This window comes from Sutcliffiella horikoshii (assembly GCF_002157855.1).
In the GTDB taxonomy this organism is placed as follows: Bacteria; Bacillota; Bacilli; order Bacillales; family Bacillaceae_I; genus Sutcliffiella_A; species Sutcliffiella_A horikoshii_C.
Window position 1 is genome coordinate 288357 of record NZ_CP020880.1, and the last position, 57671, is coordinate 346027.

Annotated in this window: 57 protein-coding genes, 2 tRNA genes, 2 rRNA genes and 1 pseudogene (1 of these 62 only partly in view); 49 read left to right on the forward strand and 13 right to left on the reverse strand. The window is 38.9% G+C overall.

What is annotated here, in order from left to right; all coding sequences use genetic code 11:
* Positions 1-61: 61 nt before the first annotated feature.
* The 4 genes from B4U37_RS01560 (at position 62) to B4U37_RS01575 (ending at position 3426) form a co-directional block, all read left to right on the forward strand.
* Positions 62-2993 (forward strand): 23S ribosomal RNA (locus B4U37_RS01560).
* Between the two features lie 124 nt (positions 2994-3117).
* Positions 3118-3234 (forward strand): 5S ribosomal RNA (gene rrf, locus B4U37_RS01565).
* Between the two features lie 34 nt (positions 3235-3268).
* Positions 3269-3345, forward strand: a tRNA-Met gene (locus B4U37_RS01570).
* Between the two features lie 5 nt (positions 3346-3350).
* Positions 3351-3426, forward strand: a tRNA-Asp gene (locus B4U37_RS01575).
* 111 nt (positions 3427-3537) lie between these two features.
* Here B4U37_RS01575 and B4U37_RS01580 read toward each other — a convergent pair.
* Both B4U37_RS01580 and B4U37_RS01585 read right to left on the reverse strand, forming a co-directional pair.
* Positions 3538-4461, reverse strand: a complete 924-nt coding sequence (locus tag B4U37_RS01580) for a DUF2268 domain-containing putative Zn-dependent protease (protein ID WP_088016781.1) — start codon at positions 4459-4461, stop codon at positions 3538-3540.
* Positions 4462-4663: 202 nt separating this feature from the next.
* On the reverse strand, positions 4664-4924 hold the full coding sequence (locus B4U37_RS01585) for a DUF3243 domain-containing protein (protein ID WP_392396781.1): 261 nt from the start codon (positions 4922-4924) through the stop codon (positions 4664-4666).
* A gap of 216 nt (positions 4925-5140) precedes the next feature.
* Here B4U37_RS01585 and thiL point away from each other — a divergent pair, with 216 nt between their 5' ends.
* From thiL to B4U37_RS01625, 9 genes are all read left to right on the forward strand, one after another.
* A complete protein-coding gene (thiL, locus tag B4U37_RS01590) occupies positions 5141-6121 on the forward strand; it encodes a thiamine-phosphate kinase (RefSeq protein ID WP_088016782.1) in 981 nt (326 codons plus the stop codon).
* Positions 6122-6133: 12 nt separating this feature from the next.
* Positions 6134-6589: a tRNA (adenosine(37)-N6)-threonylcarbamoyltransferase complex ATPase subunit type 1 TsaE gene (tsaE, locus tag B4U37_RS01595; RefSeq protein WP_088016783.1), complete on the forward strand. Its 456-nt coding sequence runs from the start codon at positions 6134-6136 to the stop codon at positions 6587-6589.
* Positions 6586-7281, forward strand: coding sequence for a tRNA (adenosine(37)-N6)-threonylcarbamoyltransferase complex dimerization subunit type 1 TsaB (gene tsaB, locus B4U37_RS01600; RefSeq protein WP_088016784.1), 696 nt, complete (start codon positions 6586-6588; stop codon positions 7279-7281). Before tsaE ends, tsaB begins: the two co-directional genes overlap by 4 nt.
* A gap of 9 nt (positions 7282-7290) precedes the next feature.
* A complete protein-coding gene (rimI, locus tag B4U37_RS01605; protein WP_010191767.1) occupies positions 7291-7740 on the forward strand; it encodes a ribosomal protein S18-alanine N-acetyltransferase in 450 nt (149 codons plus the stop codon).
* Entirely contained in the window at positions 7737-8771 is a 1035-nt protein-coding gene (tsaD, locus tag B4U37_RS01610; protein WP_088016785.1) for a tRNA (adenosine(37)-N6)-threonylcarbamoyltransferase complex transferase subunit TsaD, read from the forward strand. The genes rimI and tsaD overlap by 4 nt, the downstream gene beginning before the upstream one ends.
* Positions 8772-9098: 327 nt before the next feature.
* Positions 9099-9254 carry a hypothetical protein gene (locus tag B4U37_RS21740; protein WP_157663676.1) on the forward strand — a complete coding sequence of 52 codons (156 nt, stop codon included), beginning with the start codon at positions 9099-9101 and terminating at the stop codon, positions 9252-9254.
* 1019 nt (positions 9255-10273) lie between these two features.
* The gene (locus tag B4U37_RS01615; RefSeq protein WP_088016786.1) at positions 10274-10642 is read left to right on the forward strand and encodes a GntR family transcriptional regulator; all 369 of its coding nucleotides are present in this window, start codon (positions 10274-10276) and stop codon (positions 10640-10642) included.
* On the forward strand, positions 10639-11520 hold the full coding sequence (locus tag B4U37_RS01620) for an ABC transporter ATP-binding protein (protein ID WP_088016787.1): 882 nt from the start codon (positions 10639-10641) through the stop codon (positions 11518-11520). Before B4U37_RS01615 ends, B4U37_RS01620 begins: the two co-directional genes overlap by 4 nt.
* Positions 11513-12214, forward strand: coding sequence for a hypothetical protein (locus tag B4U37_RS01625; RefSeq protein WP_088016788.1), 702 nt, complete (start codon positions 11513-11515; stop codon positions 12212-12214). Before B4U37_RS01620 ends, B4U37_RS01625 begins: the two co-directional genes overlap by 8 nt.
* Before the next feature lie 42 nt (positions 12215-12256).
* Here the strand turns inward: B4U37_RS01625 and B4U37_RS01630 are convergent, their stop codons facing one another.
* Both B4U37_RS01630 and B4U37_RS01635 read right to left on the reverse strand, forming a co-directional pair.
* Positions 12257-12439 carry a hypothetical protein gene (locus B4U37_RS01630; RefSeq protein ID WP_010191762.1) on the reverse strand — a complete coding sequence of 61 codons (183 nt, stop codon included), beginning with the start codon at positions 12437-12439 and terminating at the stop codon, positions 12257-12259.
* A gap of 17 nt (positions 12440-12456) precedes the next feature.
* On the reverse strand, positions 12457-14397 hold the full coding sequence (locus tag B4U37_RS01635) for an ABC-F family ATP-binding cassette domain-containing protein (protein WP_088016789.1): 1941 nt from the start codon (positions 14395-14397) through the stop codon (positions 12457-12459).
* A 338-nt stretch (positions 14398-14735) separates the two neighbouring features.
* Between B4U37_RS01635 and B4U37_RS01640 the strand changes: the two genes are divergently transcribed.
* The 3 genes from B4U37_RS01640 to tatC are packed head-to-tail and all read left to right on the forward strand — an operon-like array spanning position 14736 to position 16373.
* Positions 14736-15374 (forward strand): redox-sensing transcriptional repressor Rex, encoded by a 639-nt coding sequence (locus B4U37_RS01640; protein ID WP_088016790.1) that lies wholly within the window; start codon positions 14736-14738, stop codon positions 15372-15374.
* A 40-nt stretch (positions 15375-15414) separates the two neighbouring features.
* Positions 15415-15597: a twin-arginine translocase TatA/TatE family subunit gene (locus tag B4U37_RS01645; RefSeq protein WP_088016791.1), complete on the forward strand. Its 183-nt coding sequence runs from the start codon at positions 15415-15417 to the stop codon at positions 15595-15597.
* Positions 15598-15614: 17 nt separating this feature from the next.
* A complete protein-coding gene (tatC, locus tag B4U37_RS01650) occupies positions 15615-16373 on the forward strand; it encodes a twin-arginine translocase subunit TatC (protein WP_088016792.1) in 759 nt (252 codons plus the stop codon).
* A gap of 320 nt (positions 16374-16693) precedes the next feature.
* On the opposite strand, the gene B4U37_RS01660 is transcribed toward tatC, so the two are convergent.
* Positions 16694-16900, reverse strand: coding sequence for a YdiK family protein (locus tag B4U37_RS01660; protein ID WP_088016794.1), 207 nt, complete (start codon positions 16898-16900; stop codon positions 16694-16696).
* Positions 16901-16942: 42 nt separating this feature from the next.
* The gene (locus B4U37_RS01665; protein WP_088016795.1) at positions 16943-17689 is read right to left on the reverse strand and encodes a CPBP family intramembrane glutamic endopeptidase; all 747 of its coding nucleotides are present in this window, start codon (positions 17687-17689) and stop codon (positions 16943-16945) included.
* A gap of 488 nt (positions 17690-18177) precedes the next feature.
* Between B4U37_RS01665 and groES the strand changes: the two genes are divergently transcribed.
* Positions 18178-18465 (forward strand): co-chaperone GroES, encoded by a 288-nt coding sequence (groES, locus tag B4U37_RS01670; protein ID WP_088016796.1) that lies wholly within the window; start codon positions 18178-18180, stop codon positions 18463-18465.
* Positions 18466-18695: 230 nt separating this feature from the next.
* On the forward strand, positions 18696-20327 hold the full coding sequence (gene groL, locus B4U37_RS01675; protein WP_088016797.1) for a chaperonin GroEL: 1632 nt from the start codon (positions 18696-18698) through the stop codon (positions 20325-20327).
* Positions 20328-20394: 67 nt separating this feature from the next.
* On the opposite strand, the gene B4U37_RS01680 is transcribed toward groL, so the two are convergent.
* Positions 20395-21621 (reverse strand): site-specific integrase, encoded by a 1227-nt coding sequence (locus B4U37_RS01680; RefSeq protein WP_088016798.1) that lies wholly within the window; start codon positions 21619-21621, stop codon positions 20395-20397.
* A gap of 583 nt (positions 21622-22204) precedes the next feature.
* Between B4U37_RS01680 and B4U37_RS01685 the strand changes: the two genes are divergently transcribed.
* The 14 genes from B4U37_RS01685 to B4U37_RS01745 all read left to right on the forward strand — a co-directional run bounded on the left by B4U37_RS01685 (position 22205) and on the right by B4U37_RS01745 (position 30756).
* On the forward strand, positions 22205-22420 hold the full coding sequence (locus tag B4U37_RS01685) for a helix-turn-helix domain-containing protein (protein ID WP_088016799.1): 216 nt from the start codon (positions 22205-22207) through the stop codon (positions 22418-22420).
* 122 nt (positions 22421-22542) lie between these two features.
* On the forward strand, positions 22543-23466 hold the full coding sequence (locus B4U37_RS01690; RefSeq protein ID WP_088016800.1) for a hypothetical protein: 924 nt from the start codon (positions 22543-22545) through the stop codon (positions 23464-23466).
* Positions 23467-23621: 155 nt separating this feature from the next.
* Entirely contained in the window at positions 23622-23972 is a 351-nt protein-coding gene (locus B4U37_RS01695) for a hypothetical protein (RefSeq protein WP_088016801.1), read from the forward strand.
* 2 nt (positions 23973-23974) lie between these two features.
* Positions 23975-24343, forward strand: a complete 369-nt coding sequence (locus B4U37_RS01700) for a hypothetical protein (protein WP_088016802.1) — start codon at positions 23975-23977, stop codon at positions 24341-24343.
* A 380-nt stretch (positions 24344-24723) separates the two neighbouring features.
* The gene (locus B4U37_RS01705; protein WP_088016803.1) at positions 24724-25515 is read left to right on the forward strand and encodes a hypothetical protein; all 792 of its coding nucleotides are present in this window, start codon (positions 24724-24726) and stop codon (positions 25513-25515) included.
* 361 nt (positions 25516-25876) lie between these two features.
* Positions 25877-26194, forward strand: coding sequence for a hypothetical protein (locus B4U37_RS01710; protein ID WP_088016804.1), 318 nt, complete (start codon positions 25877-25879; stop codon positions 26192-26194).
* Positions 26194-26601: a hypothetical protein gene (locus B4U37_RS01715; protein WP_088016805.1), complete on the forward strand. Its 408-nt coding sequence runs from the start codon at positions 26194-26196 to the stop codon at positions 26599-26601. Before B4U37_RS01710 ends, B4U37_RS01715 begins: the two co-directional genes overlap by 1 nt.
* Before the next feature lie 96 nt (positions 26602-26697).
* On the forward strand, positions 26698-26877 hold the full coding sequence (locus tag B4U37_RS01720; RefSeq protein WP_088016806.1) for a hypothetical protein: 180 nt from the start codon (positions 26698-26700) through the stop codon (positions 26875-26877).
* Positions 26878-26884: 7 nt separating this feature from the next.
* Positions 26885-27136, forward strand: coding sequence for a hypothetical protein (locus tag B4U37_RS01725; protein ID WP_088016807.1), 252 nt, complete (start codon positions 26885-26887; stop codon positions 27134-27136).
* A gap of 767 nt (positions 27137-27903) precedes the next feature.
* Entirely contained in the window at positions 27904-28731 is an 828-nt protein-coding gene (locus tag B4U37_RS01730) for a hypothetical protein (protein ID WP_088016808.1), read from the forward strand.
* Positions 28732-28747: 16 nt separating this feature from the next.
* Positions 28748-29344, forward strand: coding sequence for a hypothetical protein (locus tag B4U37_RS01735; protein ID WP_088016809.1), 597 nt, complete (start codon positions 28748-28750; stop codon positions 29342-29344).
* Between the two features lie 13 nt (positions 29345-29357).
* Entirely contained in the window at positions 29358-30278 is a 921-nt protein-coding gene (locus B4U37_RS01740; protein WP_088016810.1) for a hypothetical protein, read from the forward strand.
* 26 nt (positions 30279-30304) lie between these two features.
* The gene (locus B4U37_RS22515; protein ID WP_281252768.1) at positions 30305-30436 is read left to right on the forward strand and encodes a hypothetical protein; all 132 of its coding nucleotides are present in this window, start codon (positions 30305-30307) and stop codon (positions 30434-30436) included.
* Between the two features lie 77 nt (positions 30437-30513).
* Complete coding sequence (locus B4U37_RS01745) at positions 30514-30756, forward strand: hypothetical protein (protein WP_157663677.1); 243 nt, start codon at positions 30514-30516, stop codon at positions 30754-30756.
* A gap of 319 nt (positions 30757-31075) precedes the next feature.
* Here B4U37_RS01745 and B4U37_RS01750 read toward each other — a convergent pair whose 3' ends face one another.
* The 4 genes from B4U37_RS01750 to B4U37_RS01765 are packed head-to-tail and all read right to left on the reverse strand — an operon-like array spanning position 31076 to position 37669.
* Positions 31076-34231 carry a type I restriction endonuclease subunit R gene (locus tag B4U37_RS01750; protein ID WP_088016812.1) on the reverse strand — a complete coding sequence of 1052 codons (3156 nt, stop codon included), beginning with the start codon at positions 34229-34231 and terminating at the stop codon, positions 31076-31078.
* Between the two features lie 23 nt (positions 34232-34254).
* Entirely contained in the window at positions 34255-35499 is a 1245-nt protein-coding gene (locus B4U37_RS01755; protein WP_088016813.1) for a restriction endonuclease subunit S, read from the reverse strand.
* Positions 35489-37081, reverse strand: coding sequence for a type I restriction-modification system subunit M (locus B4U37_RS01760; RefSeq protein ID WP_088016814.1), 1593 nt, complete (start codon positions 37079-37081; stop codon positions 35489-35491). The genes B4U37_RS01755 and B4U37_RS01760 overlap by 11 nt, the downstream gene beginning before the upstream one ends.
* 30 nt (positions 37082-37111) lie before the next feature.
* Positions 37112-37669, reverse strand: a complete 558-nt coding sequence (locus B4U37_RS01765; protein WP_088016815.1) for a restriction endonuclease subunit S — start codon at positions 37667-37669, stop codon at positions 37112-37114.
* 401 nt (positions 37670-38070) lie between these two features.
* On the opposite strand from B4U37_RS01765, the gene B4U37_RS01770 reads away from it, so the two are divergent.
* From B4U37_RS01770 to B4U37_RS01830, 10 genes are all read left to right on the forward strand, one after another.
* Positions 38071-38709 (forward strand): hypothetical protein, encoded by a 639-nt coding sequence (locus B4U37_RS01770; RefSeq protein ID WP_088016816.1) that lies wholly within the window; start codon positions 38071-38073, stop codon positions 38707-38709.
* 1060 nt (positions 38710-39769) lie between these two features.
* Entirely contained in the window at positions 39770-40666 is an 897-nt protein-coding gene (locus B4U37_RS01780; protein ID WP_157663678.1) for an efflux RND transporter periplasmic adaptor subunit, read from the forward strand.
* Positions 40666-41349, forward strand: a complete 684-nt coding sequence (locus B4U37_RS01785; RefSeq protein ID WP_198317066.1) for an ABC transporter ATP-binding protein — start codon at positions 40666-40668, stop codon at positions 41347-41349. Before B4U37_RS01780 ends, B4U37_RS01785 begins: the two co-directional genes overlap by 1 nt.
* On the forward strand, positions 41342-42514 hold the full coding sequence (locus tag B4U37_RS01790; RefSeq protein ID WP_088016819.1) for an ABC transporter permease: 1173 nt from the start codon (positions 41342-41344) through the stop codon (positions 42512-42514). The genes B4U37_RS01785 and B4U37_RS01790 overlap by 8 nt, the downstream gene beginning before the upstream one ends.
* Positions 42515-42526: 12 nt before the next feature.
* On the forward strand, positions 42527-42922 hold the full coding sequence (locus tag B4U37_RS01795) for a hypothetical protein (RefSeq protein WP_088016820.1): 396 nt from the start codon (positions 42527-42529) through the stop codon (positions 42920-42922).
* A gap of 6 nt (positions 42923-42928) precedes the next feature.
* Positions 42929-43603 carry a response regulator transcription factor gene (locus B4U37_RS01800; RefSeq protein WP_088016821.1) on the forward strand — a complete coding sequence of 225 codons (675 nt, stop codon included), beginning with the start codon at positions 42929-42931 and terminating at the stop codon, positions 43601-43603.
* Positions 43600-44940 carry a sensor histidine kinase gene (locus B4U37_RS01805; protein ID WP_088016822.1) on the forward strand — a complete coding sequence of 447 codons (1341 nt, stop codon included), beginning with the start codon at positions 43600-43602 and terminating at the stop codon, positions 44938-44940. Before B4U37_RS01800 ends, B4U37_RS01805 begins: the two co-directional genes overlap by 4 nt.
* 283 nt (positions 44941-45223) lie before the next feature.
* Entirely contained in the window at positions 45224-46510 is a 1287-nt protein-coding gene (locus B4U37_RS01810; RefSeq protein ID WP_088016823.1) for an IS110 family RNA-guided transposase, read from the forward strand.
* 1212 nt (positions 46511-47722) lie between these two features.
* A complete protein-coding gene (locus B4U37_RS01825; RefSeq protein WP_088016825.1) occupies positions 47723-47905 on the forward strand; it encodes a hypothetical protein in 183 nt (60 codons plus the stop codon).
* A 140-nt stretch (positions 47906-48045) separates the two neighbouring features.
* A complete protein-coding gene (locus tag B4U37_RS01830) occupies positions 48046-48228 on the forward strand; it encodes a hypothetical protein (RefSeq protein ID WP_245840027.1) in 183 nt (60 codons plus the stop codon).
* 89 nt (positions 48229-48317) lie between these two features.
* On the opposite strand, the gene B4U37_RS01835 is transcribed toward B4U37_RS01830, so the two are convergent.
* A complete protein-coding gene (locus tag B4U37_RS01835; RefSeq protein ID WP_088016827.1) occupies positions 48318-49271 on the reverse strand; it encodes an arsenic resistance protein in 954 nt (317 codons plus the stop codon).
* A gap of 570 nt (positions 49272-49841) precedes the next feature.
* On the opposite strand from B4U37_RS01835, the gene B4U37_RS01840 reads away from it, so the two are divergent.
* From B4U37_RS01840 to B4U37_RS01855, 4 genes and pseudogenes are all read left to right on the forward strand, one after another.
* A complete protein-coding gene (locus B4U37_RS01840) occupies positions 49842-50108 on the forward strand; it encodes a hypothetical protein (RefSeq protein ID WP_088016828.1) in 267 nt (88 codons plus the stop codon).
* 89 nt (positions 50109-50197) lie between these two features.
* A pseudogene (locus B4U37_RS01845) lies at positions 50198-50601 on the forward strand (hypothetical protein).
* A gap of 451 nt (positions 50602-51052) precedes the next feature.
* Entirely contained in the window at positions 51053-52942 is a 1890-nt protein-coding gene (locus B4U37_RS01850) for a hypothetical protein (RefSeq protein ID WP_245840028.1), read from the forward strand.
* A 957-nt stretch (positions 52943-53899) separates the two neighbouring features.
* Positions 53900-54724: an STAS domain-containing protein gene (locus B4U37_RS01855; protein WP_088016830.1), complete on the forward strand. Its 825-nt coding sequence runs from the start codon at positions 53900-53902 to the stop codon at positions 54722-54724.
* 129 nt (positions 54725-54853) lie between these two features.
* On the opposite strand, the gene B4U37_RS01860 is transcribed toward B4U37_RS01855, so the two are convergent.
* Positions 54854-55852, reverse strand: coding sequence for a DUF3231 family protein (locus tag B4U37_RS01860; protein ID WP_088016831.1), 999 nt, complete (start codon positions 55850-55852; stop codon positions 54854-54856).
* Between the two features lie 497 nt (positions 55853-56349).
* Between B4U37_RS01860 and B4U37_RS01865 the strand changes: the two genes are divergently transcribed.
* The 3 genes from B4U37_RS01865 to B4U37_RS01875 form a co-directional block, all read left to right on the forward strand.
* A complete protein-coding gene (locus B4U37_RS01865) occupies positions 56350-56538 on the forward strand; it encodes a hypothetical protein (protein WP_157663680.1) in 189 nt (62 codons plus the stop codon).
* A gap of 217 nt (positions 56539-56755) precedes the next feature.
* On the forward strand, positions 56756-57166 hold the full coding sequence (locus B4U37_RS01870; protein WP_088016833.1) for an HIT family protein: 411 nt from the start codon (positions 56756-56758) through the stop codon (positions 57164-57166).
* Positions 57167-57269: 103 nt separating this feature from the next.
* On the forward strand, positions 57270-57671 hold the 5' portion of the coding sequence (locus B4U37_RS01875) for an NUDIX hydrolase (protein ID WP_088016834.1). The gene runs 75 nt beyond the window's last position; 402 of the gene's 477 nt are visible here — the first part of the coding sequence; its start codon is at positions 57270-57272; its stop codon lies beyond the right edge, outside the window.

Consider the following 57671-nt stretch of genomic DNA (forward strand, 5'->3'; position numbering starts at 1 on the left):
TCTTAGTAATTTTCTTTATAGATATCATCGCTGATATCGACACATGACCATATTGGTCAACGGTTAAGTTATTAAGGGCGCACGGTGGATGCCTTGGCACTAGGAGCCGATGAAGGACGGGACTAACACCGATATGCTTCGGGGAGCTGTAAGTAAGCTTTGATCCGGAGATTTCCGAATGGGGAAACCCACTGCTCGTAATGGAGCAGTATCCTTATCTGAATACATAGGGTATGGAAGGCAGACCCGGGGAACTGAAACATCTTAGTACCCGGAGGAAGAGAAAGCAAACGCGATTTCCTGAGTAGCGGCGAGCGAAACGGAATTAGCCCAAACCAAGAGGCTTGCCTCTTGGGGTTGTAGGACACTCAACATGGAGTTACAAAGGAACGGGGTAAATGAAGCGATCTGGAAAGGTCCGTCATAGAAGGTAAAAACCCTGTAGTTGAAACTTCGTTCCCTCCTGAGTGGATCCTGAGTACGGCGGGACACGAGAAATCCCGTCGGAAGCAGGGAGGACCATCTCCCAAGGCTAAATACTCCCTAGTGACCGATAGTGAACCAGTACCGTGAGGGAAAGGTGAAAAGCACCCCGGAAGGGGAGTGAAATAGATCCTGAAACCGTGTGCCTACAAGTAGTTAGAGCCCGTTAATGGGTGATAGCGTGCCTTTTGTAGAATGAACCGGCGAGTTACGATTACGTGCAAGGTTAAGTCGATGAGACGGAGCCGTAGCGAAAGCGAGTCTGAATAGGGCGCATGAGTACGTGGTCGTAGACCCGAAACCAGGTGATCTACCCATGTCCAGGGTGAAGTTCAGGTAACACTGAATGGAGGCCCGAACCGACTCACGTTGAAAAGTGAGCGGATGAGGTGTGGGTAGGGGTGAAATGCCAATCGAACCTGGAGATAGCTGGTTCTCTCCGAAATAGCTTTAGGGCTAGCCTCATGTGTTAGAGTCTTGGAGGTAGAGCACTGATTGGACTAGGGGTCCTCATCGGATTACCGAATTCAGTCAAACTCCGAATGCCAAAGACTTATCCATGGGAGTCAGACTGCGAGTGATAAGATCCGTAGTCAAGAGGGAAACAGCCCAGACCGCCAGCTAAGGTCCCCAAGTATACGTTAAGTGGAAAAGGATGTGGAGTTGCTTAGACAACCAGGATGTTGGCTTAGAAGCAGCCACCATTTAAAGAGTGCGTAATAGCTCACTGGTCGAGTGACTCTGCGCCGAAAATGTACCGGGGCTAAACGTATCACCGAAGCTGCGGACTGTTCTTACGAACAGTGGTAGGAGAGCGTTCTAAGGGCGTTGAAGCTAGACCGTAAGGACTGGTGGAGCGCTTAGAAGTGAGAATGCCGGTATGAGTAGCGAAAGAAGGGTGAGAATCCCTTCCACCGAATGCCTAAGGTTTCCTGAGGAAGGCTCGTCCGCTCAGGGTTAGTCGGGACCTAAGCCGAGGCCGAAAGGCGTAGGCGATGGATAACAGGTTGATATTCCTGTACCACCTCCACTCCGTTTGAGCAATGGGGGGACGCAGAAGGATAGGGTAAGCGCGCTGTTGGATATGCGCGTCTAAGCAGTAAGGCTGAGAAGTAGGCAAATCCGCTTCTCATTAAGGCTGAGCTGTGATAGCGAGGGAAATATAGTACCGAAGTTCCTGATTTCACACTGCCAAGAAAAGCCTCTAGCGAGGAGTATGGTGCCCGTACCGCAAACCGACACAGGTAGGCGAGGAGAGAATCCTAAGGTGAGCGAGAGAACTCTGGTTAAGGAACTCGGCAAAATGACCCCGTAACTTCGGGAGAAGGGGTGCTCTGTTAGGGTGTTAAAGCCCGAGAGAGCCGCAGTGAATAGGCCCAGGCGACTGTTTAGCAAAAACACAGGTCTCTGCGAAGCCGTAAGGCGAAGTATAGGGGCTGACGCCTGCCCGGTGCTGGAAGGTTAAGGGGAGAGGTTAGCGCAAGCGAAGCTTTGAACCGAAGCCCCAGTAAACGGCGGCCGTAACTATAACGGTCCTAAGGTAGCGAAATTCCTTGTCGGGTAAGTTCCGACCCGCACGAAAGGCGTAACGATCTGGGCACTGTCTCAACCAGAGACTCGGTGAAATTATAGTACCTGTGAAGATGCAGGTTACCCGCGACAGGACGGAAAGACCCCGTGGAGCTTTACTGTAGCCTGATATTGAATTTTGGTACAGCTTGTACAGGATAGGTAGGAGCCTGAGAAGCCGGAGCGCTAGCTTCGGTGGAGGCGTCGGTGGGATACTACCCTGGCTGTATTGAAATTCTAACCCGCAGCCCTTATCGGGCTGGGAGACAGTGTCAGGTGGGCAGTTTGACTGGGGCGGTCGCCTCCTAAAGAGTAACGGAGGCGCCCAAAGGTTCCCTCAGAATGGTTGGAAATCATTCGCAGAGTGTAAAGGCACAAGGGAGCTTGACTGCGAGACCTACAAGTCGAGCAGGGACGAAAGTCGGGCTTAGTGATCCGGTGGTTCCGCATGGAAGGGCCATCGCTCAACGGATAAAAGCTACCCCGGGGATAACAGGCTTATCTCCCCCAAGAGTCCACATCGACGGGGAGGTTTGGCACCTCGATGTCGGCTCATCGCATCCTGGGGCTGTAGTCGGTCCCAAGGGTTGGGCTGTTCGCCCATTAAAGCGGTACGCGAGCTGGGTTCAGAACGTCGTGAGACAGTTCGGTCCCTATCCGTCGTGGGCGCAGGAAATTTGAGAGGAGCTGTCCTTAGTACGAGAGGACCGGGATGGACGCACCGCTGGTGTACCAGTTGTCTTGCCAAAGGCATAGCTGGGTAGCTACGTGCGGACGGGATAAGTGCTGAAAGCATCTAAGCATGAAGCCCCCCTCAAGATGAGATTTCCTTTTGCTTCGGCAAGTAAGATCCCTGAAAGATGATCAGGTAGATAGGTTCGAGGTGGAAGCGTGGCGACACGTGCAGCTGACGAATACTAATCGATCGAGGACTTAACCCAATAAGTATCGAAATAAGTGAACGATATGAATACCTTGATATGAACACATTATCTAGTTTTGAAGGAACAAGAAAGTTGAAAAACTTCTTGATTTTTCCTACAAGTTATATTATAATAGTAATTGTCTGGTAATGATGGCGAAGAGGTCACACCCGTTCCCATACCGAACACGGAAGTTAAGCTCTTCAGCGCCGATGGTAGTTGGGGGATCTCCCCCTGTGAGAGTAGGACGTTGCCAGGCAAGTGCTTTTGTAAAATAGCATATATATTATTATCGCGGGGTGGAGCAGTCTGGTAGCTCGTCGGGCTCATAACCCGAAGGTCGCAGGTTCAAATCCTGTCCCCGCAACCAAATAAGGTCCCGTGGTGTAGCGGTTAACATGCCTGCCTGTCACGCAGGAGATCGCCGGTTCGATCCCGGTCGGGACCGCCATTTCTTTAAAATGCGAAACTAGGTTTCGTTATTTTTTTTGTCTTTTTTTAGAAAACAAAAAAGAATGAAGCCCCGTTTTGAGGCCCCATCCCATCTACATACAACCTACAATCAATTATAATTCGCTTTATGTGCTTCCAAGATCTCTTCAGAAGTAGCAGCAGTCCAGTCTTCAATAGATGCACCTTCATTTGCGTTCACGAAGGATTGCAGCATTTTATAGCTTTCGCTGTAGCCATATTGATTCGGTAACCCGTTTCTTCCGCCTTTGAAGATTTCTTGCGTCTTTTTATCGTCTTCTTTTTCAAGTTCCCCTTCAATTCTTGTCCAGAGGTCTTTGTTGTATTCTTCATCTACTGGTGCTACATCAATTTTAGGATAAACAAGTTTTTGGAACATGGTTCCTTTTCCTTCAATGACAAGGTTATCTAAAACGGTAAATGTTTCGCCGTTATAATGGTTATCAACCCAGTAGCTGTGGTGATATTTGTTTGCGACTCCTGCTTTTAGCAAGTTGTCTGTTGTATTACGATCAAAGAATACGACGATTTTGCCAACACCTGCAGTGACGAAAGTAGCCGGTGCATTGTTATCGGTTGGGAACACACATACAGTTGTTTTGCTTCCTTCAAGTGGCAGTTCGTTAGAAGACTTGGTTAATGCGTCTTTAACAGCAGCATTGATCTTTTTAGTATCCATTCTTTTCAGGTTATCTTGAACGGCAATTCTGTTCTTTGGTGGAGCAAGAGCATAGTCTGTATTTGTTTCGAACTCGCCGCCTTTGTAGCATCTATCTGCAACCTCATCAAGGATGCTTGAAGTGTACAGTGCAGTTGCTTCTTCGCCTTTTAGGCCTTCCTCATAGAATGCCTCGTACAACTGGTACACGTGGATTATCTCAAATTCTTGTCCATTTTCTTCGAAGGCGTATTCTAAGCCGATTGACTCTTCGGCATCTGCTTCCGTTCCTCCGTTGTTACAACCTGTTAATGCTACAGCCATGATGAGAAAAAAGAAAAAACTAGTAAAGCGCATTGTATTCCCTCCTGTAATAGTATTTGCCCCCTATATAGTATATATCGGCAACCAAGTTTAAATATTCTATAAATTATGACAAATTCCTTCTTTTTTATTATTTTTTTATGGAGGAAATTTTACCCATACAAAAAACCACCCCAATGAGGTGGCTGGTTTAAACTTGTCATCTAAACAAACAAGTATATTTAGACTAGTACTATTAATCCACTAGTTTAACAAGCATATGTGCGAGTTTGTGGCGTTCGTCTTTGTCGCCGACTTTCCATAATTCCTGAAGAAGTTTTTCTTCACTGTTTCTAGGATCTTCATGCTTTGCCAAGTAATCTGCAACTTTTTCTGCGGCCATAGCAAGCTGTTCTTCCCCAAGACCCACTTTCTTTCCTTTAGAGACTTTGTCACTTAAATAGCTCTTGAAGGTATCGAAGTCGGCCAGGATCTGTTCTTTTTTGCCAGGGTCCATATTTTCAACTTTACGTTCTACTCTGTCTTGAGTAGCTTCACGGTCTGTGTATGCCATTTCTTATATTCCTCCTCTAAAATTTAAGCGTTCTCTTGTCCATATCCTTTTTATGGGAAGGTTAAACCTTATCATGCTTTTCTTGGCAGAATTATTTTCTTTATGAAGGTGCTTTCGCTATAATAGTTGGTAGCAGTCGGAAGCAGAGGAGTGAAGAGCGTGTCCATTTCAGATGAATTTGCTTTTATTAAGGATATTCAACCAGATCGACTTTTTCATGCGGAGAAGGTTGTAGGGATCGGAGACGACGCAGCCATTATCGGAGTGGAAGAAGGCTTCGAGAAAATTGTATGTGTCGATACGATGGTGGAGGGTGTTCATTTTACACGTGAAACGATGAAGCCGTTTGATATCGGCTACAAGGCGTTGGCGGCTAATATCAGTGATGTGGCAGCAATGGGTGGATATCCTTTGTATTACCTTGTATCCATCACGATCCCAAAGAGCTGGACGCAGGAAGAACTGAAGTCTATCTATGATGGCATGAAGTCGCTTGGGGAGCAATATGAAATGGATCTAATTGGCGGTGACACGACTTCCGGCAAAACAATGGTACTGAGTGTATTTGTGATTGGGAAAGTGGAAAATAGCAAAAGGCTGCTTCGATCCAATGCGAGAGTTGGAGATGTCATGTTTGTCTCTGGAACCGTTGGGGATGCGGCAGGTGGTTTGGATATTCTTTTACATAATAAGAATGCCGATAAGTTTGAGACATTAGTGGAGAGCCACCAGCGGCCAAAACCCCAAGTTACATTGGGCAGAATTTTAAGCAAGTTTGAACGTGTTTCTCTAAACGATGTGAGTGACGGCTTGGCAAGTGAGCTTTTGGAGATTGCAGAGGCGAGCCAGGTAGATATTTTCATAAATAAGGAAACAATACCTATTAGTGAGGATTTACAGCGTTATGATGCGGATAATGCACTTAAGTGGGCTTTGACTGGTGGAGAGGACTTTGAATTGGTCGGTTCCATTCCTGAGACGGACTGGGCCAAGCTTGAGAAAGAGTGCCTGATAGCCGGAATGAAGATCACGAAAATAGGGACGGTCGCTAGTGGCGAAGGAAAAGCGTTCATAAAGTCATACAACGGCGCCGTGCAGGAATTGAAAAAAGAAGGATATAATCATTTTAATAGAGGTTAGGAGTAGGATGATATGTTGCAAGTGGAGCTTATGACACATTCGGCCGAGGAGACCATGGCAAAGTCCGAGGCGCTTGGCAAGTTGATGGAAGGCGGAGAGGTTCTGTTGTTAGAAGGGGATCTTGGTGCCGGGAAGACGACGTTTACGAAAGGTTTGGCAAAAGGACTTGAGGTTAAGAGGAACGTGAACAGTCCGACCTTTACCATCATCAAGGAGTATCAAGGCCGCCTTCCGCTTTATCACATGGATGTGTACCGCTTGGCTGACAGTGAAGAGGACCTGGGATTTGATGATTACTTTGAAGGTGAAGGTGTCACCGTTGTGGAGTGGGCCCATCTGATTGAAGAATTTTTACCAAGTGAACGGTTGGAAATCTATATCTATCACCATGGCGACAATGAACGTAAGATTGTTCTTACACCCAAAGGGGAAAGATATGAAGCTATATGTAAGGAGTTAATGGAATGACCAAAGTGTTAGCGATTGATACGTCCACCTATGTGTTGGGCGTTGCTTTAGTAGATGAGGATAAAGTGATCGGGGAACTGGTCACAAATGTGAAAAAGAACCATTCGTTGCGGGCAATGCCGGCAGTGGAGAAACTGATGCAGGATTGCGATGTTGCACCAACGGATCTAACGCGAATCGTGGTTGGAAAAGGCCCGGGTTCCTATACGGGAGTTAGAATCGGTGTAACGGTTGCGAAGACACTGGCGTGGTCATTGAACATTCCGCTTGTTGGCGTTTCAAGTTTGGAGCTTGTCGCAGCGAACGGCCGTTATTTTGACGGAAGTATTTGTGCTTTGCAGGATGCGCGACGTGGTCAGGTGTATACGGGGCTATATCGATTTAAAGAGGACGAGCTGGTGACAGAGATTGAGGACGTCAACATCTTAATGACAGACTGGCTGCAGGCGTTAAAAGACAGGCAGGAACCGGTTTTGTTCATCGGAAATGATGTGCACCTCCATAAGGAAACCATCATAGAGTACCTTGGGGAACTGGCGCATTTTGCACAGGTCAGCGAAAACAACCCAAGACCTAGCGAGCTTGCTTTTCTTGGCTTAAAAAGAGAGGCCGAGGATGCTCATTCCTTCGTGCCGAATTATACGAGGCTTGCGGAAGCAGAGGCGAAATGGCTGGAAAGTAAAGAAAAATAGGTGAGCGGAATGAATACATTGATTGATATAACAAAAATGACGGTTTACGATATTGAAGGAGTGCACCGGGTGGAGTTAAAGTCATTTGCTACACCTTGGACACAGGACGCCTTCTATTATGAACTGACCAACAATCCTTATGCTCATTACCTGGTAATGAAAGAGGAGAACCGAGTAATCGGTTATTGCGGGATTTGGATTGTGATGGGGGAAGCGCAGATTACAAACATTGCGGTTGATCCAGCTTGTCGCGGCCGAAAGCTTGGCGATCTTCTACTAGGAAAAGCAATGGAATATTGTAAAATGGTCGGAGCGACGGTGGTGTCGCTTGAGGTAAGGGTATCGAATGTAGTGGCACAGGGGCTCTATCGAAAATACGGATTCCAAAACGGAGGAATCCGGAAAAAATACTATGTGGATAATAATGAAGATGCACTAGTGATGTGGGTGAATATATGAAACCAAATGAAGCAAAAGACGAACTAATATTAGGAATTGAAACGAGCTGTGATGAGACGGCAGTGGCAATCATTAAAAATGGAAAAGAGATTGTGGCGAATATCGTTTCCTCCCAGATTGAAAGTCACCAGCGTTTTGGCGGGGTGGTCCCAGAAATTGCTTCACGTCATCATGTCGAGCAAATGACGGTGGTGCTCGAGGAAGCGCTAGAGCAGGGCGGCGTGACCATGGCGGACATCGATGCCATTGCTGTGACAGAAGGGCCGGGACTTGTTGGTGCACTGTTGATCGGTGTCAACTCCGCTAAGGCGCTTGCATTCGCTCATCAAAAACCACTCGTCGGCGTTCATCATATTGCCGGTCATATCTATGCCAACCAACTGGTGGCAGACCTGGACTTCCCGTTGCTTGCGCTCGTGGTATCAGGTGGGCACACAGAGCTTGTGTACATGAAAGAGCACGGTTCTTTTGAAGTAATCGGGGAAACGCGCGATGACGCGGTAGGAGAAGCCTACGACAAGGTGGCACGAACTCTTCAGTTACCTTACCCAGGTGGACCGCACATCGATCGTATGGCTGCTGAAGGGAATCCTTCTATCAAGCTGCCAAGAGCGTGGCTTGAGGAAGATTCCTATGATTTTAGCTTTTCAGGCTTGAAATCAGCAGTGATCAACACCTTGCACAACGCCAAGCAAAAAGGGGAAGAGATTGTGGCGGAGGACCTTGCTGCAAGCTTCCAGGAGAGCGTAATTGAAGTGCTTGTTGGAAAAACGATCCGCGCGATGAAGGAATATGGCGTGAATCAAGTGTTGCTTGCAGGCGGTGTAGCCGCAAACAGAGGATTGCGCGCGGCATTGCAGGAAGCTGTGGATAAGGAAGGGAAGAACCTAGTGATCCCACCGTTATCCTTATGCACGGACAATGCGGCGATGATCGCGACTGTGGGTAGTGTGATGTATCGATTAGGAAAGCGATCTGGAATGGATTTGAATGCGAATCCAGGATTGGATATTGAAAAGCCTTTTAACTGACTTTGTTCAGTTAGGAGGCTTTTTCTTTTGGATACGCTTGCTTTGTTGAGGGGAGGGGCTTGGGGGTGTATTCAGAGTTATCCACACACCTGTGGATTAAATGTGGATAGATACCCAAATATCCACTAAAATAAACCTCGGAAATGTGAATAATAAATGTGGATAACTTTGTGTATTTTTGTGGATAGTGTGGATATTTATCTTGATAACTTATAAAACAAGGGTGGATATGTGTATAAGACTGTGGGTAAGTGGTTCTAGTCGACAAGCTTCAGCAGGATACCTTTTTTGTTCGACAAAATGTGCGTTTGAGGGTGGGGAGGGGGTATGTTGGTAACTTTGGGTTTGGGTGGTGGGGTTGGTGTGGAGAAGTCTATTGGACTGGAGGAAGGCATTGGGGGTGGCTTCGGTCGTATAGGGGGCTTCTATAAGACGGAAGGGAAGCTTTGTGAGTGGCTTCGGTCGTATAGGGGGCTTCTATAAGACGGAAGGGAAGCTTTGTGAGTGGCTTCGGTCGTATAGAGGGGTTCTATTGGACGGAAGGGAAGCTTGATGAGTGGCTTCGGTCGTATAGGGGGGGTCTATTAGACTAAAGGGAAGCTTTGTGAGTGGCTTCGGTCGTATAGACCGCTTCTATAAGATTTTTTTAGTTCTAAGCTCTTTGCTTCGGGCAAATAGAATTCTTCAAAGTTACCTGACTTTTAATTGGGTGGCTGGTTTAACATTATCAACGCCCGAAACAAAAGTATTGATCTAAAAGGGTAACAGAGAAGCAGTCTCAGTGCCCGAAGTTGGATCGCTGAACAAAGAGTGGTAACAGAGAGGCGGTCTCAGTGCCCAAAGATGCTCCGCTGCGCCAAGAACGGTAACAGAGAAGCAGTCTCAGTGCCCGAAGTTGGATCGCTGAACAAAGAGTGGTAACAGAGAGGCGGTCTCAGTGCCCAAAGATGCTCCGCTGCTCCAAGAACGGTAACAGAGAGGCTGTCTCAGTGCCCGAAGTTGCATCGCTGCTCCAAGGACGGTAACAGAGAAGCGGTCTCGGTGCCCAAAGATGCACTGCTGAACCAAGAACGGTAACAGAGAAGCTGTCTCAGTGCCCGAAGTTGCATCGCTGCTCCAAGAAAGGTAACAGAGAAGCGGTCTCGGTGCCCAAAGATGCACTGCTGAACCAAGAACGGTAACAGAGAGGCCGTCTCAGAGCCCGAAGCAGCTCCTCAGAACCAAGAACGGTAACAGAGAGGCTGTCTCAGTGCCCGAAGATGTGCCGCTGCTCCAAGAAAGGTAACAGAGAAGCTGTCTCAGTGCCCGAAGATTTGCCGCAGAACCCAAAAAGGTAACAGAGATGCCAGCTCCCCACAGCCCCCCTAAATAAAATTTGTAAAAATTGTTAATAACCCCATTGACTTCTCCTCTCTTAACTTATATAGTTAGTTACATAACTAATGAACCAAATAACATAACAATAAATACACCAGTCAACCCAAAGTAGGTGAATTAAAATCATGGAAATCAATCTTAAGAGTGACATCCCCATTTTCCAGCAGGTGGCCGAACTAATCGAGAGCGGCATCTTAGAGGGCAGCATGCAGGAGGGAGAGCGGGTGCCGTCTACAAACGAATTTGCGAAGTATTATCAGATCAACCCAGCAACTGCAGCCAAGGGGATCAATCAGTTGGTTGATCAGGAAATTCTATTTAAGAAAAGGGGAGTAGGAATGTTTGTGGCAGAAGGGGCAAAGCAGATCATCCTGACAAAAAGAAAAGCGGCATTTTTTAAAGATTATATTGTTCCGTTAAAAAAGGAAGCTAGCAAGCTTGGAATCACAGAAGAGGAATTAGCGACATTGATCGGCAAGGGGGAAGAGCAATGAAGATAGAAGTAAAGAATGTATCCAAAATCTACGGAAACAAAAAAGCGGTGGATAACATGTCAATAACGCTTGAGGAAAACAAAATCTACGGTTTGCTTGGACGGAACGGTGCGGGTAAAACCACATTGATGCAGTTGCTTGCAGGTCACGCACTTCCTTCATCAGGAGAAATCCTCATTAACGGTCAGAACCCATTTAACAATAGGAACATCACCAAAGATATCTGCCTTGTAAATGAGAGCAACAACTTCATCAAACGCCTTAAAATCAAGGATATCTTAAAAGTGGCATCGCTTTTTTACCCGAACTGGTCATGGAACACAGCAAATGCATTACTTACCACTTTCAATCTAAATCCGACCCTCAAAACGAAAGGCTTGTCAAAAGGGATGGAATCTTCCCTAGGCATCATTATTGGCCTGGCGAGCAGAGCGAAAATCATGATCCTTGATGAACCGTATATCGGACTCGACGCAGCGGCCAGGTTTAAATTTTATGAAGTGCTCTTGGAAGAATACGAAGAGTTTCCGAGAACGATTATCTTATCCACACATCTGATTGATGAAGTGAGTAACCTGTTTGAAGAAGTGGTCCTAATGAGAAGTGGGGAACTGGTTTTCCACAAATCCTCAGAGGAGTTACTTGACTCAAGCATCACGGTGTCAGGGAAAAAAGAAGCGGTAGATCAGTTTGCACAAGGCAAGCGTGTGTTACATGAGTCCGTTTTGGCTGGTAGAAAAACAGCGACTTTGTACGGTGAAGGGCTTACGGTGGAAGCGGCGACCCAGCACAACTTGGATGCAGAACGGAGCTCCATTCAGCAACTGATGGTGTATATGACAGAAGAAGAGTTACAGGGAGGGAAGCAATATGCTTAAGGATATAAAAGCAGTTCTATATTACTTGGCTGTGGATATGCGGTTTTCATTTATGGTATTTTGGTCCATTCTCTTGCTCAGTTTGACCGCCATGTTTCTAATTGTCTTCTCTTTTGACACGACGATGGTTGTTTCCACAAGCATGGCCATCTATATATTCTGTGGGATTACGGGCTTTTTGACCACAAGGGAGACCTTCCCTTATTGCATTAAGTTTGGTGCGACAAGAAATCAATATTTGCTCAGTGTGCTAATCTATTGCAGCGTCGTGGCAGTGGTGTTTTCCACCATTCATGTAATCATTAAGAGCGTATTCGATGGGCTTGTAGGGATGGCAGCAAGCGGGAGTTTCCTCACTTACCATACGGTGGAAATGACGACATTAGCAAACACGTGGTATAACCAACTGTTTGTAGATCTGGTCATCTGTTTTCTTCTATTATCACTAGGCTTTTTACTTGGAACCATCTTTTACCGCCTTGGTTTAATTGGGGGATTTGGAACATTGGCGCTGCTTGCAATTGCTTTTCTCCTTCCCACTACAAGGGACTTCTTGTTGGATGCTTTGGTAGATATGGACGGGTGGAAGATGGGACTTAACTTCTTTATGCTGGTGGCTATAGCGCTATTTTCTTTCTTGCCGAATTGGGGAATGCTGAGGAAGGCTTCTACTTTGTCCAGTGCGACGAGATAGGGAATATAACAAAACCGCACAGTCCACTCTGTGCGGTTTTTGCTAGTTACGCTGCTTTTTCTTTTGGAAAAATAAATAGTAAATCCCAAGACCCAACCCTGCAAGGTTGATAGCCAGCATGACGAAATAATACGCCTCGATCGGGCCGGTAAAGATATAGTAAAAGTATCTGATGGTGTTAATAATAATGACCATTAATAAAACAATCGAGAAAAATCTATTCATCCATATCCCCCTACTATTTAAACAAGCTCTTCCCATTCTTCCATCAACGCAAGCAGCTTTTCCTGAAACGCTTCATTCGCTGTGTTCAGCTCCAGCACTTTTTCGTGATCCTGATAGACTTCAGGCAAGCAAAGCTCGCTTTCGTTATGATCGATTTTCTGCTCAAGCTCTTCCATCTCTTTTTCGATTTCTTCGACGCGGCGTTTGCGCTGACGTTCAAGGCGCTTTGCCTCTTTTTCCTGTTCGTAACTCATTTTTTCAGGGGCCTCAGTTGAAGCAGATGAAGTCACTTTAGAACCTTTAGTAGTCGCTGTCTCTGCTTCCAATCGCTCGAGTTCCAATGCCTCTTCCTTTTTCTCCACATAATAGTCGTAGTCGCCAAGGTACTCGGTTGCGCCGACCGTACTCAGCTCATACACCTTCGTCGCCAACCGGTTGATAAAATAACGGTCATGGGACACGAAGAGAATCGTGCCGGGATAATCAATCAAGGCATTTTCTAGGATTTCCTTGCTGTCCAAGTCCAAGTGGTTGGTAGGCTCATCGAGAATCAGCACGTTTGAGCGCTCCATCATAAGTTTGGAGAGGGCAAGTCGCGCCTTTTCGCCACCACTCAGCGTGGAAACTGGCTTCAGTACGTCATCCCCTGAAAATAGGAAGTTTCCAAGAACGGTCCGGATTTCTTTCTCCATTTTCTGAGGATATTCATCCCAAAGCTCCGCTAGAACGGTTTTGTTGGAGGTAAGATCTGCCTGCTGCTGATCGTAATAGCTGATCGACACATTGGCGCCAAAAGAAAAGGTACCTTCAAGCGGCTTTAATTTTCCGACGAGAGTCTTTAATAAGGTAGACTTCCCAATTCCGTTTGGCCCGACAAGTGCAACACTGTCGCCGCGGCTCATGGAAAAGTCGACATGGCGGAAGACGGGATGCGTATCATAGGAAACGGACAAATCTTTCGCTTTCAGAACGTCGTTGCCACTTTGGCGGTGGATATCGAACATGATGGAAGCAGATTTCTCATCGCCTTTAGGACGGTCCATCACGTCCATCTTCTCAAGCTGCCTGCGACGGCTTTGCGCACGCTTGGTCGTTGAAGCGCGGGCAAGGTTCTTTGCTACAAAATCTTGCAGCTTGGCAATCTCTCCTTGCTGCTTCTCAAACATTTTCATCTCGCGCTCATATTGCTCGGCTTTTTGTTCGAGATATTTGCTATAGTTTCCGATGAACTTTGCGGATTGCTTACGCGAAATCTCGTAAACAATGTTAACGACCTTGTCCAAGAAATAGCGGTCATGGGAAACAATCAGCAGGGCACCAGGGTAGCCTTGAAGGTAGTTTTCCAGCCAGGAAAGCGTGTCGATGTCCAAGTGGTTGGTCGGCTCATCGAGAATGAGGAGGTCCGGTTTGGTCAAAAGCAGTTTCGCCAAAGCTAATCTTGTCCTCTGTCCGCCACTTAACGTTTCAATAGGTGTTTGGTAATCGTACTCGGAAAAATGCAGTCCGTGCAGGACGGAGCGGATATCTGCTTCATATTGAAAGCCGCCTTTTTGCTTAAAGGCTTCTTGCACTTCGTCATATTCTTTGAGAATGCGAGCGTATTGCGATTCATCTTCAAAATAAGCGGGATCTCCCATCTTCGCTTCAAGGGTGCGCATTTGCGTTTCGAGTTCGCGGAGTCCGGCGAATACGGTCAGCATCTCGTCCCAGATTGAGCGCTCAGTCTGCAAGCCGGTGTCCTGTGCGAGATAGCCGATCGACACGCCTTTAGGTTTAATCAGGTCTCCTGAATCAAAGGATAGCTGATTGGATATGATTTTTAATAGAGTAGATTTCCCTGCCCCGTTGCGTCCTACAAGGGCAATTCTATCTTTGGATTGTACTTCTAGTTTTATATTCGATAAAATAAGGTCAGCGCCAAAGTATTTGGTCAACTGATTAACTTGTAAAATAATCATCATCTTCACCTCGAGTAATTCTAGATTAAGTGTATCTTTCTTTGGAGTTTACATCAAGATATTGGGTATTTGGTTTTGAGGGAGGGCTCGATTGGAATCGCCTGTAAATCGAGATTATCGCCCGTATTTTTTAATTTTCGCCCGATTAGTGGCAATTATCGCCCGTAAATCTGTAAAATCGCCCGATTCCACTCGGAAATCGCCCGTAAATCCAGATTTTCGCCCGATTCCGCGCAGGTGCCCAAAGGTAGGAAAAATAGTATAGACATAGAAATGTAATCGTTTTCGTTCCGTGGTAAAATAGAGGAGCAAACAGGTTCGACAAATGGGGGAGTACAATGAATAACGAACAAATAAAAATTCCACAGGCAACGGCAAAGCGCCTGCCGTTATATTATCGTTTCATCCAGAACTTGCATTCGTCTGGCAAGCAGCGCGTGTCATCTGCGGAGCTTAGTGAAGCGGTAAAGGTGGACAGCGCCACGATCCGCCGGGACTTCAGTTACTTTGGTGCGTTGGGGAAAAAGGGATATGGATATAATGTTCAATATTTGTTAACTTTTTTCAGGAAAACGCTCGACCAAGACGAATTGACATATGTTACTCTAATAGGTGTAGGTAATTTAGGAACCGCCTTCCTACATTATAATTTTATGAAAAACAATAATACGAAAATAGTGATGGCCTTTGATGTGGACGAGTCCAAGATCGGCTCGGAAATCGGAGGAGTCCCTGTTTATCATTTAGACGATATTGAAGAGCAAATGCCAGAGAATGTTACGGTAGCCATCTTGACGGTTCCGGCTCCGGTAGCACAGCCAATAGCGGATAGACTTGTAGAAAAGGGCGTAAAGGGCATACTGAACTTTACACCAGCACGTATCAATGTTCCGGAAGAGATACGCATCCATCACATTGATTTGGCGGTGGAACTGCAGTCATTGGTATATTTTCTCAAGCACTATCCAAGCGAGTAAAAAAGTTGTAAAATAAGAATATTTCGAGGAGGTGTCAAATATGGGTTCATTAGGAATGGGAAGCCTCTTACTTATTGTATTTGTAGCACTACTTATTTTCGGTCCAAGCAAGTTGCCTCAACTTGGTAAAGCAGCAGGGAACACGTTGCGCGAATTCAAAAACGCAACGAAAGGATTGGCCGATGACGACGACGCTAAAGAGAAAAAAGAAGAAACGAAGTAATGTAAGGATGAACATATATGCTAGATAGAGAAATGTCGGTGTATGACCATATAGGCGAGCTCCGAAAAAGAATCATCATCACAGCATCCTTCTTTTTCGTTTCGGCAATCGGCGGCTTCTTCTTGGCCGAACCGATCATTGTCTATTTACAGCAAACAGATGAAGCGAAAGAGCTGACGATGAACGCCTTTCGTATGACAGACCCCATCAAGATCTTTATGCAATTCGCCTTTTTGATTGCATTTATCATAACGTTTCCCGTCACGCTCTATCAGCTTTGGGCTTTCATCAGCCCAGGCTTATTAGAAAAAGAACGGAGAGTAACGTTAAGCTATATACCGATTTCCATTTTCCTGTTTTTAAGCGGACTAGCTTTCTCTTACTTCATTTTATTCCCGTTCGTCGTGGATTTCATGGGTAGACTTGCAGACCGGTTGGAAATAAACCAGGTAATCGGAATCAACGAATACTTTCAATTCTTGTTTCAACTGACCCTACCGTTTGGGTTACTGTTTCAAATGCCGGTAATTGTGATGTTCTTAACAAGACTAGGCCTCATTACCCCAAACTTTTTGGTGGAAATTCGTAAGTTCGCTTACTTTGCCCTGCTTGTGGTTGGTGGATTGATTACACCGCCAGAACTGATCTCGCATTTGATGGTAACCGTCCCTCTTTTCATTCTATATGAAATCAGCATTGTGATTTCTCGTGTTTCTTATCGAAAAGCACAGAAAGCGGCAGCGTTGATGGAGCAGGAAGAGAAGATGAATAATTAGATGACGCAGGCTCGTCCCTTTTTTGAGAAGGGGGCGGGCTTGTTTTTGGTTTGGTGTTAAAACGCTGCTGGTCTCCGTTCCAGGCGCTTCGCTTGCCTGCGGGCGGTCCGTGAGCCTCCTCACTCCGTTGCGGGGTCTCACCTGTCCCTTCCTCCCGCGGGCGTCTGCGCGCCTTCCACTCCGACCAACAAGATGACTTCATTTTCTAGGGGGAAAGGTATTTAAAACCATTCCAAGAAAGACCAACCTCCTAATTACCCAAAAGCCCTTCTAGAAAAATTTAAAAAAGACCCGCACCATAAACAGGTACGAGCCTTCTCTCACTTTTTCTTCTGTTGTATCTCTTTAATCTTTTGATGCAGCAAGTAAGACCGAATGGCGACGCCGAAATCAAAAGTGGCAATGAGCATCAGCAAAATGGTGTGCCAGTGCCAGATGGTATCCTTCACAGAAACAATCGCCAGGTACAAGAACAAGCTGCCCATGATCGCATAGAAGAAAACCATTCGTAATGGTGTTATTTTCATGTGCAAATCCTCCAGGTAAGTTCAGCTCTAACGGAGAGCTGTTTAAAAGAACGAAATGAAATTCGGTACGTTCTGTTGCATTTCTTCCATTTGACGCATCATTTCTTCGATATCATCGCGGAACACATATTGTACGATGACAACAAACGAGTTCATGGCAACGTGGGCGATGATCGGAACGATAATGCGGTTAGTTTTTACATATAGGAAAGCGAAAATGCCTCCCATGACAAAGTATATGAGCAGATGCTTGAAATCTTGATGGACCACGGCAAAAAGTAACGAACTCACTGTCAGCGCAATGGCGAAGTTAAACTTCTTATAGATGGAACCGAAAATGATCTTCCGGAAAATAATCTCCTCTAATATCGGTCCAGCGACAGCGACGGCAAAGATCATGACTGGGAATGCGGAGACAAACCCCATGATTTGCTGGGTGTTCTCAGATCCGGGCTGAATGCCGAAAAGCTGCATTTGAATCTGTGCTGCCACAGCCTGCCCAATCAGTGCAAGCGGAAAGCCGACAACCGACCATAGTACTGTTTTTGGGATGGAAGCCGTTTGGCCTCGGAAGTCCCCTTTGGTCCATTCGTTGCGAAGTATCCAAGCAACAATGGCCAATCCAATCGTAAAACTGATGAATGCCCAGACGCCGATGAGATATGGCTCTCTGGTGGCACGCTCCATGCCTTCCCCGACGCCAAGCCAGATTAACAGCGGGTATCCAAGCAATCCGGACAGTTGCATCAGGACATATGTAATAATGACTAACCAATAGTTTTTTGTCATAATAAGCTCCTCTTTTTCAAGGCTATTTTCGTAATAGTTGTTGTTTTATCGTATGGATAAAGTGCTCGTTATACTAAATACTGTCGTGCTCTTTTCTTCTCAAATCAGAAAAGATTACACAGAAAAATAGAATAGATAAGCGGTAAAAAGTCCAATTGCCGACTTTTTACTAGAGTATATCAACTACCTTTGTGAAAAGAGCCTTATGCATTATTCACTTTTCGTATTGTACCATATAATCTATATGTCCTTGTAACGATAAGGTTTCCCTGAATGGGCCGATTTTACGAAAACAATCTCAATTCGACACGTTTAAACAGGAAAGCACATGAGGATAATGAAAAGGGTTGCAAGTCGAAAATTTTTTAGATAAAGATACTTGCAAAACAGAAGCAGATTCATTATTATAATAATTGTGTTAGCACTCAAGTGTTAAGAGTGCTAATAAAAAATAAACCATTACATATGAAACCAAGGAGGTTGTTTTCATGTTAAAGCCATTAGGCGATCGCATTGTAATTGAACTTGTTCAATCAGAGGAAAAAACGGCAAGTGGTATCGTATTACCGGACTCTGCGAAAGAAAAACCTCAAGAAGGTAAAGTAGTAGCAGTAGGAACTGGCCGCGTACTAGAAAGCGGAGAGCGTGTAGCACCTGAAGTAGCAGAAGGCGACAGCGTCATCTTCTCTAAATACGCAGGAACTGAAGTGAAATTCGAAGGAAGAGAACTTCTAATCCTTAAAGAAACAGACGTACTTGCAGTAGTAAGCAAATAATTTGATCAATAAGCGGAGGCTAACCGAACCAGCCCCGCATCTTATAAAATTTTAAACGTGTTGATTGTAGCGGAAGGTGTGAGACTCCGGCGGGAGATAGCGGTAGCTTGAGACCCCACAGCGCAGCGAGGAGGCTCAAGCACACGCCCCGCGGAAAGCGAACACCTGCAGCGAAAATCAACCGAGCAACAACCAAAATTCATCTAATTTCCTAAGGAGGTCTATCTATCATGGCAAAAGAGATTAAGTTCAGTGAAGAAGCCCGTCGCTCCATGCTTCGCGGTGTAGACAAACTAGCTGATGCAGTGAAAGTAACATTAGGACCAAAAGGACGTAACGTAGTACTTGAAAAGAAATTCGGTTCTCCACTAATCACAAATGATGGTGTAACAATCGCGAAAGAAATCGAACTTGAAGATGCATTCGAAAACATGGGTGCGAAACTTGTAGCTGAAGTTGCAAGCAAAACAAACGACGTTGCTGGTGACGGTACAACAACTGCAACAGTTCTTGCGCAAGCAATGATCCGCGAAGGATTAAAGAACGTAACAGCTGGTGCAAACCCAATGGGTATTCGTAAAGGTATCGAAAAAGCGGTTGCGGTTGCAATCGAAGAATTAAAAACAATCTCCAAGCCAATCGAAGGTAAAGCTTCCATCGCACAAGTTGCAGCAATCTCTGCAGCAGACGAAGAAGTTGGCCAACTGATTGCAGAAGCGATGGAACGCGTTGGTAACGACGGCGTTATCACTTTAGAAGAATCCAAAGGCTTCACAACTGAGCTTGAAGTAGTAGAAGGTATGCAATTCGACCGTGGATATGCATCTCCATACATGGTAACAGACTCTGATAAAATGGAAGCAGTTCTTGAAAACCCTTATGTGTTAATCACAGATAAGAAAATCACGAACATCCAAGAAATCCTTCCAGTTCTTGAGCAAGTAGTACAACAAGGCAAGCCATTGTTACTGATTGCAGAAGACGTAGAAGGCGAAGCGTTGGCTACATTAGTAGTGAACAAATTACGTGGAACATTCAATGCAGTAGCGGTGAAAGCTCCTGGATTCGGTGACCGTCGTAAAGCAATGCTTCAAGACATCGCAGTACTAACTGGCGGAGAAGTGATCACAGAAGAACTAGGTCTTGACCTAAAAACTGCGAACATCAGCCAATTAGGACGCGCTGACAAAATCGTTGTAACAAAAGAAAACACGACAGTTGTAAACGGACACGGCAACACAGAAGAGATCCAAGCTCGCGTTGGCCAAATCCGTGCACAATTAGAAGATACAACTTCTGAATTTGACCGCGAAAAATTACAAGAGCGCCTAGCTAAAATCGCTGGCGGCGTAGCTGTAATCAAAGTTGGAGCGGCAACAGAAACAGAACTTAAAGAGCGCAAACTTCGCATTGAAGATGCTCTTAACTCCACACGTGCTGCTGTAGAAGAAGGAATCGTAGCCGGTGGTGGTACTGCTCTTGTAAACATCTACAACCAAGTGGCAGCAATCCAAGCGGAAGGCGACGAAGCAACAGGTATTAAAATCGTTCTTCGCGCAATCGAAGAGCCTGTACGCCAAATCGCGCACAACGCTGGTCTAGAAGGATCTGTCATCGTAGAACGCCTGAAAAAAGAAGAAATCGGCATCGGATTCAACGCAGCAACTGGCGAGTGGGTTAACATGCTTGAAGTTGGAATCGTAGATCCTACGAAAGTAACTCGCTATGCACTTCAAAACGCAGCAAGCGTATCTGCGATGTTCCTAACTACTGAAGCAGTAGTAGCAGACATCCCAGAAGAAAACGCTGGCGGCGGAATGCCTGACATGGGCGGCATGGGTGGAATGGGCGGAATGATGTAATAATACCCCCAAACCCTTTGAGGCTCTAATGTTTCCGCAACAGAGTCACTTGAAATTTAACATTCGTTTAACGGAGGCCCTGCATAAGTTCACTAAACTTATTAGCGGTCTCTTTTTTCTTGGGTTTGGTAACATGTAGGTAGATGTTTTTAGTTGTATCACATTTTGAATGACCCAAGCGATCCATAATATCGATTAACTCAACTCCCAATTCTGCTAATAGAGATGTATGAGTGTGACGAAGGGAGTGTGGAGTAAGTTGAAGATTTAGATCAATCATTTTTAAAAGCCGTTCCATTCTGTTTTCAACTTTTTTTGGGTATGTGGGATAACCGGCATATTCCTTGCTTTCCTCTGCAAACACAAAACCTTTGTCATAATAACTATTTCCGTGACGCAACTTAATTTTATTCTGAAGTACTTTGTGTTTGCTTAGCACGTCTAAAGTATAATCATCCACTACAATAGTCCGTCTTGCTTTCTTTGTTTTAGGTGGGCCTAATTTATACTTTTTGATGTTGTTTGTATCATTCTTATAGGTTTTATTTATTCTTATAGTACCTTTCTGGAAATCAATATCTTTCCATTTTAATGCACATAATTCTCCATTACGGATACCAGTATAGCTGAGAGTTACAAAAGCTGTGTGATCAAATCCTATACCCTTCTTTTCGGCAGTTGCTAAGAACAAAGCAAGCTCTTCTTTCTCAAGATATTTGAAAGTTTCCTTTTCTTTTTCTAATTCCTCTACTGTTTTTTGTATTACAGGTACGTAGGAATCTACAGATGGATCTTTTTTTATAAAGCCATTTTTAAATGCCTTTTTAAATATCATACGTCCAGTAACATGAATACTTTTCAAGGTGTTTTCAGCATAACCACGCTCTTTCAAGCCATCTAAAGAGGACTGAAATTGTTTTTCTGTAATTTTTTTTAATTTAATTTTAGCAAGAAAATCTAAAAGCCTATTGATATCCTTTTCTCTTATTCTTACAGTACCAGGAGATACTTTTCCAGTGGCTTCATACTCTAAAATAAACTGTTTGGAGTAATCTTCAAAGGTAATATCAGTTTCTATGATATAACTACCCTGGTGAATCTCATTTAAAAATTTTACTAATGCATCTTCGGCCTCTTTTTTGGTTTTGAAGGTAAACTTTCCTCTTTGTCTCCTTTTCCCTGTCTTTGGATGATTTCCAATATCGACTAGGTAGCCCCAATTTCCTTTACACCTGCATTTCTTTTTCTTATCTTTAGGGCATTTGCATTTTGGTTTATAGACTTTTCCTTTCAATTGTTTGCCTCCTGTTTTTATTTATTTTCTAATTTTACCTAATTCTTACTATCATTGATTGATTTTAAAACATGCTCAGGTATCGCTCAAATTTTTGACATGGGAATTTTTTTGAGAATTAAAATTCAATTTTCACTACCTATTTTTTTTACTATCTTGAGCATTATTGTTTATTATAGAAAAAGTATGTTGGGATGGATATCATAAGCGATAATCCATACTAGTAATTGAAGTATAATTTAAATGTGTAGCAAAGTAGTCCAAAAGAACATTAATAAGTTACAGGAAAAAAATTTTAACTAAAAGTTTATCCCTTGCAATAGCCTGGGAGCAATTCATGGTGTAACCTAGTTAATGAGGAAGTAAAAAGGTAAAAGAAGATAAACAGTTTGTAAAGAGGCAAATCATTCATTTTTATGACTTTCTTTTATTCTTCGATACTTTAGATAACAAGTATTTAAATGCTGCCAGAAGCACTGGAGCAGAGGCCTGTAACCAGGTTCTGTTCTGGTGCTTTTTTAGTAAGATTTATGTAAGTGAAGAGCATTTAAATAAATTTTGAAAATTATTAGGGGGAGATAAAGTGACCAGAGAGGAATTACCAGCTATTTTAACTGCTCAAAATATCGCTGACTATCTTAAAATATCTCGTAGAAGAGTATATGAACTTTTTCAGATAAGCGAAGAAGCTGGAGGAATTAAATGTTTTGAAATTGGTCTAACGAAGCGAGTAGAAGTAGAGGATTTTTTTGCTTGGTTAGATAGATTGAAAAAGGTGAAACAACAAAAGTATAAATAGGAGTAGTCAGAAGCTTATGAATGAGGGAGAAATTTTTTCTCCTTCAATTAAATCTGCTGTTACTATTGTGAAGGCTATATCATAAAATCTGATATTACTAATAAGAAAGGAAGATTGTTTTGGTGAAGATCAACAAAGTTCCTCTTAAAAAAGATTATGTACAAATACCCAACTCTACTGCTCTTGCTGTAGAAAAAAACATTTCACTGCAAGCGTTAGGTTTAATTGTTAACTTATGGAGTTATAACGTAGAGAAATGGGACCTACATAAAACCGAAGTATATAAAAGGTTTGAAAAAAACAAAAAAACTAGTGTTTCTAACGCGTGGGATGAACTGGTTGAAGCAAATTTCATTATCGAATTTAAGTATCGTAAAGGGAGAGTCTGGGAATATGAGTACTATTACCGTATTCAGCCGTTCTCTGAAGAGGAGAAAAAAGATTTGTTAGAAGAAAGCGCCCGCCACCTCAAAGTGCCTTCGACTTCTGATTTTCAAGAGCTCAAAATGAGTAGTACAAAAGGAACAGTTCAAAAACAGCAGATAATAAATAATAGACCTATTGAAGAATTAAATAACGAAAAACAAATTAAAGACAAATTAGACCTTAATCTTAACCCAGAAGAAAAAGAAGGAAAGGGAAATTTGTTTTCAAATGTTTTGCAAAATCTAAAAATACCGGATGGAGTAAAAAGACTGTTATACGATTACAACATTCAAGGTTATGGTGATGATAAAGTTATAGCTAATTATCGTTCATTTGATGTTTTTGAATTGGAAATCTTCTATAATACAAGCTCTTATGTTAAAGAGAACGTGAAATCTGACGATTTATTTTTTATCAATCAACACGAATTTACTCAAATAGTACAATCTATCCTTAAAAAAGGGCCAGAAAAAATAGATACTACTTTTGGTATTCTTAGAGACTACACATTAAGGAAACTTAGTTATAAAGAAGAAAACTTTAAATATAATAACGTAGCAGATAATAACTTTTCAGAACCTAACACTGGTCAGCCTCCGTGGTTTAGTTTATTACCTTGAACACCATACCCATTAACTCTATAAATTGAATACTAGATGGTATTGTTTGAAGTACTCTTTATACTCCTTTATAGTATGTAGAGCAAATAATCACAATGATTAACACTATTATTCTATACAGGTAAATGTTACCATTATTAAAGGGGTGTTTAATCATGTCTGGAACTATTAATAGGGTGGTAGAAGAATTTATTGTTAGTGTAGCACGTGCTTGTTACAAAAGCGATAAATCATGTGTACATATCTTAGCTGATACTATTGAAGGAGTGGTTTATAGGCCTATTCCTAAAATTGCATCAAATAAAACTCCGAGAAAAGTAGATCCTTTGGTAATTTGTCGAGTTGATGGTGACATGATTGAAGAGTTAAGTATGGAGGCAGGAAAAGAGTATTATAGTCAGGAGTGGCTGGAATATGTGATTAAGCAATTGGTTAAGGGAGAGTTTTATGTAAGTTATCGCAGGTACAAAAGGAAAGTAAAACAAAATTTACAGAAGGAGTGGTGAAAATGTCAGATAGTCACGATAGCTTCACCGAAGCTGTAGAAAAGCTAAAAAAAGTTGCAAGAGAGTTAGAGCCAACAAATGAAGAAAATAATGAATGGTGTAATTTGGTTAGTGAGATGGGCAATTTAGATGTTGCACCTGAACTAGTTTTAAAAATGAAACCACAGTTGCTACATTACGATATTATCAGTAAATATTTACCGCATAAATGGGAAATGCCTAGAGATGGTAGATTGCTTTATTCAGATAGAGAGTTGCTAGAAGCATTGAAATTAATAATTTTCAATTCGGGAGTAAAGAATACTTTGGATTTAATACCACGTGAGCTTATTGAAGCATATTTACACAAAAAAGAAAATTCGACCAAGTAATCCCTTTAACTCCTTTTCATACACTTATTATTTTAATTAAGTGAAAGAACCATAGCGACTAAATGTCGTTGTGGTTTTTTGTTAATAATAATAAGCACTTTGCTGTTTGAATTTTTATAATATCTTCCTTCAAGTCTATCCCTCCCCCAATATTAAAAATCTTTATATACTCAGTAAAAAAACCATTATAAAGAAATTTATAAAATTTTGGAAAAAAACTCATACTATTTTCCTTTTTTCAGAACAATCAAATATAATAATAGTAGGAGGGATAAAAAAAGGGGTTCTTTTATTAATAATGAAAATATATTTAAATTCTTTGAGCAATTTAAGAGTGGTGGGACAACGAATGATTAATTTATTATTAAAGGAAGATCTTAATGAATAAAAATTTTATTGTATCAAATGTATTAAAGACAAATAATTTAAAAATGAATAAAAATAGAGAGTTTGACGATTATACCCACCTAAAAGTGAATGATAGCATTCACTTTTATTCTCCAAAAATTAATACTTTTCCCTTAAATACAAACATAAATGGTATAGAATTTAAAGATTCCCATCCTGTGTCTAGATGGAATACCAGGGTTGGTCCAAAACTAACTGAAAATCAATTACTGAATATATTAAATCAGCTCAAATTACTACCTCATAGAATAAGAAAAATAGAAGATGGTGTAGGAATCATTGATTGCGATATTCTCTTCACGTACAAAATATCAGAAAACAATATAATAATAATCACAACTTTTTATGGACGACTATCACTCAATCATTCCCTAAAACAATTTCAGTCACTAAGAAAATATAACAAAACTAACAAGGAACAAGTTTATTTGCAAATCAAAGAGGATGTACTTGATGAACAAAATCCTCCTGCTATCCCAAAGTTTTTTATGGACTTTAGTGGGACTATAACAAAATACATTCTGGAAGGATATGTGGTTGTTGGTAAAAAACTACCTGTATTTTATGTTTGTTGTGGGACAGATCATAGTGAAGAAGTTCTATATATAGATGTTAATTGCAATTCAGATGTAAAGATTAATAAAAACATTCTAAAAGTTTTATTCAAAATGCGCTATTCAGATTTTGTGTGGAATTATCTGCAAAATCACTATAAAGAGCAAGTTAGTTTGTTAGAAAGGAAGTTCACTAATAAAAAAATTTAAATAATGTAGGTGTAGGAAAGCGAATATTTTAAAACGAATAATCTTATGCTTAGAACAGAGAGAGTTTTTGCTGTTGAACATGCTCAAAAATATTTATTTGTCTTAATTACTATTAAAAGCAAAACTAGAATAAAAGATTAAGGAATGGAGCATTAGAGAACGGATAGGGGAGTGTTGTTGAGGAATTATTTATATTTAGGTGCACTGAAAACTGTGAGCATGGATGAATTGTTTGTATCAATTTTGAAAACTATAAAAATCTTTGAAAAATGAAGTGGATATTGAAGTAGTTGCAAATGAAACTAAATAAGTTATGAGAATCAAAAAAATCATAATCGATCGATGATAGGAGTTGGTTAATATGAAAAGGATTTTGAAGGATAAAGGTTATAAACAAGTTCTATATTTACAAACTGAGTGCCAATATAACAAGTTGGAAGATGCTACTGGTAAGGAAGATGCTGTGTTGTTTCAAATGGGCCAATATAGTTTAATAGGTCATCAAATTGATTCTGGTGTTACTTGTTCAGTTGCAGAAGCTCGTAAATTCGCTAATTATATTTTGTCACTTTGTGATTCTATTGAACAATCTACTCCAAAGCAATTTACAGAAGATATAACGGATATTAAATTAAAGCGAGTAAGACCAGAAGATATTTTTGAGGAGGATTTAGATTAATGCATAAGAAAATGATACCGCCACCATTACAATTACACACTTTTCTTAAATTCATTACTCCTAATACCCTTGGGGCTGTTCGTGAATTTTTCGCTACTTACGAAGATAGAGTTTTCTTGAAAGAAGGTGCTGACCGTAATGGTAATCTTGAATTAGTGTTTGCTGGAATAGAAAAAGATCGTTATGCAGTAAATTATTTAACCATTAAGTTTTTATATAGAAGAGAAGGCAAAGATGTTTGCTTGGTCGATTATCGTACCGGAGAAAAGGAAGTAAAAATAGTTATTGCAAATGCAATAGAAAGAAAAACATCAAAGACATGGTGGGAACATTACCGCAGGATTTCTACATGGTACTTGGACCCAGAATTGTCTAATAAAAAAATCACTCAGAATTTCCGGATTTGACGATTCAGACTTTAAACCAACTAACATAACTCCAGAAATGAAAGTTTTAATTCAAGAGTTACTTTCCGAAGTGAACAAAGAATAGGAGGAATGAACATGCCAGAAGCTTTCCGTATTATCCTTTATATATTGTTTATGTCTCTTAATATAGCTATTGGTATATTTGTGATCGCAACTGTCTTTTTGCTCTTCCGATATCTCCATATAAAAATATTGCATTTCAGGACTTACATAGTTAAACGAAAAATAAAAAAACTAGAAGAAAAAGAAGGGTGAATATCAAATGGATACAACATTAATTATTATTCTTGTCGTATTAGCCTTACCGATAGTTGTTGTTTTTTCATACCTTTTAATCAAAGAAGAATTACACAAAAGAAAAATGAAGTATTATCGGTTGGTTGCTTGGAATACCAGATTTAAAGATCCCAATTTTACCAAAACGAAATCTGAACTTAAGGCTGAACTTAAAGTCGAAGAAAGAAAAAGAATGAAAACTAGATTGAGTGTTGTTCGTAATGATTATTCTAAGTAAATTAATCACTTTATCTGCTTCTATCGCTCTAGTCCTTTGGTCTTTGGATAAAATCAAAAAAGAGAAAAGGTATCTGCAGATACCATCGTTATATTAGTACTAGTTATGATAAATATATGTATTTACACGTTCTTGTTTGAAGATAAATAAAAAGAGAAAGGGTTGTATTTATTATGAAAACACTTTTTGCAATTAAGGATTATTTTACGCAGTCAATGCGTGTTTATGGATGGGCGATGTACACGCTTGGTTTTATAGGAGGATTTCTAGCTGCATGGTCATATTTTTCTTAATCTTTGTCTTTTGACCTTCCCCCCTTAAAGACCATCTTTATACTTTAAATTTTGTAATTTCTGTAATATTGCATTTCCTTTATTTTCCATAAAGTGTATGCTTTTCATTCATTTAAAACTGGTTGTAACGTGTTCGGGACCACTTGCTTAATTATGTGTGACGGGTGCAACCTATACAGAGTACAATTTAAGTATAGAAATCCAGTCGTATCAACGCATCCAGAGTAGGGGGTTGCAACCTATACAGAGTAGAGCAACACCTCCTACAGACTGTACGCAGTCAGTTTGCACCTTCGGTCCAAACTGACTGCTACATTCTGTTTGGAGTTTTTGTTCTCCGATCGCTTCGCTCCGGTTCGCAGCAAGCTGCCGAACAAAAACTACGTCGGCGTTGCATACCGCCTTCGGCTCTTAATTTGCATTCGCAAATTGTCGCTATCGCTCTCGTCTTTAATAAAAAAAGAAGGTGGATATATGGAACTTACTACTCTTAATTTGAAAGTGTTAGGCCAGCGAGTAAAAGTGCTGAATTTTCCTTTTGAGTTTGATGAAGTGTATGGAGTTACTTACGATATTCAAAACATGCTCATGTTAGAAGATTTTATAAGGAATTCCGAACAGCGAGTGAAAGAGGTTGATTTTGAAAAGGTGAAAGAAAATTATCAAGGGACAAGTATAGCGGAGATCTTAGAAAAAAACAAAAAAAAGGTGATTCTTTTGAATAAACCTAAAAAAATGAGTCTTGATGAAGCAGTAGATTTATACGGAAATGGTCATTATGTTGTTCGTACTACTCCTGGAGAAGTAGATACTTCTTATGTAAGTGAATTTATCTATTTCTTGAAAGGAAGAAGAGGTGTTTATATGGATATTCGAGAGATGGACAGATTAGTTTGTGAAAAAGTTTTAGGTTTTAATTGGGATGATAAATTTGAAGTTTGGAACTCTGGAAATGATTATATAGCTAAAAAAATGTTTTCCCCTACTTCTAATCCGGAACATACTTTAATGTTACTTCATGAATTGAAAAAAAAGTATAAGGTCCAGATAACACTTCAGAAGGAAAGTGTTTGGGAAGTAGAATTGATTAACTATCAGACAAAAGAGTATTTCTCTAGTAAAGAATTGTATTTTGGACTAGCTGTTTGTAGAGTTGCTTTGAAATCTGTAAGTATGGATGAAGTGTTTGAATCAATATTACAAGCTATAAAAATGCTAAAAGATGAAGTGGATATTGAAGTGATCGCAAAGGAAACTAAATTAAATCATGATTACATAAAGATTCTTAAACAAAAAATTTGAAAGGAGGTGATAAGAAATGGCACGTAAACCGAAAGTTATAACGCATTTAATGAATAACGGTGAAAGGCAATTATGTAAAGCCTTGTGGCGTACTGGTGTTATTACGGAAAAAGATGCGCTGAAACATTTTGGTGTTAGTGAAGAACGAAGGGGCTATGGCATTACTGATAAACGTTGGAATCTTATGTTGAAAGATGGAGTATTAAAAAAACAAGGTCAGTATGTTTTTCTTGGTGATAAAGGTGATAATTATCTTAGAAATAAAATGGGGATGACAAACAAGTATAATTCTAAAATTGAACACATCAAACATGATTTGAAGTTGAATAAATGCTATCTCGAATTCTCGGAAACTCAGCGCGAAACATGGAAAACAGAGACAGAAATTCGCTCCAAATTATCCTCCCAACAAAAATACCACGATATGTACTACGACTCTAGATTTGATGATTCCACAAGGAAAAATTTTATTCCCGATGCAACTTACTATTCGGAAGAGTTACAGCAAGAAGTGGCCCTAGAAGTTGTGACTTCCAGTTATTCTGATATGGATATTGCCATGAAGCGTGAAACAGCAAACCGTTTTTATAACGGCCACTTTTATCAAATTTAAGGAGGGTTATAACATGAAAAGCTTTTTGAGGTTACAAGATGTTCGTAACCGGCAAGAAGAAAGAAGAAAAAAAGGTTTCTTAGTTCCCGATAATTTAATGGATGTGGTTGATTATGCTGTTATTGAACGAGATCATGCGGAGTACCTTCGTCTTATGATAGAATACTCACCTTATGTATTGAAAATGCAGTATCGCCAATTTGTAGGGAAAAGTCGTACTCATGGTGATGAGTTAATAAAAGTTTTAGTAGACCGGAAAATCTTGGGGAATAAAAAATTTAGAGGGTTGGTTTATTTATATCCTCTAAAGAAGGCTATGGTTTGGTTTCACCAAAGTAAAGAGATTCAGTCGAAAAAAGAAGATAAGTTAGTAGAAGTAAAAGGTTTTCGACCAGAGCCGTCACCTAAATTACTGCTTAATTATTTTTCCAAAGCTGAATTTATTATTAAGAATGGTTCTTTTGGTTTGCTTGACTTAAATAGCAGATTACAAGAACTAGGTTATAAAGAAATGAAAATGGATAGAAATCTTACAATTAATAGCCTATTTAAAAAAAATGGAAGAGTGGAAATTATTGCTACTGCTAATCACTATGATTCATACACTCAAGAACAATATTACAATTTCTTCATTCTTCTTTGGAGGGTTGTTCGTCAATTCCCTCATGAACTGAAAAAAAGGATAACAATTGTGGTTCTTTTGGAAGATGAATCATTAGAACTAGAAGTTTCAAAATATATAGAGCTTGCAAAAAAATCCATGCAGCATACTTACAATAAAAGTGGTTTACAGAAAGAGAAATTTGAAGTAAAAGCTATTACTTATGATGTAGGGATATCAAGGTATTATCAAGATTCAGCTCTTCTAAACAATATCATATCTGAACAAGAGGAACGTCAAATTAGGGAGTTTATGAAATTTGTGCCTCGCTAATACCGCTGTTAGTGGAGGAGACTAAATTGGGGGTATTCAATTTGAAGGAGAAAAAGGTTGTACAATTATTTAAATCTATAAAGATAAAATCGACAGAAGAGAAAATCAAACAGTATGAAAAGGTTATTCAAGACTACAAGGATTGTCATAAAAAATAGGAGAGGTGTTATGATTGGGTGGTAGAAAAGTAATAGACCTTTTAAATGATAAGGAGAAGATAGCATATTATAAATATATGGCGGAATTGTTGCGATGTAAGAATGAGAAGCAGTTGAAGACTGTTAATAATAAGCTTGCTGATGTTTTGATTAATGCCGCCAATAGAGAAGTAGAAAAAATGGAATATGAACTGAACAATATTTTGTTGGATAATGGAGAAGAAGTTGTATTTGTAACGAATTATCAAGGAAGTTACCCGCCATTACCAAATCAACATTATTTTATAGAATTTTTTAAGGCAGTAGGGTTTAATTGTTAAATCGTGGAAATCATTAAACCAAAGAGAAGGTAGTCTTTTACGTTGTGTTTAAAAACACCTATCTTCACTATTTTTGGCCTGTACTCCTCAGGGTTGATTAATTTATGCAGTTTGTTTCTTTGCCTCTAGAGACTAGCATTTGTGCCGCCTCATGGCGTCCTGTGGCCTCAAGGATTAGTTATAAAATCAATTAGCTTTCAAGTACAGAAGCAAAAACATTTTAAACCAAAAATTAGGAAAAATGCAATATTGAGTCTTATCTTTTAAGTAAAGTCCAACTACACACATTTGCAGTTGGACTTTACTAAATAAATCTATACTATTTCAACTCGTTTTCTAAAGGTAAAATAATTTCATCTAATGTCTTTCTCCATTGTCGCTTCATTTCTGGGCCATATTTCAAAGGTCTTGCTCCTGGATGTACCGCTTTATACTTATCAAATTCCTTGCTGTTAATTATTCCCCCAATATTCGGGATAGGATCTATTCCTATCTGATATTGAACTGCAGAGGCATGTAGCTCTCGCTCTTCCACAAACCAAGCATTTGCGAATTCTTTTATAGTTTGATTGTAGGACTGCGTAAAGTAAGAACGTTTCACTACAAAAACATCTTCCTCTGGAGATATTTCTTTGTTATCGACAGCGTTTAAAATAGATCGGTAGACCTCTTTAACAACTTCTGATTTTTTTAACTTTTGAAGTGCTTTTTCAATCTCAAATCGGATACTCTGATTGTTTGCCGAATACGTACCCAATAACTGGTCAATATAGGTTGAATCAATGTCATAGAGTTTAATCGCATTTTCTCCATAGAATTCAATGCCTGAGAAATCTGGGCTCGTTCCTTCGCCACCTTCCTCTACGAGCGATCCCTTCACCGTGTTATACACGCCAATATATTCTTCTAGTGTCTTTACCTGTTCTTGAAGAACTTTTGATTTCTCCATATCATCATTGTAATCATCATACGTAACTAGAGCCTCAAAGGCATTATTTAGCTCTTGAAAGGCTTTCACAAATTCAATTCGAATTTCCAGTGAAGAATGTTCATTAATATCTGTAGGGTTTGGCACTAGAGTTTTCAGAGATTTATGTGCCTTCTTGAACCGTTTTTTTGATTCGTCAAAGGTCGGATAAACAAGTTGGGAATCTTCGTTTTCATTGGAGTATAATTTTGTCGCATCCTTTACGTTCTGCTCCATCGTTGAAGGTTTACGGAATGTTACGATCAATCCCTTCGTTTTTCCAGGATACGTGCGATTGGTGCGAGAAAAGGCTTGAATCAAGTTGGCATAGCTTAAATTACGGTCAACAAATAGGGTTTGAATGGTTGGTGCATCAAATCCAGTTAGTAAGCGATCTACAACGATTACTAAATCAATCTGCTTCCCAAACTGTTTAAATTCTGCTCTTTTACGAGCTAAACGATTGTTAATGTCGCCATTATACCGTTCAATATCTTCAATCGACCAAGCCGTTTGATAATAATGGTTATACTCTTTTATAATGCCTTTCATTTCATCTTGGAATTGATTTGAATTTTCTTCGTTTTCTTGTACCGAATAGGTAATTGCAATTCTTGGGAAATTGGGATCATCTATCGTACGTCCTGTCCGAATTGGATGACCTGCAAATTCGGTTGTTATCCATTCAGGATTTTTCGTCATTTCTTTAATAGCATGATAATATCGTTTTGCCATGTCAATGGAACTCGTTGTTAAAATGGCTGACTTTTGAGGACGGCCATTTTTAAAATCAAATTTTGTGTAGGCGTTATCAGGCCGAAAGATCTTATGAATAACTTTTTGAATATGCTCCTCATTTTCATAGGAAGAGTTCGGAATATAAGTTTCCTTCTCTATTCCATCCATTTTATCAATCATTTCGTTCAGTTCGTCATCACTACAATCGGCGAATTTTTCATTCTGACGCAGTTGATTAAAAATAGAATTATATAGGGAGGTTGGTTCAATCGTATCTTCGTGTTCTACTTGAAACCCTAAAACTGAACCATCCTCTAATGCATTCTTAATGGTATAGGTATGAAGAATTTCCCCATACTGATCACGCGTGGTCCGTGCCAATTGACCTTTCGCTTGTTTTTTATTTTCATTAAAAATCGGCGTACCTGTAAAACCGAACCATGTAGAGTTTGGAAAGAATCCCTTAATGGATTCCATTCCCTCTGCACTTAACGCTCGGTGACATTCATCCACAACAAAAACAATATGCTGCCCAATCAATTTCTTAAAGCGCTGGGTGCCACTTTTTTCTTCTTGTTTTTGAGCAATTCGTAAAGCAGATTCCAATTTTTGTCGTGTGGTAATAATAACTGTATTCGAGTTGGCATCAGATAACAGAGTTTCACTTAGTTTCTTCGCACTCTTTGTCCCAACTATTAAGCTATTAGCCTTAGCTTTGCCCGAAGAAATACCCGTATTAAACTCTGAAGCAAACTTAGTGAATTCCGTTGTTGTTTGATTATCTAAGTCTTTTCGGTCGATGATCATTATTGTTCGGTCTACACCTGGCTTACGGGCTAGTAACTTCGTAGATACAAAACTTGTTAATGTCTTTCCTGAACCGGTCGCATGCCACACGAATCCAGATTCTCGTTTCATGGCAGATGTAAACAAAGCCTCGATCGCATGAATTTGATACGGATGTAATACCATCAATGCTTTATTGTCCTGATCCTCACTAACGATCGTATAATTAGCAACCAAACGGTGGGCATCTGGAATGTTTAGAACTTGTTTTACAAATTCATAGAGGTTTTCTACTTTGCGATTATCAGTAGTCCGCCAGCTAAAGACAAATTTTTTATGCATGTCTTTTGGCATTGCATTGGCAAAATAGCGAGTTGTTTGTTCGTTTGAAATCACAAAAAGCTGCAGCGTAGAAAAGATGTTGTTTCGAAACATCCCTTCCTCTGCGTATTTTTTTATCTGGTTGTAAGCTTGGAATACACCGTCTTTGGCATTTACCTGCTTCAATTCTATTTGTACGATAGGCAGTCCATTGATTAAGAGTGTCACGTCAAATCGACGATCACGACCATCAGCGTCTACCTTTTGTTTAGCAATCTGATGCACCACTTCGTATGTAGAGATGCCGCCCCCGATGTCTTGGTTGGAATACAAAATCAGCGACATTGACCCTAAAGATACATCCTCACGTTCTATCGTAATCCGAGCAATTCCATTCTCACCCTTTAGCCATCTAGCCGCATCGAAAGGAGTCTTTGTTCTCGAGAGTAATTCTGTTTTAATTGAATCAAACTCTTTATCAGAAATGGAGTGTTCCCCAATTTCTGATAAGTTATTTTGGGTAATCTTTTGACGCAAGTTCTTCCAAAGGTCTTCTTCAGACTTTAAATCCGGACGATAATTCCACTGATTATGCCCTTCCCCTAACACTTCAATCAGGCGACGTTCCACCTCAGCTTCATCATTATAGGATATCTTTGTCATGTTTCTCCCCCTTTTCCATTTGCTTAAACAAACATCTTTTGTAGAAATGCTTTTTTCGTTTTTTTCAAGGCTTCTAATTCACGCTGATGAAGGGTGATGAGATTGTCGAGTTGCTGGAAAAAGGCACCGATTTTCTTTTGTTCCTCAAGATTAGGGGTGATTTGTGTATGGAATTTTTCTAATTCTCGCATACCTAAATTTGGCTGAGTACCGCTAGAAGCTTTATCTTTTACTTGGTTTTGCATCTTTCTTGTTTGTAATAAGAAATACAAAAAGTACGGATTAGACACTTCACCAACTCGCATGGCAGCTAATGGAGACCAAATATTAAAACGCTCTTTAGTTTCAACGATTGCCGTCTTACCCACAGTTGAACCTGACTTAACCAAGAAGACATCATGATATTGAGGTCTGTACTTTTTAGAGTACAACTCATCAGTCTCTTCAGAAATATATCCACGTTTTCTGTCAAAATCAATCTGATTATCAACGATTGCATCAACTGAGATAAATGGGATTCCACTCTCTTCAAGTTTGGGAGTTTCATGAGGTCCATCAGTAACAGGCTCTGCCAACATTTCACGAAGTTTACACTGTTCCCACTCTCCAGTAAATCCTGGGAAACGAACTTCCGGCACGGACTCCCCTTCTTTTGGAAATAATTTTTGTAAGAAACCCTGTTTTGTTTGTTTGAGGGTGGTTAGTTCTTGCTGATGAATAGCTATTGTGTCGTCTAGTTGTTTGAATAAGTTTCCTATTTTGGTTTGCTCTTCTCTTTCCGGAAAAATTAAGTTCACCTTTTTTAAATCTGAATTATGTAAGTGAACTACAGATTTCCCTTGTGCGCGTTTGCTTAGTTCTTTTTGCTGCTCGCCATTAGAAATAGTCAGAGCTAAAAACACTGGGTCAATTTTATCACTTGGTTGTACAATATTTAAATCTCCACCCAATATAATTCCCGGAACACTAACAAAAGATGCTCTTGAAATATCTTCTGAAGTTTCTCCAGAAGATGGAATAATTACTTCATTACCTTTACTTATTACGGATCTTTCTTTTAATTTAGTAAAAGTGTCTACAGATTTTATAACCGTTTCGTACTTTGTATATAAACGCCCATACAATATAATTTGGCTACCTTTATCAGTTAAATCACTTTTTGAATATCCATTACCCCTAAAGAAATTAGCTATATCTCCCAACTTCTGTTGTTCCCAATCTCCAGAAAATTCTGGAAAACGAACTTCTGGTGTCCATTTACTTTTCACGATAAAACACCTCTAATGCACCATTGATCCATTCTGCGTTTTCCTCATCAAATTGTAATGATGAAATCATATCAAATAGACTAGATTCTAGTTCTGCTTTTTCTTTACGAATATCTTTAATTGTTGAGCCGATTACAGCCATATCCACAGCTGTTTCTTCCACAAAAGTATCTACGTATCTAGGAATATTTAAATTAAACTCATTTTCTTTAATCTCATCAAATGAAGCAACGTGACTATATCTCTCAACGCTTTCCCGATTTCTATACGTTTCTACAATTTTATCTAGATTATCTTTGGAAAGTTTATTCTGGTTCTTTCCTTTTATAAACCCTTTACTCGCATCAATAAACAGAACATCACGCGTTTCGCGATTCTTCTTCAAGATGATGACTGTGGTGGGAATGGACGTTCCAAAGAATAAGTTGCCTGGCATTCCAATAACGGCATCGATGCTTCCATCTTCTAATAGTTTCTTTCGGATGACACCTTCTGCAGCTCCACGGAAGAGAACCCCATGCGGTAAGACAATTGCCATCGTTCCTGAATCTTTCAAATGATAGAAACCATGTAAAAGAAAGGCGAAATCTGCTTTTGATTTTGGCGCCAACTTTCCGAAACGGTTGAAGCGAGAATCATCTAAGAATGTGTCATCTGCCGACCATTTTGCAGAATACGGAGGATTCATAAGAACGGAATCAAACGTATAAGGCTCATCTGTCGGCCAGTCTTTATTCAGTGTATCTCCATTACGCAAACGCATATCTTCTTTATCTACACCATGCAAGATCAAGTTCATTTTTGCCAGGTTAAAGGTTGTTGTATTTAGTTCTTGTCCATGATATTTAACGCTGTCCGGAAAGTTTATATAGTTACGAATATTCAACATCAAGGAACCCGAGCCCATGGTTGGATCATATACGCTAAACAATTTTTTGTCTTCTTGACCCATTGCAGCAATACGAGCCATCATGTCCGATACTTCATGAGGCGTATAAAATTCTCCAGCTTTTTTCCCAGCTTCTGAAGCAAATTGACCGATCAAGAATTCATAGGCATCTCCAATTACGTCTCCATCATGTCCCATCAAATCGACATCGTTTAGTTTCTTTAAAACTTCTGTGATGGTAATGTTTCGTTGTTGATCATCTGAACCCAGTTTTTTTGATTTTAAATCCACATCATCAAACAATCCATTGAATTGATCATATTTGGTCGCTAGATCGATAAAGGCTTTATTTAAGTCATTCAACTGAAACGTGTTTTGCTTTGCTTGGTCGGTTAATACATTGAATAAGTGTTCTGGCGCAATATCATAGCCTAGAGTATCTACTAGCGTTTCAATGAGATCATTTTTGATATCATCGTCTGCTAATAGATTTATGTACAATTGAGTTTGTTTCGTTTGTGTGTTGTATTCTTCAAGTGACTCATCAGCGATGACAACCACTTTTTCTAGTAATTTATCCGATAAGTACTTGTAAAATATCAAACCTAATAAATAGTTTTTGTATTCAGATGCATCCATTTTGCTCCGCAAATTGTCTGCGGCACTAAATAACTTTTGGTTTAATCCTGCCATGTTTCTTTCCCCATTTCTTTTTTGCTTTGTCTAGTAATCTAGTTTTCTTAAAACTTCTAAATACAGCTGTTCTTCAAGTTCTGCCTGTTTTTTTGCTAGAGCTTGCTGCTTCTTTAAATAGAAATAAGCTTTTCCAATTGTCCGTTGTTTCTCAAGAGTTGGTAGCTTAAATTCCAACTCTTTTAATATAGCTGGAGTTAACTTGGGTACAGTACTTCCTTGCATACTGATGGCCATCTGCTTTTTAATCGAGGATGATTCATTCAACGCATAACACAGATATCTGCTATCCAGTCCATCATGCTCGATAATGAGTTTCGCAAAGTTTTGGTTAATAATTTTCCCTTGGTTTTGGTCACTCACTATTGCAGCTCTGGAACTAACAAAACTAAAAACAACATCTCCAGCACGGCTTAAGTAGCCATCTCTTTGATCTTCATGGCTACCAGCTTTAGATTTTAGAAATAAACCTTCTAAATCATGAATTAGATCCTCATACGAATAAGCCACAAGAGATAGATTATTTTTTTCAGTTCCTCTCGAAAGGTTTCTTCCAATTTTAACAGTTACAATCTCTTCAAGTTTCATATCCCGCCCTCTTTTATGTATTTCTTTGAAATTACAATTGAATCATATCACTCAGAAATTGAACCGTCAACAATTATTAAGTAATTCCGAAGAATTACATTTAATTTATTAGTTGTATCATCATCTTCAACTTTTCAATCAAACCAATAGGTTGTCTCACTTTTGTCATTTTTCAAATCCATAAGTCATGTTTTTTAACACCTTTGGCAACAAATCATCTTGTTTCTCATTATAAAAGCTATTTTCCCCAGTAATTCTTATGCTTTTTACCTTGTCATCAACTACTTTGAAAATTTCACATTAACAGGGATTACTAACAATTACCCATCTTTCGTATAGTGTGGCAAAATGGTAAAATATATATAATTAACTGTTTTATTACATTTATGGAGGATGAAAAGATGAAAAAGGTATGGTGGATACTTTTACTACTATTAAGCTTGGCATTGGTAGGTTGTAACAACGTTACTTCGGACGGGGAAGATATAGATCAAATTGAAAGCCATGAAGAAGCCAGCATACAATACAAACAAGATATAGACAGCGTTGTTTCCGACCTGTTAAAAACAGTCGCATCAGCTGAAAACATGATTCAAAACTACGCACATGTTTGGAATGCTGGCATTAGTAAGGATACATATATGACCATTGAACACGCACAAAATCTCTTGAGTATAGACGAATCTACAGCAAGAAAGTACTTTGCAACCAGCGGATATACAAATTTTATTGATAGTGACTTTCAAAAGCTCATACAAGAATTAAAATTCTATTACACTGATACTGGGAAAATTCCTGAACTTCAATCTAATATGGAGAGCATCCAAGCGAATCTTCAAAACCTGAATGATCCACCAGTTGAATATGAACCGATCTTTGCAGAGGTGCTCGAGTTATATCGTATTGGCAACGAATACACTCAGTTTGCCATCAACCCTACAGGTTCATTGATTACCTACAATCAATCTACTAATCAGTTATCAACTGATTTTATTAGTCAACATAATCGAGTCGCAATTCTAAAACCCGGAAAAGAATAAACGGTCAGAACACACAAGTTTATTTTGAGTTCGAAGATAATCGAAAAAAGAGACCTTTTTATGGTTTCTTTTTTATGTAAATTATTATTGTCAGAGACTTCTTAAAAATTAAACATCAAAATTAGAGTTGCCAGCCAAACGAAAAACAGATATGCGCGAGGTAACTGAAAAAGTGTCATAACTTAAAAGTTTTGACACTTCTATATTAGAGTGATGAAGTCAAGGTGTGAGCCGATCTCATAACTTAATGTCATAATTAGTATGATAAAGGGGACTGGTATTATGAAATACGGATATGTGAGAGCTCTCTTACAAGGAGAAATATGATATAATTGAAAATATTGGATATTCCATTAAAGGGCAGTATATTTCAATATAATGTGATTCTAGAGGAAGTGAAGCTGTGTTAAGTATTCATGATAATGAAATTATCTCCTATGATGTTAATCTAAAAAATAACGTAATCCACATTTACACATTGTCTGAATCAGGGCAGAAAATAACATTATTTTTTCTGGGATAATCGCACGCATGTTCGAAAATCCTTTATGTGGTAGCATTATTTTTGATATTGAAAAAGCTGAAATCTACCAATTTTTTGTTGAGAATAGAGATTTATTAGAAAAACAAAAAACTATTGTTGGCCAATTGATTACTCAGATCTTAAAGATTTTAAGGGAAAGTTGGTAAAACATCAGTATTCCTACTATATTCCTACTAGGTAATTTCAGCTTCGTATGGATTAAACGGTTGGATATTAGCAAAGAAATATAAAAAAACAAGTCCTAATTAAGTTAATGGGGATTTAACGAAATAAGAAAAACAGTCATTCTTTTAAAGAATGACTGTTTTATTTTCCTCATAAACGGTTGGGAAGGCTTCTTTCATATCACCATCCTCTTTTTCGTAAAGATTCTAGTTGTGGCAGATAAATGATCAGGCTCTTTCCTTTTAATGATTAAGGTGGTTACATTCTATGCTGAAAAATCATATTAAAAGTTCATATTTAGTTCATAACCTCATTCTATAGTAGTCTCATCACAGCTGAGGAGGAATGAAAATGAACACTAAACGAAAGAAAAAGAGCAAAAGAGGACCCATCATATGGTCCATTATTGGAGCTGTTGTCCTAATCGTGGTGCTCGCTCCTATGTTTATGCCGCGAGGGACAGGTTCGATAGAAAAGGAGTACGTACAGAAAAAAGATATTACTACCTACTATAGCTTCACAGGAACGATACAAGCAGAGAATAGGAAAAGCATGTCGAGTGATAAGAGCGATCGAGTAAAGGAGATTCTTGTGAAAGAAGGAGACTTAGTGAAAAAAGGCGATGTTCTCCTTGAAACAGAAATGAGTGGAGAGATTAATGCAGATATGGATGGTGAAGTCGTGGGGATTCATACAGAAGATGGGGCCGATGTCATGGCTGGTGCCCCACTTATTGATTTAGCAGATTATCGTGATCTTCAGGCAGAAGTCAAAGTGGACGAGTATGATTTGGATACCGTGAAGGAAAAGCAAGACGTGACCATAGAAGTGAGTGCCCTGAATAAAGAGGTCAAAGGCACCGTCGCATCGATTTCGAAAGAAGCAAAAAACGAAAATGGGGTATCTTATTTCACGGCCATCATTAATTTAGAAGAGGTTGAAGAGATCAGGGCCGGCATGACAGCAGTGGCAATCATTCAAAATCAAGAGGCCAAAGGGGTGAAGACCTTATCCATGGAAGCCATTAAATTCGATGATCAGGATCAACCTTATGTTTTGATATCAAATAATGGAAAGGAAACGATTAAGAAATATATTGAATTAGGGATCAATGATGGAAAAAGGATTGAAGTGAAGGAAGGTCTGAAAGAGGGAGATGCTGTGATCCTTTCTACTTCCGCCGGGAGTCAAGGTGGTTTTGGGCCAGGAGGGCTTCCAGCTCCCGGAATGATGGGAGGTAATCAGTGATGTCACTTCTTCAGATGCAGGAGGTTATAAAAACCTATTGGTTGGGAGATGAGCAGCACACCGTGTTGGATAAGATCGACTTTTCAGTGGACCGGGGTGAGTTCGTTTCCATACTTGGTCCGTCTGGGTCAGGTAAGTCAACGATGATGAATATACTGGGCTGCCTCGACGAACCAACTTCAGGAAGATATATTCTCTCTGGACAAGAGGTCAGTCTGATGGAAGAGGATGAACTTGCTTCCATACGCAATAAAGAGATCGGCTTTGTATTTCAACAGTTTCAGTTGTTGCCTAAGTTGACAGCCCTCCAGAATGTAGAATTGCCTCTGATTTACTCAGGCATTTCAGTCAAAGAGAGAAAGTCCAAAGCTGAACACATGCTTGAAAGGGTAGGACTTCAAGATAAGATGATGAACCGTCCCACCCAACTTTCCGGTGGCCAGCAACAAAGAGTAGCGGTAGCGAGGGCTTTAGTGACAGAGCCTGCCCTGCTGCTTGCTGATGAACCGACGGGAGCTCTTGACCAAAAGACAGGAGCACAAATTATGGAGCTTTTTTCTGAACTCCATCAAGAAGGGAAAACCATCGTCATGATCACTCACGATCTTGAGGTAGCGAATCAGGCTGGCAGGATCGTCAGGATTCTTGACGGAAGACTAAGAGAGGAGGAAGCACATGCTTAGAGAAAATATTTACATGGCATGGAGGAACATCGTGTCTTCCAAAATGAGGTCATTTCTGACAGTCCTGGGGATTGTCATTGGGGTTGCCTCGATCATTGCCTTGATTACCATTGTGAAGGGAGCTACAAATTCAATCAGTGATCAGGTAACGTCACTTGGTGCCGACAAAGTGACGATTCAAGCTCCAGGGACTCCCTTAAAGAGGGGGTTAACGGAAAGGGACGTGAGCAGGCTGGCAGACATTGAACATGTAGATGGTGTGTCACCTACGATTACTTCCACTACATCCCTTGTTTACGAGGGAAAGGTACTCGAAGATGTGACCATTCAAGGGAAAAATGAGGTGTACTTTTCGAAATCAGACGATCTATTGGAATCCGGTAGAGAGATGAACCGACTCGATATAGAGGGAAAGAATAAGGTGGCGTTGATTGGACCTTCCATAGAAGACGATTTATTCTTCGGGAAAAATCCAATAGGACAGAAGATTACCCTCGGTGGATCTTCGTATACCATTATCGGAACCTTGAAGGAGTCCACGAATTACTCCGGCGATTCACAAAATGATCACGTCTTGATTCCTTATACAGCCGTCAGGAGCTTTCCCGGTGGAAATAATATGACCAACGTGGATATCTATATGGAGAATACCTCCTATTCTGATCAAATTACGGAGGACGCAGAGTGGGTATTGAATCAGGCATTCAATTATAAAGAAGATGGTTATTCAATCATGAACATGACCGACATGCTTTCTACCATTGACGATATTAACTCGATGCTAACGCTCATGCTGACGGGAATTGCGTCTATTTCCCTCATTGTTGGTGGGATCGGGATCATGAATATGATGTTAGTGTCGGTGACAGAAAGGACGACGGAAATCGGTTTGAGAAAAGCACTTGGGGCCGAGCCGAAAAAAATTCAGCAGCAGTTTCTTATGGAATCTGTGTTCCTTTCCCTTATTGGGGGCGTCATCGGCTTGTTGGCGGGTATATTCATTGCCTATGTGGCAAGCCTCGTCATCGGTACAGGCTTTTCATTATCGATCTCAACGGTCATCCTTGCGGTAGGATTCTCGGCGGGAATCGGTGTCCTGTTTGGATATGCACCAGCTAAAAAGGCTTCACACCTGAATCCAATTGATGCGTTGAGAAGCACATAAGGAGGAGAGAAGATGAAATCAAAAAGAAATCTTCTGATCATGCTTTCTTTATCAGCCATTATATTTCTATTAAGCACCGTTCCGGCCGTAATGGAGATGGAGGGGGGAGCTTCTAAGAGCTTGCCTCCAATGAGTCCACCACCCGGCGGCATACCGGATCTTCCTGATGGAGTAACAATGTATGACATCCAGGAGTTAATGGGGAAAGTACAGGCAGAAGGTGAGCTGACACAGGACCTTAAAAAAGAGGCGGAAGCAATGGGACTCCCTTCAGACATGGTTGGGATGATGGAAAGAGGATCACCATCAGGACCAAGAGGATTGAATCCGATCATTATTACCGTTATGATAGGTTCTGCCAGTATGTTCCTTTTCAGTTCTTACAGGCTATATCAAATAAGAAGGTGAGCTTCTTTGATTACCATTTTGATTACAGAAGATGATGCAAACATTCGAAAACTGATGGTCCACTCATTACAGAATGAGGGGTATTCTGTTCTCCAGGCTATAAATGGACGGGGAGCCTTAAATCTAATGGAAGATCATCATATTGATCTCCTGGTTACCGACGTGATGATGCCGGAGATGAACGGAGTCGAGCTGACGTCAGACTTAAGGCAGACCGGTCATCAAATCCCCGTTCTAATGGTGACGGCACTCGAAAGTATAGATGACAAGAAATCAGGCTTTACGTCCGGTGCGGACGATTATATGGTGAAACCCATCGATATGGATGAGTTACTCATGCGTGTCAGAGCACTTCTTCGCCGGGCGCAGATTGTGGCAGATAAGAAGCTGACGATACGACATACAGAACTTCATTATGAACATTTTACAGTGGTGAAAGAAGGAAAAACGATTGAACTTCCTAAAAAGGAATTTTTATTAGTATATAAATTGTTGTCCAGTCCCAAGAAAATATTTACACGCCAGCAGCTGATGGATGAAATATGGGGGCTGAATGCAGAATCAGACAGCAGAACGGTGGATGTGCACATTAAGAGACTAAGGGAAAAGATAAAAGATATTGACGATTTCAGTATTGTCACGGTATGGGGACTCGGTTATAAGGCGGAGATCACCGTATGAAAAGGAGCTATCTGCATTCGATCTATCTTCGTTTCGTGATTATATTTGTAGGAATATTGATGATATCTGGTGTTCTATCCCTTGGGATTTCCACTTTGGTGGGGATGGATGAGATGAAAAATGCTGTCCGGGAGCAATTGAATGAAAGACTGACTACGATGAAACAGCTGGTGGAAGACAAGGGCATACCCGTTGAAGAAGCGGCGGACTACATCGAAGGAGCCGGTGTCCAAGTGAGATTCTTTCCAAATAGAGAAGCGTTGGTTCAAGATAAATGGTTCTCCTTGCCTTCAAATGAAGATCATCACTCGGGAAAAGGAGATATTTTGAATGGAGAGTGGAAGGGGAAGATCAATTTTCCTTCCGTTTCATCCTATGTAGACGACCGTTATGTGGTATTGATACCGCAAGTAAACAATAATCTGATCACACACTTTCAAAATACAGTCAGAACCAATATTCTGACGACCACCATTCTTGGAACATTCTTCGTCTTATTTGCGATTTCCTTAATCGTAAAACGAATTCGAAAGATTTCCAATGCCTCCATTCAGGTGGCGGAAGGTGATCTAAGTGTACAAATAGAAGACAAGGGAAAAGATGAAATTGGTGAACTTGCCAGGAATTTTAATACCATGGTGAAAAAGCTGGGTGAAAACGAATACTTACACAAAGAGTTCGTTGCATCCGTTTCACATGAGTTCAAGACTCCGGTTTCGTCCCTTAAAGGATTCGGTAAAATGCTGAAGAGTAATCACCTTTCCCCTGAAAGGCGCAATGAATATTTGGATATCATCATATCGGAAAGTGAAAGACTTTCTCAGCTGTCGTCCAATTTATTGAGACTATCTGAACTCGACCATGGAGTGAACACCCTCAGGAAAAACAGGTTTTCACTGGATGAACAAATAAAAGAAATGCTCATTCTTTTCCAGGATCAATGGGAACAAAAGAATATTCATCTTCACCTTCATTTAGAGGAAATAGACTATACCGGAGATGAAGAACTGTTAAAGCAGGTGTGGATCAATCTACTAAGTAACAGCATTAAATTTTCACCTGATGGTGGGAGATTGGAAATCAATCTACAAACAGTCGGGAACGATATCCTTGTTTCCTTCTCCGATCACGGAATCGGAATCCCTGAACAGCATCTGAAATCCATTTTCAACCGATTTGTGAAAGTGGATCAATCTCGTTCCCAATACGGAACCGGGTTGGGCCTATCGATAGCCAAGAAAGTAGTCGAACTCCATGCAGGGGAGATTTGGGCGGAGAGCGAGCTTGGGAAGGGAAGTACTTTTAACGTGAAATTAAAGATTGAGGGAAATGAGTAACGGGCTTTTGCGCTACCCGATTAGCTATATAATTTTTTCTAAATTCACACTAAAAAACGCACAGTGATTGGTTATCTGTGCGTTTTTCATCATAGAGATTTTACAAAGGGGTTATGGGATTTTATGTTAATATATAGATATAGTGGTTGTTCCATTAAAGGGCAGCATTCCTGTTATGAAGAAAAATGGGATTTGAACTTAAAAATAACCTCTTGGTATGATATGAGTGTCCAGAGCTGGCCAGCAAAATGGACAAAATCATATATACCAGGAGGCCTTCAAGATGAATTATAACCAAAATGAAAAGATTGCTCAAATCACTTCTCAAACACTAATTATAGGTGTAGATATTGCGAAGTTCAAGCATGTGGCACGTGCTCAAGACTTCAGAGGATTGGAGTTTGGCGCACCTTGTCACTTTGAAAATACCCAAACCCATTTCGAGATGTTTCTAGACTGGATCAAGCAGCTAATGAACGAAAATGAAATGGAGAAGGTCATTATAGGCATGGAACCTACTGGTCACTATTGGCTTAACCTCGCTCATTGCTTAAAAGAAAAAGAGATTAAGTTTGTCGTAGTGAATCCCATGCATGTAAAAAAGTCCAAGGAATTGGATGATAATTCACCAACCAAAAACGATGTGAAGGATGCCAAAGTAATTGCACAGTTAGTCAAAGATGGAAGATACGCTGAACCAAATATTCCGCAAGGAGTGTATGCAGAACTTCGTGTGGCCAGAAAAATACGTGATCTTTTGTCTGTTGATCTACAGGTGCTTCAAGGGCAAATTCACAACTGGTTAGACCGCTATTTCCCTGAATTCCTAACCGTTTTTAAGGATTGGGAGGCGAAAGCAGCATTACAATTATTAAAGTTGAATGTATTACCACATGAGCTGGAACATATCTCAAATCAAGAGATCCTGATTCACCTTAGAAAGGCAGTAAAACGTGCGGTTGGACTCCGTAAAATTCATGAACTAAAACGAGCTGCCAAAGACTCTATTGGCATTCGTGAAGGTTCAAAGATGGCTAAATTAGAGCTCCGCACCTTACTAGAAAAGTATGAGTTGATAATCGAAAGGTTCGAAGAGTTAGATTCTGATATTGAAGAGCTTCTCGAACATATTCCTGGAGTTCCGCAGATGTTAGCCATTACTGGAATTGGCAAGGAGACAGTGGCAGGGTTCTATGCGGAAGTAGGAGACCTAGCGAACTACTCTCACCCTCGCCAAATCATTAAATTGGCCGGACTAAACTTGAAGGAAAACACCTCAGGGAAACATAAAGGGCTAACGAAAATCACGAAACGAGGCAGGAAAGCACTCAGGGCTCTTCTCTTCCGAGTAGCTATGCCGTTAGTCGCCAAGAATGCAGCTTTTAAGGCTCTACATCACTACTATACAACTCGAAAGAGTAATCCTTTGAAGAAGATGCAGTCCATAATTGCCATATGTAACAAGCTTATTCGTATCTTATTTGCGATTGGCAAGAAGCAATGTGAGTTTAGTGAAGAACGAATGTTGAGGGACATACCTCATTTGGCTCCAATACAGAATGCAGCTTAAGTTATTATCGTTAAATATATAGTTTTTTCTAGAGATTTTGACATAGACATTTGAAGCACGGATTAGTCAGTAGAACAACTAAAGTGTGGGCATAGACCCTGTCGGGCAGCATGACTGACATCCACCTCATGGAAAGGTTGGACGAAGGAATTTTAGAGCATAGACTCTGTGAGAATTGGGAGGGTTGACCTCCATGAGAAATGTGGAGATCCACCAGTGCGCCCATACTTTTACTAGTTAACCACTTTTTGGATTAAAGTAGTCAGACTGCGAGTGATAAGATCCGTAGTCAAGAGGGAAACAGCCAATGTAAGTCTCATAGAAATATTGAGAATAAGCGAGAAAACAAGAGTTATCTCTTTCTTTATAGAGGGAGGATTGTTTAGTAAATCGTTTAAATTAAAGGACCATAAAAGAGGTACGGATTTAAAATTAATAATTACTGGAGGGGAATAAAACTTGTACTATGAAAGTATCACTTCAGCACTTTACACAATTATTTTTTGGTGGCTAATATTTCTTATATTCCAAAGAATAAACAACCGTTACCCAGAAAGAAACTCTTGGAAAAAAGATATTACCATCACTTTTTTTCAAAGCGTAATTATTTCCTTATTAATAGCACCTATTGCTTTCTTACTTATTAAATAAGTAAACAAGCCACACGTTGTACTATTCAATTAAATAGGGCGATTGCGGCGTAGTGGATCGCGCCTTACTTAAGGATTGGCAGGATTGTTGAATAAGGTTTTTGTATTATAAATAAATTACAACTAAACATCTTATATTAATAGGATAAGCTTGAAAGGAGTAATCTTTTTGAAAAAATGGTCTTTAGTTTGCCTAATTAGTTGTATTTTGCTTTGGATTCCTAATATCATTTTTCAAATTGCCAGTCCATTTTGGATGTTAACATATATTATAGGTCCAATAGGAATGGGTTTCAGCCTTGTTGGTAAGAATTATATTCTTGCCTTCCTTAATCTAGTTATGACATTTAGTATCTTTTGGTTAATGGCTTTGGGATATTATATTAATAGTTTATAAAGGACCACACTTTTATAATGTTAAATCCTGTTTCAAAAAGAACTTTCATTTTTCATTCAAAGGGGAACGGGGTGGTCAAGATGGGAGAACCTTTTCAATAGGACTTATTAAAGAATCTAGGGCGATGCAGCAAAGTGGGTCTTAAACTATATAGGAGTGAGGTATATGGATAGGTTTTTATTTGTATTTGGTATTATCGTATTTTTCTTTAGTTTTATATTTTTTATAATGAGCTTTTTTGGTGATTATGAAGGTACCACAATGGTAGGTTCTGTATTAGTTATGCTTAATGCAAGTATAGCGATAGGTGTTTCGGAGATTTTAACAAGAACAAAAAAACTAACATAACATTCAACCCTATTCAGCTAACTAGGAGCGATTGCAGCACAATGGGTTGCTCCTTACATAGGAATAGGGCAGGTTTATGTAATAAGATAGTGAAAAAATAATAGGGAAGGAAAGATGTTGAAATGGTTATACAATCGAATATGTCACCAGCAGCAACTGTTGGTGTTTGGAAAGAAACGGAAAATGTTTTCATGAAATATAAAATACCACTTACTAAACAATCATTAGAAACATTGGTTGAAAGTAAACATCTACCTTCGCTACTACAAGAATTGAATTCAGTTGTTGATAGTTCTACCGCTACTTGTATAGAAGGTGGCTGACTAATGCCAATTATAAAGGAGTAGGTTACTCCTAACATTACTAGAATGAAATAAGAAAGCACACACCACAGTGAGTGCTTTCGACTGTTTTATGCGCTTCTGCGGTTCGATTTAAATAACAAAAGCTGAGTTATGATAGCCAGAATAGGCAATTCCAATAAAGGACCTATCACTAGTGTTAAAGCGATTAAAGGTTGGTCTGGGAATGCAGTCATCGCAATCGCTAAAGCGATTGGAGAATTTCTTGCTAAGGTAGTTAAGCTAAAACTTGTTCTGTCGGATATAGGAAACCGCATAAGCTGTCCAACCTTTTGAACAACAAAGAAATTTATAGTGAAAAACAAAAGAATAGGTAAGGTAATTTGCCACATTAAATCTAAATTATCAAGCAGTAATTGCCCTTGTGAAGCAAACATAGCAACGATTGCAAGGCTTAGAAAAATTATCGGTAACACACTGAGATTAGATATAAGATTTTCTTTTAATTGTTGCCTGTTTCTCAAGAACATTTTTGTTAAAAATGCTAAAACTAATGGTATGAATAAAACAATTAAGATACTTTCTACTAGAAACGAAAGCTCTATAACCCCTGTTTTTCCGCCAAAAATTAGAAGATAAACAGGCAACAAAATGACTTGAAGAATTAAGTTTAAAGGTAAGATTGCCGTTGATAACGCAACATTTCCTTTTGCTATCCCTGTAAAGATTAAGTACCAGTCAGTGCATGGTGTAACCATGAGCATGATAAATCCAATATACAACGCTGGATTATCACCTAAAAATACCATTGCTAGCAACCATGCTAGGATAGGTGTCCAGACAAAGTTTATAGTTACTGAAGTATATGTAAATTTGATGTTTATAAAAGCTTTCTTTATTTCATCAATCGGAATTTGTAAGAAAGTAATGTAAAGCATCGCCACTAATAAAGGAACAATAAAGCTCTCAGCATTATTTCTTATTAGTTCTACTTGTCCTATACCTATACCAATAATTACTGCAATGAAAATAAAAAGAGTATAAAGTTTTTCAAATAAGTTCATTGTGTTGCAACCACCCTACAAAAAATAATATAATGCCCTATAATTGTACCATAGCTGACTATTTTGCTTATTGAAGTATGCCCATTGTTCAATAACAATCTTCCGCAATCTAGGGCGATTGTCTAATAAGAAACATTCTAGTTAAAGGGCGTTTTTTACTCATAAAGCAAAAAAGGAATAACCTTTATGGTCATTCCTGAATCCTTTTGTTATTGGATTTTATTATTAGCTGTTTAATTTTGGTGTGATGATAAATGGTTAATGAAATACCAATAAGGCTTAATATTGTTGAAAGAATAGTGCTGTATAACAACCCTCTAGTTACATTCTGGTTGAACAATTCATTACCTCCAATGAAAAGTAAGATACAATTATTATTCTTTTTTGATCAATTATTATGCAACGTTACTACACTTTCTATGGAGTAAAGTCATTCATCTTATTCAACTGTTATCAACAATCTAGGGCGATTGTAGCAAAGTTGATCGCTCCTTACATAAGAATTGGGGAGCATTATAGAACAAGAATTTATTTTTTATGTAGTAGTATAAGTAGAGGTTAGGTGGAAAAATGGTTTGGATGTATATAGGAATAGCAATAATTTTATTAATAGGTTCTTCACTAATAATTTTTGGATTTAAATTCACTAAAGAAAAGCATAAAAAAGAAGAATATATAGGCAATACTGCTGTTTACAATGCTGGGATAGTAGAAACAATCGTATTATTTTTCCTATCTTTTATACTAAAGTTTGTTCCATATTGGTTAATGAAAGTTATTTTAATTTTACTGGGTTCAATGTTAATAATATTTGGAGTCTTCTTACTTATCACCTAAGTAAAGTGGAATAGTGAGTGAAATCTGTTATTGAATAAACTAGGACCTCTAACTGTATAAGGTTAAGGTAAACACAAGGAGTGATGGAAATGAGTTTAGCCAGTTATATTGGCTGTAACGTAAAAATACCCATTAATGAAGAAGATGATGATTTAGTTACAATAGGTAGTTGTTTTTCAGATGAAAAACACCGAATCAGTGTACAGAAGTATCATTTCAAAACTCCTTATGTTTATGAAGTGTCAAGTGATTGGGGAATTGAAATTTCGGAATATATAAATCCTAAAACGGTGCTGAATCAAAAAAGAAGCTAATAGAACTATGTAAAATAATGGACAGTTATCTTGAAAATGGCGATTTTTTTGTACTGTATAGTTGTTGGGTGGGGGAAGAAACAGAAAAGCGAGAAGGCGAATTAACCCTGCAAATTAACAGCTTTGATATTGACCAAATTAAAATGCCGGAAAAAACTCTAGTGCGATTTGAAAAATGAAGTCTTCTTATTCAAGAAGGGAATGCTTTATTTCAGCAAGATAAATGGCTGCAATCATAATTATCTTGATCTTCCGCAATCTAGGGCTTTTCTTTAATAAGATATTAATTGAAGATCTTCAACTATCGGGCGCAATCCTGGAGTAAGGGATTTGCGCTCATTTTATATTTTAGGGCCATTTAATGGAATAAGAGTAATACATTGAATATATAAATAATGGGTTTTGAGGTGGATTACAAAAATACATTCATATATTCTTATATGATATAGGAGTGAAGGTCTTGTTTAGATGAGCAGTCAAGAATAATAAATATAATACTTTCCTCCCTAGGGTAAGATCATAGGTAACGTTCAACATGCTATAATAGTAGTAAAGTTTTACAAAAAATACCTTATGCGGGGTGGGAATTTGGATTGGAAAAGGTTTGAGGCTGATTCATTCTATAGTCAGATGCTTACTTATTGGTATGATGAATGGAACTCCATTTCTGAAGAAGTAAAAAATGGAATGATTGGTATTGATATTGTAAATGTTAGGGTTGTTCTTTTAGACATTATCAATGAGTATGAATTAAATCAATTTGAAAGTGAAAATAATAGAAAAGTATATATAAAATTAATTGACACTCTTATATCCAAAAAATATATAAGTTTTTTTCGAGAAGAATTACTTATCTTGAAAGAAAAGTTAGAGAAAAAGGAAAAAACAGCAGTGTATGTAATTTCTAAAGAATTGTCTAGTCTAATTTCTAAGCAAAGTTTTGCACATATTCTATTTGATGAATTATATTCAATATTAGAGAAAAAATCGTTCCAAAAAAAAGATCGATTAAAAGTTAAAGAATTTACTAAGGAAATAATAGTTGAATTAGTAACTTCTGGGATGGATGTTGAAGATGTTAAAAATATAAGTTCAGAAGTTTTTGAATCATATTCTATCCATGAAGGAAAAATATACATAAGATATAAAGGAATACCTGAAGATTTACAAACAGAGGTAGAAAAGAAGGCTTATATAGATAGCTTAAGTATTCAGCATCGGTTAGATTTTTTCAGGAAACAAATACTTTCCGAGGAGAATGAATATATTTTTATTTATCCTATTTGGGGTATGGTAACAATACCTAAAAGTAACGATACTTCAATTTTTGGCTGTCAGTTGTATAGGCCTGATGTTGAAAAAATGCTTGGAGAGGATGTTCATTTTGATGAAACATTTGATACAAGCTACATTGAAGAGCAAAGTAAAGAATTTGATCCTAATGATAGATATAAATACCAAAGTAGATGTAATGCAAAGGTTCTAGTAACAGGAACTTCTTTTAATTCTGCAACTAAAATAGCTGAGTCGAAATTTTTAAACTTACTGAACTCGCTAAATTTCTATTATGGTCATAAATATCACGAGTTTTTTTGGGATGGTCAGTATAGAGGGAAAAAAGTCGATGAAGAGAATGGCTCTTTCGGTACTTTGTTTGGTTCTAGAGATGATAAACAAATTAGAAGGAATATAAGTAGGAGTAATCCAATCTTTTTAAGTGATAAAAAGTACGAGAATATCAAAAAAATTTCCAAAGTCATACAGGAACTAGAAAAAAGAGAATTATTTTATGAAGCAAATACCATTTTAAGTGTCTTTGATATAATGTCTAAGGCACAATGGCAAAATCAAGAAAATAAACTTCTAAATTATTGGATTGCTGTTGAAAGTTTAGCCAACATATCAAAAAAAGACTCAGAATCTAAATTTACATTCATTAAAGAAACTATATCAAATATGTTTTTTCTTTGGGAACAATACAGACCGCTTCGTAATCTTTTTAGATTAACAGATATATACAGTCGAAGTTTTTATGAAAAAGACAATACGATAAACATACCAGGTGATTTCCTCAAAAGTGTAGGAATTTTCACGTCCCGTTCTGAAGACGCCGTAGTACATTTGAAGAATTTTTATGACAGAATGGAAGAATTAAAAGAATATACTACAAAGGAAAAATTTTTGGATGAAATTGAAGATACAATAACTTTCTATAAAAATAACAAAGAGGCTTTAAAGCAACTTAGAGAAAAAAGAAGTGAAGTTAAATTAACAGTTGATTACATATATAAATGTAGAAACCAAATAGTACATAATGGCTATGTAGATAAAAACCTTGTTCCATACCTAGTTAACTTTGCAGAAGCATATGCTAATACATTAATGAATAGAATTTTAGAAGTATATTCAAACGGACAATATAATCTGCAAATTTACTTTATAAAAGAGATGTATGAAGGGAATTTATTAGAAAAAAAGCTTTCAAGCAACATTCCATTTAAAATTGATCTTGGGGATTAACAAAAAAATAATCGTTTTTAAGTCAAGTAATCTAAAAATAAAACTATAGTGATTCAGCTATTACTTTAATTCATAATAAAATAGAATTATTCAACGATTGGGCGCGAACCTAGAACAAGGATTAGCGCTCAATAAATATCCTTGATAGTAGTTTCAGGTACACAGGGTAACCCAGCCTCCCCCTTTATAACCTGATTATCTAATCCGACATATACAGTGTGTTTTCCACCTTGTTGTAATACTGACAGCAACACTGAAAGTTCATACTCACTAAATCTAGGATATAGCATAATACCAGTAAATTTAGGTTTATTGGAGGCTGGTGCAGCAACCAGAATAGGATTAATCTACCATGTGTGCTTCCCGCGAGGGAGCGACAGTCAGTTGTGCACCTTGGTCGTTGGAGTTAGACTATCGGATGGGCTCTAACGCACCATAGTTCATCGACCTTCCTCTCAGCCGTAGAATCAGTATTGACGGTTCGCAACCATTTTCATTCTCTGTGGTGAAGCGCTGATTTTTGCGCTTCATGGACGGCTATCGGGCGCTATCCAGGAAGGAACAGCGCTCGTTTTTATATGGGCCAAAATGATAAATAGCTTATTGTAAGATTCTTAGATTATGAAATAATTGGTATTAAGTAATCAGGCAGAATTAATGAGTAATGTGATTATTTGATAGCAAATGGGATAGGTTCCTCCACTTGCACTTAATCGAAAATATCTTGCAAAGGATTAGGATATAGCGAAAAAATTTAGAAATCCACAATGTAATAGAAGTCTAATTCCCAATCAATTCCTCTTTAAACAAACGGGTGGGATTAGAACAACCATTTTTCACCTTTAAAAATATGGTAGGACAATTCACCTGTCCCTCTGTCCCAAGCTCCCCACAATTACTACTTAATAGATGTGTTATAGTAATTAAAGAAGCTATTTTAGGAAAGTGGGGATTTTGTTGTCTGCTAAAAAGAATCTATCTCTATATCTTATACAGAACTCGTCTGACCTTGCCGGCCAAGTTGTGAATGATGTGTTAGTCAAAGGTCAATTTAAAGTACCTGATCAAGAAAAAAGCGCCGCAATAGCAATGTATGATAACTTTCTTACCTTTTTAGGTAATATAATAGAACAAGATAACCAGGATGTCCCTTCTGAACTAATAAAATGGAGCAAAAATAATGCTCAAAACCAAGTTACTTCTCAAAGAAACATATCAGAAATTGTAAGTCGATATGGTCCAACGAGAGATGTCTTTGCGGATTTACTCTTGCATTTAAGTGACCAGTTTGAACTTTCTAAAAAAGACACAGTGTACATTTTCAAACGCATTAATCAGATTTTTGATATTAGTCTGGATGAAACAGTTCGTGCATTTGAGGATATAGTGGAAAAGCACAAAAAGGCAATGCAGGAAGAAGCCGACCTCCTCTTCTCCCCTATAGTACCAATACAGGCGGGAATTGCTGTTCTGCCATTGATAGGGAAGATTGATAAACATCGTGCCTCCTACCTAATAAATAAAGTCGTTCCGGGAATTTCTCAAATGCATTTAGATTATCTTATAGCTGACTTTTCAGGAATTAATCATATGGATGAGGTTACTGCTCATCACATTCAAGAAATAGGGAGTGTACTAAGGTTATTAGGAATAAAAGTGATCACCACCGGAATTACTCCTAATTTAGCTCTAACAGCCGTTAAAAGTGGTATAGATATGAGCAGAGTAGAATCATTTACCAACGTAAAAGAAGCTTTGAATAAGTTAAATACCTTTGTATAGAAGAATCAATTAGCATTCTAATTTGGTAATGTCCAAGCCCATAAAAAGCAACGGTGAAAATATTTAGATAATGGTTGATAGTATGGATATGTCGAGAACAGGCTTAATAGGGCTCTATTGTTGAGTACCTTATTTAGTTAGTTGATTACGATCCTCAATCTGCGGAGGTTCTTCCATCCAGCCATTTTTAATCATAATCTTTCCACCATGTTGAGCAAAAGTAGTAATATCTTTTGCAATAAAGGCCATTTTTGCAGGCAAGTCACTTCGTAAACTAAAGGCACCTCCTAAAGCATTACTTCCAAGCCCAAATGAAGATAACAAACTGGTGTTGTACATCATTAATTTATTAGAGAATGGCGCGGTTTTTGACGTCGTTGCCTTACCTGCATGAGTAGCAGGGGGCTCGATATAACTTTGACGCAAAAATTCACCTAAATCGATTTCGATTTTTTTTGATAATTTCATTCCTTGGACAAAATAGTTTTGAACTTCTTTATCAGTAGCAACTTGAGCAAATCCAATCATTAATTGCATCCCTATTAGATTTGTTTCAATGGCATGATGGATGAGAGAGACTTCAACTGTATTCAGGGGCCTCGTTTCACTAAACCATTTAAACCCATCCATATAATTATTATCCTGCACAAAATGAACCTCTTTTGGCATGGATACAAAAGCTGGACGTATAAGTACCCCTCTCTCTAATAGGAATTGAGTTGATTGGCTGTTCATCGCTTGGGATTCTGCCGTCAAACCTGTAAATAAATCTTCAATATCTTTTCGATAGGACATGCCTGTAAAAAGTGCATATAAGCTCATTTCTACTTTAGTCATCATATGCAAATACATGATGTCGTACAGGTAATCATACAACTTTGGAGCGCTTTTATGAACATCGCTTTCTGTAAAACCAATAGGACTGACTGCACCTTCTTTTTGGAAAATACTCGTAATTATTTCTACGGTTTTGGCAGCATTATTATAATGAGATTGTAACAGCTGTTTTTCATCATTATCGGCATGGTCAATAAAATGTTCCAACATTCTGAGGATCATAGTTTTTTCTTGATAAGCCATCCACAAATTAGCTAGTTCTGATGATGTAATAGGCGCTTTGGAAGTCATCCTGTTATAACCCCCTAGTTTTTTTATTAATATAACCATGAGGAAATCGTTTTATTAATAAAAACTTCTACAACTTATTTTCCTTTATGTTTTTCACTACTCATAAGAATTTCATTTACTTATAAACTCAGTTCATTAATGAACTGGTCTTATTAGGAAGAAAACACCGCGATAAGCAGTGCTGTGTTAATTTGTGTGTTGAATTTTCTATTCTGGGTGCTAAATACCCTTTTCAGGTATACCCTCCCAATATGTAAGTAATCCAATATAAATTTAGAACGGGGTTATGCTATAGTATTTTTGTTTATAATAATTGAACTTAAAACTAACTAAAGAACAGCAAGGAAAATAATTGTTGACTTAATAACCAAAAAACTGTTCGACATCGACACTAATATACAATATTCCCACCTAATTTACCTTATATTAATTCTTATCTTGTTTACTTTTGTATAAGTATGGTAGGAGGAAAAAATATTCAAATGAAAAGAATGTTAATGGAAAAAGAAATTAATGAGACGGTAGCATATGTTGTAGATCGATTCCTACAGGCTGGGCTAAAGTATAATCATTTACTTGCTATCACTCGTACTATGACATCTGATTTTGGTGTAAGTTCGGAAAAAGAAGCTGAAAAACTAGTTAAGAACTATCTAACGTCACTTAATCACCCGTATTCGCATTAAATTTATTGATTCATTCATTGCCTATAAGGGTGTTTGTTTAAACTAGAAAAGAGTTACTCAAGAATCTGGCGCAAAAACGGATCAATCAGCCACTAATCTATGAAGGATTAGTGGTTTTATTTAATAAACAAAAAAAGGCAGTATTTTTGAATTAGATGGTAAAATAAATCTTTATAGAAAATATATAATTGCATCTGCCCACCGTGGGGAAAATCCAATGGTTATTGCAAAAATGAGAAGTGGTTTTGCTGCTATTGGTGATACACAGTTTCTACCAGGTTATTGTGTACTATTACCATTCAGAGAATTTAGTTCTTTGGAAGAGCTTAATTATATGCAACGAAGTGAATACTTGCTAGACATGAGTTTAATTGGAGAAGCAATAGTAAAAGTGTGTAATCCAAGAAGAGTTAACTATTCTATTTATGGGAATACAGATGCTTATTTACATGCACATGTGTTTCCACGATATAATTGGGAGCCTGTAGAACGAATTCCTTATCCTGTATGGCAATCTTCAAGTGATAGGTGGCGTAGTACTGAATATCAATACTCTGATGTGAAACATAGAGAATTGAAGGAGAAGTTAAGTAATAAGATTTATGAGTTGATGGAGAAAGCTTATTAAAGCCTATTCTACCCATTATTGAATTAGTTTGTGTAATTACAGCCTAAGACAAGATCGATTCTTGGAGTATTCTTATATAAAAAAAGTTTGCTTAATTGAGAGGATGGCATTAGTGGATTACATAAAGGATTTACGACAGGCGGTAGGTAACATGCCACTGATAATATGTGCAGTAGGTGTTATTGTTTCAGACTCTAACAATAAAATTCTCTTGATCAAAAGAAGTGATGATGGTAACTGGTGTATACCTGGTGGGGTTATGGATGTAGGAGAAAGCATTCAAGAAACCGCAATAAGAGAAGTATTTGAAGAAACATATATGAATATAGGGGAATTGAAGTTGTTGAATGTGTATTCTGGCAAGCAGCAGCATCACATTTATCCAAATGGTGACGAGGTTTACTTTGTTAATGTAGTATTTTTCACATCAACTTATAGTGGTCAATTTAAACCTGATGGGATAGAAAGTGACGAAATTAGGTTTTATAGTATTGATGAATTACCT

Coding starts and splice junctions, on each gene's coding strand:
- B4U37_RS01580 (WP_088016781.1), bottom strand. CDS start 4,461: ATGCGCTTTACTAGTTTTTTCTTTTTTCTCATCATGGCTGTAGCATTA.
- B4U37_RS01585 (WP_392396781.1), bottom strand. CDS start 4,924: ATGGACCCTGGCAAAAAAGAACAGATCCTGGCCGACTTCGATACCTTC.
- tsaE (WP_088016783.1), top strand. CDS start 6,134: ATGTTGCAAGTGGAGCTTATGACACATTCGGCCGAGGAGACCATGGCA.
- tsaB (WP_088016784.1), top strand. CDS start 6,586: ATGACCAAAGTGTTAGCGATTGATACGTCCACCTATGTGTTGGGCGTT.
- rimI (WP_010191767.1), top strand. CDS start 7,291: ATGAATACATTGATTGATATAACAAAAATGACGGTTTACGATATTGAA.
- tsaD (WP_088016785.1), top strand. CDS start 7,737: ATGAAACCAAATGAAGCAAAAGACGAACTAATATTAGGAATTGAAACG.
- B4U37_RS21740 (WP_157663676.1), top strand. CDS start 9,099: ATGTTGGTAACTTTGGGTTTGGGTGGTGGGGTTGGTGTGGAGAAGTCT.
- B4U37_RS01615 (WP_088016786.1), top strand. CDS start 10,274: ATGGAAATCAATCTTAAGAGTGACATCCCCATTTTCCAGCAGGTGGCC.
- B4U37_RS01620 (WP_088016787.1), top strand. CDS start 10,639: ATGAAGATAGAAGTAAAGAATGTATCCAAAATCTACGGAAACAAAAAA.
- B4U37_RS01625 (WP_088016788.1), top strand. CDS start 11,513: ATGCTTAAGGATATAAAAGCAGTTCTATATTACTTGGCTGTGGATATG.
- B4U37_RS01630 (WP_010191762.1), bottom strand. CDS start 12,439: ATGAATAGATTTTTCTCGATTGTTTTATTAATGGTCATTATTATTAAC.
- B4U37_RS01635 (WP_088016789.1), bottom strand. CDS start 14,397: ATGATTATTTTACAAGTTAATCAGTTGACCAAATACTTTGGCGCTGAC.
- B4U37_RS01640 (WP_088016790.1), top strand. CDS start 14,736: ATGAATAACGAACAAATAAAAATTCCACAGGCAACGGCAAAGCGCCTG.
- B4U37_RS01645 (WP_088016791.1), top strand. CDS start 15,415: ATGGGTTCATTAGGAATGGGAAGCCTCTTACTTATTGTATTTGTAGCA.
- tatC (WP_088016792.1), top strand. CDS start 15,615: ATGCTAGATAGAGAAATGTCGGTGTATGACCATATAGGCGAGCTCCGA.
- B4U37_RS01660 (WP_088016794.1), bottom strand. CDS start 16,900: ATGAAAATAACACCATTACGAATGGTTTTCTTCTATGCGATCATGGGC.
- B4U37_RS01665 (WP_088016795.1), bottom strand. CDS start 17,689: ATGACAAAAAACTATTGGTTAGTCATTATTACATATGTCCTGATGCAA.
- groES (WP_088016796.1), top strand. CDS start 18,178: ATGTTAAAGCCATTAGGCGATCGCATTGTAATTGAACTTGTTCAATCA.
- groL (WP_088016797.1), top strand. CDS start 18,696: ATGGCAAAAGAGATTAAGTTCAGTGAAGAAGCCCGTCGCTCCATGCTT.
- B4U37_RS01695 (WP_088016801.1), top strand. CDS start 23,622: ATGTCTGGAACTATTAATAGGGTGGTAGAAGAATTTATTGTTAGTGTA.
- B4U37_RS01700 (WP_088016802.1), top strand. CDS start 23,975: ATGTCAGATAGTCACGATAGCTTCACCGAAGCTGTAGAAAAGCTAAAA.
- B4U37_RS01705 (WP_088016803.1), top strand. CDS start 24,724: ATGAATAAAAATTTTATTGTATCAAATGTATTAAAGACAAATAATTTA.
- B4U37_RS01710 (WP_088016804.1), top strand. CDS start 25,877: ATGAAAAGGATTTTGAAGGATAAAGGTTATAAACAAGTTCTATATTTA.
- B4U37_RS01715 (WP_088016805.1), top strand. CDS start 26,194: ATGCATAAGAAAATGATACCGCCACCATTACAATTACACACTTTTCTT.
- B4U37_RS01720 (WP_088016806.1), top strand. CDS start 26,698: ATGCCAGAAGCTTTCCGTATTATCCTTTATATATTGTTTATGTCTCTT.
- B4U37_RS01725 (WP_088016807.1), top strand. CDS start 26,885: ATGGATACAACATTAATTATTATTCTTGTCGTATTAGCCTTACCGATA.
- B4U37_RS01730 (WP_088016808.1), top strand. CDS start 27,904: ATGGAACTTACTACTCTTAATTTGAAAGTGTTAGGCCAGCGAGTAAAA.
- B4U37_RS01735 (WP_088016809.1), top strand. CDS start 28,748: ATGGCACGTAAACCGAAAGTTATAACGCATTTAATGAATAACGGTGAA.
- B4U37_RS01740 (WP_088016810.1), top strand. CDS start 29,358: ATGAAAAGCTTTTTGAGGTTACAAGATGTTCGTAACCGGCAAGAAGAA.
- B4U37_RS01745 (WP_157663677.1), top strand. CDS start 30,514: ATGGCGGAATTGTTGCGATGTAAGAATGAGAAGCAGTTGAAGACTGTT.
- B4U37_RS01750 (WP_088016812.1), bottom strand. CDS start 34,231: ATGACAAAGATATCCTATAATGATGAAGCTGAGGTGGAACGTCGCCTG.
- B4U37_RS01760 (WP_088016814.1), bottom strand. CDS start 37,081: ATGGCAGGATTAAACCAAAAGTTATTTAGTGCCGCAGACAATTTGCGG.
- B4U37_RS01765 (WP_088016815.1), bottom strand. CDS start 37,669: ATGAAACTTGAAGAGATTGTAACTGTTAAAATTGGAAGAAACCTTTCG.
- B4U37_RS01770 (WP_088016816.1), top strand. CDS start 38,071: ATGAAAAAGGTATGGTGGATACTTTTACTACTATTAAGCTTGGCATTG.
- B4U37_RS01780 (WP_157663678.1), top strand. CDS start 39,770: ATGAACACTAAACGAAAGAAAAAGAGCAAAAGAGGACCCATCATATGG.
- B4U37_RS01785 (WP_198317066.1), top strand. CDS start 40,666: ATGTCACTTCTTCAGATGCAGGAGGTTATAAAAACCTATTGGTTGGGA.
- B4U37_RS01790 (WP_088016819.1), top strand. CDS start 41,342: ATGCTTAGAGAAAATATTTACATGGCATGGAGGAACATCGTGTCTTCC.
- B4U37_RS01795 (WP_088016820.1), top strand. CDS start 42,527: ATGAAATCAAAAAGAAATCTTCTGATCATGCTTTCTTTATCAGCCATT.
- B4U37_RS01805 (WP_088016822.1), top strand. CDS start 43,600: ATGAAAAGGAGCTATCTGCATTCGATCTATCTTCGTTTCGTGATTATA.
- B4U37_RS01810 (WP_088016823.1), top strand. CDS start 45,224: ATGAATTATAACCAAAATGAAAAGATTGCTCAAATCACTTCTCAAACA.
- B4U37_RS01825 (WP_088016825.1), top strand. CDS start 47,723: ATGGATAGGTTTTTATTTGTATTTGGTATTATCGTATTTTTCTTTAGT.
- B4U37_RS01830 (WP_245840027.1), top strand. CDS start 48,046: ATGTCACCAGCAGCAACTGTTGGTGTTTGGAAAGAAACGGAAAATGTT.
- B4U37_RS01835 (WP_088016827.1), bottom strand. CDS start 49,271: ATGAACTTATTTGAAAAACTTTATACTCTTTTTATTTTCATTGCAGTA.
- B4U37_RS01840 (WP_088016828.1), top strand. CDS start 49,842: ATGGTTTGGATGTATATAGGAATAGCAATAATTTTATTAATAGGTTCT.
- B4U37_RS01850 (WP_245840028.1), top strand. CDS start 51,053: ATGCTTACTTATTGGTATGATGAATGGAACTCCATTTCTGAAGAAGTA.
- B4U37_RS01860 (WP_088016831.1), bottom strand. CDS start 55,852: ATGACTTCCAAAGCGCCTATTACATCATCAGAACTAGCTAATTTGTGG.
- B4U37_RS01865 (WP_157663680.1), top strand. CDS start 56,350: ATGGAAAAAGAAATTAATGAGACGGTAGCATATGTTGTAGATCGATTC.
- B4U37_RS01870 (WP_088016833.1), top strand. CDS start 56,756: ATGGTTATTGCAAAAATGAGAAGTGGTTTTGCTGCTATTGGTGATACA.